Below are 57,671 nucleotides of genomic sequence, written 5' to 3'. Positions count from 1 at the left end.
GATGGACTCGCCGTCGAGCAGGATCTGTCCGCCCTGGAACTCTTCGAGCATGTTCACGCAGCGCAGCAAGGTGGTCTTGCCCGAACCGCTGGAGCCGATCAGCGTCACGACGTTGCCGCGCTGCATGCTCAAGTCGACGCCCTTGAGCACTTCGACTGCGCCGTACTGCTTGTGCAGGCCACGGATGTCCAGCAGCGGCTGAGCGTTCTGAACGTTGGAAACTTGAGCTTGAGTCATGGCAGGGCCACCCGCTTTTCAATATGCCGGCCGAGTAATTCGATGCCGTAGTTGATGACGAAGAACAGAAAACCGGCGAACAGGTAGAACTCCAGAGTCATGAAGGTCCGGGCGATGATCTGTTGGGTGCTGAGCAGTAGTTCGGCAACGCCGATCACCGAGAGCAAGGTCGAAGCCTTGACGATTTCGGTGGACGAGTTGACCCAGGTCGGCAGGATTTGCCGCAACGCCTGGGGCAACAGCACGTAACCGAGGGATTGATAAAACGTCAGGCCGATCGCCTTGCTCGCTTCCATCTGCCCGCGTGGCAATGCCTGCAAGGCACCGCGCACGATCTCGGCGACGTGCGAGCCGCAGAACAGCGTCAGGCCCAGCGCACCGGCCTGAAAGGCGCTGATCTGCCAGCCCAGCGCCGGCGCCATGTAGAAGCAGGCCAGCACCAATACAAACACCGGCGTGCCGCGAATAATGTCGACATAAAAGCGGAACGGCGCGCGCATCCAGAACTTGCCGTAAGTCAGCACCAGACCGGTGACAACCCCGAGCAGCGTGCCGAACAGAATCGCCAGCGCCGACACCTGCACACTGGTCAGGAAGCCTTGCAGCAACGTCTCGCGTGCCACCCACAATTCATGCAACCAACTGGGAGATTCGTACATCGCAGCCTCCTATCGGCGGATCGCCAGACGCTGCTCGAGGTAACGCAGCAGCATGGCAATGAGGTAACAGGCCGCGACATACAACGCCGTGGTCACCAGCCAGGTTTCGATCACCCGGTAGCTCTCGACGTTGATCTTGCGCGCGTAATAGGTCAGCTCCGGCACCGCAATCGCGGCGGCCAGCGAGGTGTCCTTGAACAGCGAGATGAAGTTGTTCGACAGCGCCGGCAACACGTTGCGCAGCATCACCGGCACGGTGACGTAGGCCTTGACCTGCCACTCACCGAGGCCGATCGCCAGCCCCGCTTCGCGCTGGCCTTTGGGAATGCTCAGCAAACCACCACGGAACACCTCGGTCAGATAGGCACCGGCATACAGCGACAGCGTGATGATGAACGAGGGAATCTTGTCCAGACGGATACCCAGGCTCGGCAAGGCAAAGTAGATCAACAGAATCAACACCAGAATCGGCGTGTTACGCACCACCGTGACGTACACCGAGGCCAGCACCCGCAAGGCGCGATGCTTCGACAGCAAGGCAAACGCCATCAGCAGGCCGATCACGCAGCCGATGGCGATCGACACCAGTGCCAGTTCAAGACCCAGACCGAGCCCCGCCAGCAAGGTGTCGAAATCGCGCCACACGGCGGCAAAGTTCAACTGATAGTTCATGGTCAGCAGTACCTTGAGCGGGGCGCGTGCAGGCGCCCCACTCTCACGGGATCATTTGAATTCGACAGGGAAACCGATCGCCGGCGACGGCAGGTCGACACCGAACCATTGCTTGAAGGATGCCGCGTAAGTCGGGAACTCAACGCCGGTCATGGCTTCATGCAGAGTGGTGTTGACGAAGTTCAGCCAGTCCTGATCGCCGCGTTTGACTGCGCAGGCGTAGGTCTGTGGGCTCCACGCGTAGGTCGGGCTGCGGTAGCGGCCGGGGTTCTGCACCATCAGGTACTTGACCGACGACTGATCGGTAGCAGCGGCATCGGCGCGACCGGAGTTCACCGCCTGATACATCAGATCGACACTGTCGTACTGATCGACCTTGGCCTTGGGCAGCGCCTGGTGCACCAGCTCTTCGGCATAGACGTTTTGCAACACGGCCACCGTAACGCTGTCACCGGCCGCCTGCAGGTCTTCGATTTCCTTGTACTTGCTGTTGGCCGGCAGCAGCAGGCCGACACCTTCGCGGTAGTACGGCAGGGTGAACGCTACTTGCTGCGCACGGCTGGCAGTGACGGTGATGAACTGGCAGCTCATGTCGACCTTGTCGGTCAGCAGATTGGGAATCCGCGCATCGGACGACTGCACGACGAACTCGACCTTGTTCGGGTCATTGAACAGCCCTTTGGCCACCATCCTGGCGATGTCGATATCAAAGCCCTGCAACTTGCCGTCCGCCCCCTGAAAGTGCCACGGCGCATTGGTGCTGCCGGTGCCGACAATCAGCTTGCCCCGGGCCAGAACACTGTCGAGCTTGCTATCGGCTGCCTGGGCCATGCCCATCACAGCGGACGAAGCCGCAAGAACGAAAACACACGCTTTGAACAACGAAGGACGGCGATGCATGGCAAGCACTCCAGGATGATGTTTATTCCGCTATACCGGAACATGGTTTGTTACTACGGAATAGACAGCAGAAAGTGTGCCACAGGAATCACAGGGAAACTGTAGAGGGGTTAAATGTTTTTGAAATCAACGGGATGCAGGAAATGCGAAAAATGGAGTCAGGTGCGGGTACTGATGGGCTGCGCTACCTTAGGCTACAAATAACGAGTAGCAGGTTCCCAGATGGAGCACGAAGGGCTACTTCGGTGCAATGTGGTTAGCGATTGAAGGGGCCAGCTCTCCAGATCTATCGGCAAGCGGCTTTGTCGTAGACCTCTCCCCGCTCTCTTCTCCCTACCGCAATCACGGTAACAACCAAAACCTCGTTCTTTACGCGATAGACCAGCCAGTATCCAGCACTGCGAAGCTTGATTTTGTAGGCGTTTCCCAACCCTCGGAGTTGATCGGCAGGAGCGTGAGGATTGACCAGACGTGTAGAGAGCTTTTTCTTGAACTGATTCTGAAGTGCTGAATCAAGCTTTTTCCATTCCTTCCAGGCTTTCTCGGAAAACTCCAGCTCATAGGTCATCTATAGAGACCTTGATGGTGGGATCGTTTTCTCGCTCCTTGCACAGTGCGATCAGTTCCAGATCCTCAAGACGATTCATCATCGCCTCATACTCCTTTGCGGGAACACAATAAAACGCCGGCTCATTTCGATTGAGGATTGCAACAGATTGGCCACCACCGGCGGCCACGGTACCCATGGGGTTTCTTTTCAATTCAGAAATACTCGCAACGATATTAGAAAGGACTACGTGAGTCATGATGGTGCTCCCTGGAGTGCTGTTAATGGTGCTTAAAATAGCACTCCAAGACGGCTTCGACGCCTATCGCTTATTACCGCCTTCTCTTTTATTGAGTGAAAAAAGGTATCACGTCCCGACATTCCACATTTCCGGGCTTCGTGTCGGGCCGGTCCTTTATAAAAGTGGGAAAAATCTCGCGAATCCACAGGCCACCTGTAATTTCTGACAGTAGACCTGTTCTTCACCCTTCTTTAACGTCATCGAACCTTCGAGGTCGTTGAAAAGGAGTTCTCAATGAGCGCTGCCAATACCATTTCCAATCTGGCCCCGGTTTACCGCAAAGCCCTGAAAACCTGGCGCCCGGTGATCCTGTATTTCGCCAATGAACACTGCCCCGCCTGCGAATGGGCCGGGCCGATTTTTCGTCAGATTGCCGAGCCGTACCGTCATCGCGCCAATATCTACATGCTTAACACCCGTGAGTCGCCGCGCCATCCGTTGGTCACCGGCACGCCGACGGTGCTGTTCTACAAGAACGGCAAGTTGCTGAAGAAGCTCAAGGGCATCGGCACAGAGGAAACACTGGCGGCGGACTTTGCCCGACATATTGGCAGGACCAGGGCGCCGGTGGTGCAGCAGAAACCAAGGCATGACCTGCCGTGGTTGCGCCGCACATTGAGCAGGCTCTGCACAATCGCGCGTGCGCATCGGCGGGTGATTTGAGGCAGTGCATTTCCCGTAATCGTTACGGCGTCTGACACATCGCTTTCGCGGGCAAGCCCGCTCCCACAGGGGTCAACGTTGTTCACACATTTCGTGTACGACGCGTGCACTGTGGGAGCGGGCTTGCCCGCGAAGGGGCCGGCCCCGTCAGCGCAAGGCTGCTGCCTTACGCTGAATCGCGCACCAGCAACACCTGCGTCACCCGTCGTTCCTCAACGGCTTTGACGGTCATTTGCCAGCCTGCGTACTGCAGCCGATCGCCGATCATCGGCAAGCGATCCAGCAGGCTCATCACCAGTCCGGCCAGGGTCTGATAGTCCTCGGTCGGTTCGGCGCCGAACCCGGTGCGCTGGCGAACACGCGTCAGATTCAATGCGCCGCTGACGATGAACCCGCCCTGCCCCTCGATCACGTCCGGGCCTTCGATTTCGCTGGCATCGGGCAGTTCGCCGGCAATCGATTCGAGGATGTCGGTCATGGTCAACACGCCGACGAAGTCACCGAACTCGTTGACCACGAAGGCGATGTGGGTCGACGCCGCGCGCATTTGCTCCAGCGCATTGAGGATCGAATAGCTGTCGAGCAGGTTGATGGTCTTGCGCGCCAGGTGCTCCAGATTCGGCTCGGCACCGGCCAGGTATTCCTTGAGCAGTTCCTTTTTGTGCACGAAGCCCAACGGTTCATCCACCGCGCCGTGGCGAATCAGCGGCAGACGTGAATACGACGAGTGCATCAATTTTGTGCGAATTGTCTCGGCGTCGTCGGCCAGATCGATGGTGTCGACATCCGCACGTACGGTCATCAGGTTCCGAATCGGCCGCTCGGCCAGTTGCAGCACGCCACTGATCATCACTCGCTCGCGGCGGTCGAACAGCTCCGCACTCGGGGCTTCGCCGTCATCGAGCAGATCGGAAATTTCCTCGCCGACCTCCTCCGCCTCCAGCTTGCGCCCGCCCAGCAGACGCATTACCGCGTGGGCCGTGCGCTCACGTATGGGGCGCAAGCCTTGCATCGAACGCTTGCGTCGGGCCCGAGCGATCTGGTTGAACACCTCGATCAGGATCGAGAAACCAATCGCCGCGTACAAATAGCCTTTCGGGATGTGGAAACCCAGGCCTTCGGCCGTCAGGGCGAAACCGATCATCATCAGGAAGCCCAGACACAGCATGATCACCGTCGGGTGCGCATTGACGAAGCGGGTCAGCGGCTTGCTGGCGACGATCATCAGGCCGATGGAAATGATCACCGCGATCATCATCACCGCCAGTTCATCAACCATGCCGACGGCGGTGATTACCGCGTCCAGCGAGAACACCGCATCGAGCACCACGATCTGCGCGACGATTGGCCAGAACAGCGCGTAAGCGGCGTTGGTCGAGCGCTGGCCGACGTGGCCTTCGAGTCGTTCGTGCAGCTCCATCGTCGCCTTGAACAGCAGGAATACACCACCGAACAGCATGATCAGGTCACGGCCGGAGAAGCTCTTGTCGAACACCTCGAACAACGGCTGCGTGAGGGTCACCAGCCAGGAAATACTCGCCAACAGGCCCAGGCGCATGATCAGCGCCAACGACAGGCCGATGATCCGCGCACGATCGCGCTGATGCGGCGGCAGTTTGTCCGCCAGGATCGCGATGAACACCAGGTTGTCGATACCCAGCACCAGTTCCAGCACGATCAGAGTCAACAAGCCTAACCAGGCCGTGGGATCCGCTAACCATTCCATAAAATGTCTCGATCTCTCTTCAGTGAATTCAGGCTGCCGGACACGGCAAAGTGCAACGCGAAGGCTCTGAAGCCGCGTTGTCAACGATAGACGGGAGTCGGAAAACCGGATGCTGCGAGTGCGTCAAGACCGCGCCATGGCGCGTGGAGAAGGTACGACTGGGAGGCTCCAAGAGGGTGTTCATGCAAATCCTGAATGAAAAATGGCCTTGGAGCGTACAGGCTCAAGGCACATTTTCTACAGCGGCAAATCATTTCAAAATCTGTAAGAGCACAGGAAATGTGATTTTCCTGCAGGCCCTTTCGCGAGCAAGCCCGCTCCCACAAGGGTTATTCGTCGGACGCAGGTTCTGAGTTCAAAGAAAGTCCAATGTGGGAGCGGGCTTGCTCGCGAAGGGGTCATCAAACACACCACATCATCGCCCGGCAAAGCGCAACCGCGACAACTGGCGCAAATCCCCCTCTACGTAATAATCGTGGGTCCAGCTGTCATCCACCGCCAGCGGACTCACCTGCTTGAGCTCGAGTTTTTTCGCGAAATAGCGAAAGCGGTAATGCTCATAAAACCGCAGCAACTCCAGGCCATAGCGATCAGCCAGATCGGTGTCGCCACGAATGATCAGGAAGTTCTCGTCATTGCCGTTACTGGCTGACGTACTGAGGTTGTGACTGCCGCTGATGATGGTCGGCGCATCGGTGGTGAAGTCGGTGATCACGGCTTTGGTGTGCACCAGCAGGTTGCCCTTCTGGCCTTTCATGTTTTCTTTCAGCCAGCCTTCCAGCCCGGTGTTGAGCAAAGCTGTGGCAGCGAATTCGGCGGTGCGGTCGGCATGAAATCCGGTGATGCTGCTCGCGGTATTTTGCAGGCCGTAACGCAGGATGTCGTCATGCGGTTTGCCGAGCAGCGCGTTGAGAATCGCGTCCGGCAGGCTGAAAGCGGTGACGAACAACACGTCCTTTTTCGCCGCCTCGATGATCTCGACAAACTCACGCAAATCGCCACCACCGCTGCGTGGCGAGAACCCGGCGAACAGCGGCTGCGTAGGGTTCATCGGGTTGTGCTCGGTGATCCAGCTGCGCGTCGCAGCGACGTCGGCGGGGTTGGCCCAGACCTCTTCGAACACTTGCAAATAACGCGTGGCAATCGTCACGTCGTCGAGCGTATGCACCACGTTGGCCTGGCGATAAACACCGTTGGCGGTGAAATTGGTGCTGCCGCACAGCACCGCCTGCGGTTGCCGCTGACCCGCGCCATCGACGCTGCTGAGAACAATGAATTTGTCGTGAAAGATGTTATGGGTGACCCGGCCGCGCTTGTTCGCCATCGGCAATTTGGCAAGGTTCTTTTCGTTCAGGGTCGTATCGGGATCATCAGGTTGCGCGTGATACAGCACGCGCACCTGAACCCCTCGGGCAAATGCCGCATTCACTGCGTCGACGATCGCCTGCAACTGATACTCGTAGATCGCGATGTCCAGCGCCCACTGCGCGTCCACTGCACGTTCGATAAAGCCCAGCAATCGCTCCAGGAGTCCGTTCTCCAGCCACAGCCGCGCCGCGTCGGGCCAGGCCTCGATGGGGAAGTTCTTGTTGGCGCTGATCTGCGCGTCGAGGTCGGGAAATTTGCGCTGGAAGGCCTGACTGGCGGCCACGGCACGGTTGAATATCACGCTCTGGTTGGCCGGATGACCGTCGTCACTGGTGATGCTCAGCTCCAGTGATTCTCCCAATAGCGGCGCATCCGCCGTGCCATAGGCCAGATGCACGCGATAGTGCATCGTCGTGCCCGGATTGACCGCGTAATCGGCCCAGCGGAATTTCTGTAGCGGCGCTTTATCGCTGGGCGTGGCGTGATACTGCGGGAACGTGTGCGCCTTGCCGGGAAATGTCAGGCTGTTGAACAGGAACAACCACGGTTTGCCGCCCTGCTGCTTTTCGATGGCAAACCCGAGCAGGCCTTTGCGCCGGGGTTCGGCAAGATCCATGGCCAGCAGCACGCCGTTGGTGCCGGCGTAGGCTTTGACGCGAAAATCGTCCTGAGGATTGGCGACCAGTACCCGCATGATTCACTCCTTGTGATTGGGCTGGGGTGGAGCATAGAGCAGCGCTGCGGTTTTTGGTGATCCTGCATGATCCGAGGCGATGCCTTCGCGAGCAGGCTCGCTCCCACAGAGCAAGCGGTGTTCACCAACATTGTGGGAGCGAGCCTGCTCGCGAAGAGGCCTGTTCAGACTTCACATATCATCGATATGCCGATAATCCGCATTCAGCGCTGCCGCCAACTCCCGCGCCCGAGCCAGGCGGATCGGCCCACGCTCAATGTCGATCAACAATCCCGGACACTCCAGCGGCAACATCGGCGGCAAGGTTTTCAAGCGGCCATCCGTCACCACCAGCAAGCGCTGCTGCTCGGCCGGGAAGCGCTTTTGTCGCTGCACCAGCCATTGCTGTGCCTGCGTCAATGCCGCCACCAACGGCGTGCCGCCGCCCGCCCCCAACGCCTCCAGCCAGGTGCGCAAACCACTCGATGCCTTCAGACCTTGCACCTGCCATTTCGGCGCGCTGCCGCTGGCGGTCAGCAAGGCCAGTCGCGCGCGCTGCCGATAAGCATCATCGAACAATTGCGCGAGCAGGCCCTTGGCATCGCTCAGCGCCTGATGCCGACGCGTCGAAGCCGACGCATCGACGATCACCAGCCACAACTCATGGGGAGAACGAGTGCGCAACTGGAACTGCAAGTCCTCACGGGTTTGCGGACGGCCGTTGAGCAGCGTGCCCGGCCAGTTCACCAGGCCGCTGCGCGCGGCGTGGCGCTGGCCCTGGCGTCCGTGGTCGAGGCGTCCGGCGCGGGGTCTGGCATTCGCCCCCGCGTCGGATCGGGGACGAATGCCGGTTACTTTTTTGGCCAGCTCGGCACTTCACGGCGAGCACCCGTGGCCAGTGCCGGGGCGGGCATATCGCCCCACTGGCCCTGCCCTTCGCTCGGTTCGGCCTGGCTACTGGCCGGGTTTTGCGCGGGTGGCTGAGAGCTGGAAGAAGACGATTCACGACGGCGATGCCGCAGGGCAAATTCCGCCACGGCGTCGATGTCCTGCTCGGCAATCGCGGCAGCGCCGCGCCATGCTGCGTGCGCACGGGCAGCCCGCAGCCACACCAGATCGGCGCGCAAGCCATCGACACCCGCCGCAAAACAACGCTCGGTGATGTTTGCCAACGCGTCGTCGTCCAGCGCAATGCTCGCCAAGGCGATGCGCGCCTGTTCGCAGCGCTCACGCAGCGCTTGCTGCTGGGCTTCCCACTGCACGCAGAACGCCTGTGGATCGCTGTCGAAATCCAGTCGGCGCCGGATGATCTGCCCGCGTTCGGTCGGCGCGGTGTGGCCGCTGAGGGCGACGTTCAGGCCGAAACGGTCAAGCAGCTGTGGCCGTAATTCACCCTCTTCCGGGTTCATCGTGCCGATCAATACAAATCGCGCCGAATGCCGATGGGAGATGCCGTCGCGCTCGATCAGGTTGGTACCACTGGCAGCCACATCGAGCAGCAGGTCGACCAGATGATCGGGCAGCAGGTTTACTTCATCGACGTACAGCACACCGCCGTCAGCCTTGGCCAAAACACCGGGAGAAAACTGCGCCCGCCCTTCACTCAGCGCGGCGTCGAGATCAAGAGTGCCGACCAGACGCTCTTCGGTGGCGCCCAATGGCAGCGTGACGAACTGTCCGCTCGCCAGCAGATCAGCCAAGCCACGGGCCAGGGTCGACTTGGCCATGCCGCGCGGGCCTTCGATCAGCACGCCACCGATTTTCGGGTCGATGGCGGTGAGGCACAGCGCGAGTTTCAGGTCATCGGCGCCGACCACGGCAGAGAGCGGGAAATGCGGGGTGTCGGTCATCTTCAATACTCGGTCATGGTCGGTGATCTGTCGAAAATCGTTGGGAGCCACGTTGATCCCTGGGGGAGCGAGCCTGCTCGCGAAAGCGGTGTGCCAGCTACAAAAATACTGTCTGACACGACGCCTTCGCGAGCAGGCTCGCTCCCACAGAGTGAGGCGGTGTGTCAGGTGTCTTCTTCTATATCCAGCAGCAGGTTTTCCAGTGCTTCTTTATACACGCCGGGTTCCTGCCACATCCCGCGCTGCTGCGCTTCGAGCATGCGCTCGGTCATGTCGCGCAGCGCATGCGGATTGTGTTCACGAACAAAATCGCGGGTCGCCGGGTCGAGCAAGTAGGCATCCGCCAGCAACGCGTACTGATGATCATCGATCAGTTGTGTGGTGGCGTCGAAAGCGAACAGGTTATCGACTGTCGCCGCCAGTTCGAAGGCGCCTTTATAGCCATGACGCTTGACCCCGTCGATCCATTTCGGATTGGCCGCCCGCGAGCGTATCACTCGATTCAGTTCTTCTTTCAGGGTACGGATTCTCGGCAGATCCGGCTGGCTGTGATCACCGTGATAACTCGCCGCCGCTTCGCCGCGCAGGGTTTCCACCGCCGCGAGCATGCCGCCCTGAAACTGGTAATAGTCGTTGGAATCGAGCAAGTCGTGCTCGCGATTGTCCTGGTTCTGTAGCACCGCTTGCACCTGACTCAGACGCTGGACGAACTGCTCGCGGGCGGCGGTGCCTTCGTCAGCACCGCCGTAAGCGTAGGCGCCCCAGTTCAGGTAGACCTCGGCCAGATCCTCGCGGGTCTGCCACAGGCGCCCGTCGATCGCGCCTTGCACACCGGCGCCGTAAGCCCCGGGCTTGGCGCCGAAAATACGCCAGCCGGCCTGGCGCCGTGCCGCGTCGGCATCCAGCCCCGATTGCAGCAGCGCTTCACGCTCGGCGCGGACTTTGGCGGCCAGCGGATTGAGGTCATCCGGTTCGTCCAGCGCCGCCACCGCTTGCACGGCCGCGTCGAACAGGCGAATCAGGTTGGCAAAGGCATCGCGGAAGAAGCCCGAGACCCGCAGCGTTACATCGACCCGTGGTCGGTCGAGCAGACTCAACGGCAGAATCTCGAAATCATCGACGCGCTGACTGCCGGTGGCCCAAACAGGACGCACGCCCATCAACGCCATGGCCTGGGCGATGTCGTCACCGCCGGTGCGCATGGTCGCAGTGCCCCACACCGACAGGCCGAGCTGACGCAGGTGATCGCCGTGATCCTGCAAGTGGCGCTCAAGGATCAACGTGGCGGACTGGAAACCAATGCGCCACGCGGTAGTGGTCGGCAGGTTGCGCACATCCACCGAGTAGAAGTTGCGCCCGGTGGGCAACACGTCGAGACGGCCACGACTGGGCGCGCCGCTTGGGCCGGCGGGGACGAAGCGACCGTTGAGGGCGTCGAGCAGACCGCGCATTTCGGCGGGGCCGCAGGCGTCTAGGCGTGGGGCGACGACTTCGCGCAGATTTTCAATGATCGCGCTCACTTCAGCCCCCCTCGGTTCCTGTAGGAGTGAGCCTGCTCGCGATGGCGTCAGGTCAGGCAATTCAGTGTTGAATGACACACCGCTATCGCGAGCAGGCTCACTCCTACAAGGGGCGTGCACTGTTTGGGAGATCAGTTGAGTGGCGAATAGCTCAAGGCGTTCGCGGGTGTCACCGGCGCTGCGCCAGACTTCGTCGCTGACGCTTTGCAGCTCCGGCGGGCACGGGCCGTTCCATGGATCGGCAAGGGAGCAATCCAGCGGATCAAAGCCCAACTCAAACGCCTTGGCCAACGCCCGCAGCAGACTCGACTGCGCACCCTTGCCGTCGCCACGCGGAATGCGCAGCAGCGCCAGCAGCGTGTCGATGCGCAAACGCCCGGTCGGCGACTCGCCAAAGATGTGCAGGCCATCGCGGATCTGCGATTCCTTCAGGTCACACAGATAGGTATCCAGACGCGGCAGCCAGATCGCTGCATCGGCGTCGCTGTCCAGACCGGCGTCGAGTTGCAGTTCGCGGTCGATCTGCGTCTCGCGCACCAGTTGCAGAATGTCGCGCTGCAGCTCGCGGGCGCGACGCGGATCGAGCAGTTGCGCCTCGTAATATTCGTCGGCCAACAGTTCCAGATTGCGCAGCGGGCCGTAGGTTTCGGCGCGGGTCAGCGGCGGCATCAGGTGGTCGATGATCACCGCTTGCGTGCGCCGTTTGGCCTGGGCGCCCTCGCCCGGGTCGTTGACGATAAACGGATAGATGTTCGGCAGCGGCCCGAGCAATGCGTCCGGCCAGCAATTCTCCGAAAGGCCGACGCCCTTACCCGGCAGCCATTCGAGGTTGCCGTGCTTGCCGACGTGAATCACCGCGTGGGCACCGTAGGTGTTGCGCAGCCAGAAATAGAACGCCAGATAGCCGTGCGGCGGCACCAGATCCGGGTCGTGGTACACCGCACTCGGATCGACCTGATAACCGCGCGCCGGTTGAATGCCGACGAAAGTCAGACCAAAACGCAGCCCGGCGATCATCATCCGTCCGTCGCGGCACATTGGATCATTTTGCGGGGTGCCCCAGCGTTCCAGTACTGCCGCGCGATTGGCTTGCGGCAGCGCATTGAACATCGCCAGATAGGCGTCCATCGCCAGGCTTTGCTGGCATGGACGCAGGTCGATGCTGTCGAGGTCGTTGCTGACGCCGCCGAGCAATTGCTGGATCAGTTCGGTGCCGCTGTCCGGCAACTTCGCCGTCAGCGGGAAGCCTTCCGCCTGCAACGCGCGCAGGATATTCAATGCCGCCGCCGGCGTGTCCAGACCGACGCCATTGCCGATCCGGCCGTCGCGAGTCGGGTAGTTGGCGAGGATCAGCGCGATGCGTTTTTCCGTGTTCGGCAGCCGCGCCAGATCGCTCCAGCGCCGCGCCAGTTCAGCGACGAAATCCATGCGTTCGGGTTGCGCCCGGTAGCAGACCACGTCGGACTGGCTGCGCTCGCTGCGCCAGGCCAGATCCTTGAAGCTGATCGGTCGACTGATGATGCGCCCGTCGAGTTCCGGCAAGGCAATGTGCATCGCCAGGTCCCGAGGCCCCAAGCCCTGCTCGCTGTCGCGCCAGCCCGGCTCGTTGTCCTGAGCGCAGATCGCCTGAATCACCGGAATATTGCGCCGGAACGGGCGCAGATGCGGGGCTTCTGGACTGGACTGCGCGAAACCGGTGGTGTTGAGAATCACCGCCGCCTCGACCTCGTCCAGCCAGTCCTCGACCACGCTCAGACAGCCGGGTTCTTTCAGGCTGGCGACGACGATCGGCAACGGATTGAGCCCCGCCGCCTGCAAGCGCTGGCAGAACACGTCGATGAACGCAGTGTTCGCCGCTTGCAAATGCGAGCGATAAAACAACACCGCCGCGACCGGTTGACCGGGCAGCCATTCGGCTTGCCAGTCGCAGAGTGCGGCGGTGTTTTTCTGTGACTGGTAAATCGCCGTACGCGGCAGCGCTTGCGGCTCGCCCCAGGCGTAGTCACGCGCCAGCCAGCGGTTGGCCAGACAATGAAAGAAATCCAGCGCATTGCCCATGCCGCCCTGACGCAGGAACTGCCAGAGACGGTCGCGATCTTCGGCGGGCACGGTGCTCAGGTCGCTGAGTTCCGGGTCGGGACGATCATCACCGGGCACCAGAATCACCTGCACGCCGCGCTCGGACAATTCCACCAGACGCTCGACGCCGTAACGCCAATAAGCGATGCCGCCGTGCAGCGAAATCAGAATGACCTTGGCGTGACACAGCACCTCATCGACATACAGATCGACCGAGGCGTGATTCTGCACCTGCATCGGATTGGCCAGGCGCAGGCTCGGGTAATCCTCGGGCAATTGCTGCGCGGCTTCGGCGAGCAGCGCCAGGCTGGAGTCGCCGCTGCACAGGATCACCAGCTCGGCGGGGGTTTGTCCAAGGTCGGCAATGTTGTCATCCGACACGAAACCGCCGGGCTGTGTCCTGAGCAGGTGCATGGCTTAAACGCTGAGCGCGGTGCGCAGTTGCGCTTCGAGTTGCGCGGCGTCGAGTTCCTGACCGATCAGCACCAGACGGGTGACGCGCGCTTCGTCAGCGCCCCACTGGCGGTCGAAGTGCTTGTCGAAACGCGTGCCCACGCCTTGAATCAACAGGCGCATCGGCTTGTTCGGAATCGCCGCGAAGCCCTTCACGCGCAGGATGCCGTGCTGCACAACCAGTTGCGTCAGCGCGTCGAGCAGCAGGCTTTCGTCGGCTTGCGGCAGTTCGATGGAGATCGAATCGAAGGCGTCGTGATCGTGGTCATCATGGTCGTCATCACCGTCGTGATGGTGATCGTGATGGCTGTGGCGGCTGTCGATATGTTCTTCGGATCCGGCACCGAGGCCGATCAGCACGTCCAGCGGCAGGCGACCGTTGCTGGCTTCGATGATTTTCACCGCTGGTGGCAGTTCTTCGGCGACTTCGGCGCGAACGCGAGCCAGATCTTCGGCGCTGGTCTGGTCGGCCTTGTTGAGGATCACCAGATCGGCGCTGGCCAGTTGGTCGGCGAACAGCTCATGCAGCGGCGATTCGTGATCCAGATTCGGGTCGAGTTTGCGCTGGGCATCGACCTGATCCGGGAACGCGGCGAAGGTGCCAGCGGCCACGGCCGGGCTGTCGACCACGGTGATCACTGCGTCAACGGTGCAGGCGCTGCGGATTTCCGGCCACTGGAAGGCTTGCACCAATGGTTTTGGCAGAGCCAGACCGGAGGTCTCGATCAGGATGTGATCGAGATCGCCGCGACGGGCGACCAGTTCACGCATCACCGGGAAGAACTCTTCCTGCACCGTGCAGCACAGGCAGCCGTTGGCCAGTTCGTAGACGCGGCCGGTGGCTTCTTCTTCGGTGCAGCCGATGGTGCATTGCTTGAGGATTTCACCGTCGATGCCCAGCTCGCCGAACTCGTTGACGATCACGGCGATGCGACGGCCCTGGGCGTTGTCGAGCATGTGTCGCAGCAAGGTGGTTTTGCCCGAGCCGAGAAAACCGGTGACGATGGTGACGGGGAGTTTGGCCAGTGTTTTCATCGGATGCCCTTTGGCAAGGTGGCGGGCATACGGGACGAGATCCGCTGCGAGCGTGCGCGCGGAAGAATTCGCCACCGGATCACCCCGCCCGGTTGTAGTGAGAAATCTGTGACGAGGCAGGTCTCCTGGCTGACGGTGTTCGGGCCTTGGGCCCGGCGTTCGTTGCGCCTTCCCGCGGGCTCAGTGGATTGAGCTGGCAGTGGCGTGGCAACGAACTTCACCGTTCACAGTTGCGGGGGCAGCCGCGGCTTTGACCGCGTTCCCTTCTTAGCTTCGGCGTGGGCCGAAGAACCTCGAAAGCGCAAGGCTACGCATCGGGTGGTGACCGGTCAATGGTTGGATTGGGGGCTTATCCGTTGCTGCGGGGGTTGCTGATTACGGTTTCGCCGTTGAGGCGGGTCACTTTTGCCAGACTTCGGGTTAAGGGGTTTGGTTTTTTTGGATTGGGGGCATATCCGTTGCTGCGGGTGTCGCCGCTGGCGGTTTCGCTCTTACAGCGAGTCACCTTTTCCAAACGCCGAAAAGGTAACCCAAAAGGCTTTGCCCCGGCGTACGGCACTTCGCTTAGGCTCAGTGTTCCCTCGCTACGGTGTCCATCCGGGGGCATCGCCTCCGGTTTGCTTCGCTGCACCTCCTCTCGATGGATGCGGCTTCGCCGCATGGCGCTGCGCGCCTAACCCCCGGATGAACACCTACGCTCGGCCTGCCGAAGGGGCTGAAGATCAAAAGCCACATCAAAAGCCAGAGCCAGAGCCAGAGCCAGAGCAGATCAAAAGATCACAGCCTTCGGCAGTTCCTACATGGGATTGGGTGTATTCAGTTGGAGATTGGTCGGCTGTCAGGCCGCCATCGCCAGCAGGCTGGCTCCTACAGTTCAGATTGCGTGCTGCCCCTGCGGCGAAGCCGCCCCACTCAACACAATGAGCGTTAGCTCGAGTACCGCTTTTGATCTGAGGGCCCGTCGGCAGGCTGAGTGGAGGGATTTATCCGGGGCGTGGGAGCGCAGCGACCGTTTGGCGCAGCCAAACACAGCGAGAGGAGGTGCAGCGAAGCAAACCGTAGGCGCTGCCCCCGGATGAATCCCGGAGCGAAGGAACCCGAGCCTAGGCGAGGGCCGAACGTCAGGGCAAAGACCTTTTGGTTACTTTTGGCTGGGCCGGCATTCCGGGCGTTTGCCAAAAGTGACCCGCCGTAAGGGCGGAACCGTAATCAGCAACACCCGCAGCAACGGATCCACCCCCAAAATTGACTAAATCCCCCACCCCATGCTCTCCTACACAGCTTGTTACGGGTGCCCTTCACAGGGTGAAACGGGAAACCGGTGAATCATGTGCTTTACTCAAAGCCATGTCAGTCCGGTGCTGCCCCCGCAACGGTAAGCGAGCGAAGCGTCAGATCCACTGTGCCAACGCGGCATGGGAAGGTGACGCTTGCAGGTCGGCCAGACGCCAACCCCTCGTGAGCCCGGAGACCGGCCCGCAACACACAGTGCGCATTTTGCGTCACTGAACATAACAAACCCGCGGTGGGCGGGCGCTGTTCGAACCTCTGCGTGCCCGACTCGCAGGGGTTTTCATGCGCTCTATATCACCCGCTGACACTCCAGAGGGAAGCGCCATGTCGATCATCAGCAGCACCGGTAGCAACACCGACAAAATCTCCAGCACCGCCACCTTGAGCCAACGCCTGACCGCCGCGATCTTCGCGTCGATTCTGGGTGCCAGCCTTGTGTACTTCGCCGGTTTCTCGCACATCGAAGCGGTGCACAACGCCGCTCACGACACCCGCCACAGCGCCGCGTTCCCGTGCCACTGAGACCTGCCGACATGATCAAGCGTATCGCGCAAACCGCAGGCTTCACCGGCCTGCTGGCCGCCCTGCTGCTGACGTTGCTGCAAAGCTTCTGGGTCTCGCCGCTGATTCTACAAGCCGAAACCTTCGAGAAGTCCGAACCGGTGGCCGTTCACGAACACGCCGCCGGTACGGCTGCTCACACCCATGACGCCGAAGCCTGGGAGCCGGAGGACGGCTGGCAACGCGTGGTCTCGACCACCGGCGGCAATCTGGTGGTGGCGGTCGGGTTCGCCCTGATGCTCGCCGGCCTGTACACCCTGCGTGCACCGACCAAAACCTCGCAAGGCCTGCTCTGGGGCCTGGCCGGCTACGCGACCTTCGTCCTTGCGCCGACCCTGGGCCTGCCGCCTGAACTGCCGGGCACCGCTGCAGCCGATCTGGCGTCGCGGCAAACCTGGTGGATCGGCACCGCCGCTTCCACCGCTGTTGGCCTGGCGTTGATCGTGTTCAGCCGCCACTGGTTGATGAAGCTGCTGGGCGTGGCGATCCTCGCCGTGCCGCACGTAATCGGCGCACCGCAACCGGAAGTGCATTCGATGCTCGCCCCGGAGGCGCTGGAAGCCCAGTTCAAAATCGCTTCGCAGTTGACCAACGTGGCGTTCTGGCTGGCCCTGGGCCTGATCAGCGCCTGGTTGTTCCGCCGCAAAAGCGCTGGTCAATACCACGCATGACCGATGACCGCGCAGCGCCGACCTTTGTGGTCGGCCTGGGCTGCCAGCGCGGCTGCCCGGTCAGCACGCTGCGCGCGTTACTCGATCAGGCGTTACAGGCGCATCGTATAGAACTTGAAGCGGTCAAGGCCTTGGCCAGCATCGACCTTAAACGCGATGAACCCGGCCTGCAGGAACTGGCCAGCCAACTGGCGTTGCCGCTGTTGTATTTCAGCAGCGACGAACTGGCCAGTTATCAGCAACGTCTGAGCCACCATTCGCAGATCGCCTACGAGCGCACCGGTTGCTACGGCGTGGCGGAAAGTGCCGCCCTGGCCCTCGCCGAGCAGTTGATTCAGGCACCGGCAAAACTGCTGATTTCCCGGCAAAAATACGCTCAGGCAACCTTGGCATTGGCCGGCGCTGCGTAAATTCCCGATAATCCCCCCGTTTGATCATGAGCAATCTTCATCTGAAGCGTTGCCCTGCCCCGTTTTTCACAGGATTTCTTCATGACCGTCTACTTCATCGGCGCCGGCCCCGGCGACCCGGAACTGATCACCGTCAAAGGCCAGCGGCTGATCCGCAGTTGCCCGGTGATCATCTACGCAGGCTCGCTGGTACCGGCCGCTGTGCTGGAGGGGCATCAGGCTGAAACCGTGGTCAACAGCGCCGAATTGCATCTGGAGCAGATCATTGAACTGATCAAATCCGCCCATGCCAAGGGCCAGAACGTAGCGCGGGTGCATTCCGGTGATCCGAGCCTGTATGGCGCGATTGGCGAGCAGATTCGTTATCTGCGCGAGCTGAATATTCCGTTCGAGATCATTCCCGGCGTCACCGCGACCGCAGCGTGTGCAGCCTTGCTAGGCGCGGAACTGACACTGCCGGACGTGTCGCAGAGCGTGATTCTGACCCGCTATGCGGACAAGACCGCAATGCCGGCGGGTGAGGAGCTGAGCAGTCTGGCGCAACATGGCGCGACCATGGCGATTCATCTGGGGGTCAATCATCTGCAGAAAATCATCGCCGAACTGCTGCCGCATTACGGCGCGGATTGCCCGATTGCGGTGATTCACCGGGCGACGTGGCCGGATCAGGACTGGGTGGTGGGGACGCTGGAGGATATTGCCGAGAAGGTTGCGGCCAAAGGGTTTCGGCGTACAGCGTTGATTCTGGTGGGTCGGGTGCTGGGCAGTGAGGTGTTTAGCGAGTCATCGCTGTATCGCGCGGGGCATGCACACCTCTACAGACCCTGAATCATATGGGATTGGGTGCCAACCTGTGGCGAGGGGATTTATCCCCGATGAACTGCGCAGCAGTTCCTTTTCTGGGGCTGCTTCGCAACCCATCGGGGATAAATCCCCTCGCCACACAATAAACAGGCACTCATTAATCAAGTGCATAAAAAAACGGCGCTCACGGGGCGCCGTTTTTCGTGTTCGCAGTGAACACCTTACTCAGTAGTAGGCATTTTCTTTCTGCGTGTGGTCGGTCACGTCGCGCACACCTTTGAGCTCTGGAATACGTTCGAGCAAGGTGCGCTCGATGCCTTCCTTCAGGGTCACATCGGCCTGGCCGCAGCCTTGGCAACCACCACCGAACTGCAACACGGCGATGCCGTCCTCGACCACATCGATCAGGCTGACCTGACCGCCGTGGCTGGCCAGCCCCGGGTTGATTTCGGTTTGCAGGTAGTAGTTGATGCGCTCGTTGACCGGGCTGTCGGCATTGACCATCGGGACTTTGGCGTTTGGCGCTTTGATGGTCAGTTGGCCGCCCATGCGGTCGGTGGCGTAATCGACGACGGCGTCGTCAAGGAACGCTTCGCTGAACGAATCGATATAGGCGGTGAAGCTTTTCAGCCCCAGCGCGGTATCTTCAGGTTTTTCTTCGCCCGGCTTGCAGTAGGCAATGCAGGTTTCGGCGTACTGGGTGCCAGGCTGGGTGATGAAGACGCGGATGCCGATGCCTGGAGTGTTCTGCTTGGAGAGCAGATCGGCCAGGTAATCGTGGGCGGCGTCGGTAATGGTAATAGCGGTCATGGAAACTCCTCGCAGGCTTGGGCGCAGTTTACGCCAATCATTGCGCCGGACAAAGTCCTAGTATTTTTGTCGGGAAAGATTCTCGACAGGTGCGCGCATCGGTTCGCCCTCGATCCGCGCTTTAAGCCACTGATAGCTGCGTTTTTCCACCCATTCGTAGCTCAACCATGACCCCACACCAATCGCCAGAGCGCAGACGATGAACATCAGATACGGGTTGATTCCGTAGCGTCGCGCGATAAAACCACCAACCGACAACACCAACACGTGCATCAGGTACACCGAATAGGAACAGTCACCGAGCCATTTCATCACCCGATTGCGCTCGACGTAGCGCTCCAGCGCCATGCAAGCCATCACCAGCACCGCGCTCGGCACGCCCCAGTTCAATAACCTTGGCGCCGGTGCCAGGTGATAGATCGCCATCATCGCAGCGCCCATCGCCAACAGCGGCAGCCACAGGCCGGCGCCAATCCAGCCCCGGCGATAGAGCACGCCAATGCCGATCCCCAGCAGAAACTCGTAGACGATGTCGGAACGGTAAAACTCGTTGAGCCAGCCGAACGCCTGACACACCGAAAACAGCAACGCGGCGACCACCAGCAAGCGCACCTGCCAACGGAACACCAGCGCGCATGCAAACAACACATAGAAGAGCATTTCGTAGTTGAGCGTCCAGCCGACATTCAGCGTCGGATAAATCCCGTAGCCGCCGGGGTTTTGCGCAGGAATGAATAACAGCGACGCGAGGAAATGCGCCCAGTCCACCGTCTGATCCGGCAACATTGGCCGGGCGAACAGCACCAGCAACGCCATCAACAGCGTGTACAGCCAGTACGCCGGGACGATGCGAAAAAGTCGGTACAGCAGGAAGCGCGCGGGCGGCAGTGCTTTGCTTTCGGTGGAGAGGAAAATCACCAGACCACTGATGACGAAGAAAACATCGACGCCGACTGCGCCTTTGTCGATGAAGAACTGCCCGACCGGGCCGCGCGCCTTGAAGTCGAAGAAAATCTGCATGAAGTGGTGACAGACCACCGTCCACGCGGCAAGCGCCCGCAGGGCCTGCACTGAAATCAACATCAGCCGCTCCCGATCACAATTGCAAAAACACCACTTCACCCTGTGGGAGCGAGCCTGCTCGCGAAAGCGACGGCAAGTTCAATGTATTCGGCGCCTGACACTCCGCCTTCGCGAGCAGGCTCGCTCCCACAGGGGATTTGTGTGTTACCTGAAGCTGTGACAGTCGGCCTGTATTAAACGATCAAAGATTCTGGTAGCGATTCATGTCCAGCACGCCCTCTTCCACCGGATCGGTTTCGTGGATGTATTGGCTCAGGTCGTGGAAATAGAACCAGAATTGCGGATGACTGCGACGGATCCCCCAACGTTCGACGATTTTTTCGAACTGCTGCGCATCCTTGGCATTCTCCATGGCATCGACAAAGGCCGGCACTTGCTCGGCCGGAATGTTGAAGATGAAATTCGGATAGCTGCTCAGTACGCCCGGGTAGACGGTTAAGGTGTCCAGCCCCGGTTGATAGCGCAGCGACTCGCCCAACAGGAACGCCACGTTGCTGTGCGCGCGATTGCGCAGCAGGCTGTACACCTCGCGTTTGCCGCTGCGAGATTCGATGCGCAGCATGGTTGCTTCCGGCAATTGGTCGATCACCTTCAAACCGCCGGCCGGACGCGAGGTCAGGCGACTCAGCGCCTGCTCGGCGTTCTGTAGCGCCGGGTCGATATTCGGTCGCGAGCAATAGGCGCCGTCACAGCGATTGATCGGATCCGGCCGCGCATTCAGGTCGCCGTAACGCGCCAGCAACTGCATGGCGAAGTCGTATTTCGGGTCCTTCGGATCGAGTTTCAGCGCGGTCGGTTTGTCGTCGTCGATCGCCTCATAGTCGAGCCACATCTTGAACTGGCCGCTGCTTTGGTACCAATCGTCGAGGTAGTCCTCGCGGGAATCGGCCGGCATCAGGCGCAGGAAGTTCTGCTCGGCGCCGTTGCGGATCAGGTCGAAATACAGACGAGTCTGCGCCTGATGGGAGACGTTGCCGAACACATCGAAGTTGACCGCCAACTGATAATAGGTGCGCTCCAGCAGCGGATAGTCGAACAGCCACATGGTCTGTGGCACTTCACCGATCAGGCCTTTGGTCACCGAAGCACTGTCGAAGTGGCGGAAAATGCTCAGCAGCGCGTTGTCGTTGCCGGCCCACAGGGTCGACCAGCTCGGCGGCGGTTGGTCGGCGTAGCTGTCGCGGCGCAGGGCCTCGTATTCATTGCGCTTGTTGCGATAGTTGTGCCACAGGCTCAGCACACTGCCGACGTCATCGTTCTGCCCCGGCATCGCCAGCAACGGCGTGGCCTGGCCGCGATAGTTCGGGTCGGTGATGTACAGGTCATGTTCCGGGGCCTGGAACAGCGCCCAGAAGTTGTCGCGAATCACATCCGTCGCAATCTGCCCACGGCACACCGGCCCGCGAATAAAGGTGCGGACGAAGTATTCGGCGTTATCGAGCATGAACTGATAACGCGCCTGCGCCGGAATCGCCTCGAAGGTGGCGAACGGGTTGGCCCGGCTCTGCGGGCCGTAACCCGGCAGCGCAGTGACCTGCCAGTTGCCGCTGTAGAACAGACTCTTGACCCGCGCCATCTTCGCCGCACTCAGCGGATAGGTGATGTGGGTCTTGTGCACGATCACCCCTTGCACCGGCCACAAGCGGTAATACACCTGAGTGCCCGGGTCGTCATTCGGGCGACGGGTGGCGATCAGGTCGATCGGCTGCCCTGTCGGCGTGCGCGAACGCACCCACTGGAAGTAGTGCCCCGGTTCGCCGTCCTTGAAATAGAGGTGCGCAAGGTACCAGTGTTCGAACAGCCAGCGCCCAACCAGACTCTGCCGCGCCCCCGGCGCATTGAGCAGGTTTTCCCACTGGACGATTTGCAGCGCTTCCTTGGCGCTCGGCGCCAGGCCTTGCTCGTCGATCGGCGCACCGGACGCCAGCCAGCGTTGCAGGGTCTGGTATTGCTGATCGGTCAGCCCGGTCACCGCCAGCGGCATGCCTTCTTTCGGGTGAGCGCCGGCATAGCCGTCAAACTCGGCGGGCATCGCGCACATGTTTTCCCGTTGCAGGCCGAGCACGATGTCTTCCGGCAGCTTGGCATTCGGGGTCAGCGGGGTTTTGTGGCCCAGTTCCAGCATCCGCGCCATCAGCGCCGCTTGGCTGCCCTGAGCGTCGAGTACCGAATAGAAGCCCTTCTGCTGCCAGGCACGTTTGCCGAAGGCGTCGTAGAACAGCCGCGTGGTCGGCGCCGCCTGAGTGCGTTCGCCGTCGTAGACCGGCATCTTGCTTGCACCCCGCCCTGCGCCTTCGCCGCTGCCCAGATTGAGCTGGCACGCCGAGTCGTAGCAGGCGTGGCAGGCCACACACTTCTCGGTGAAGATTGGCTGGATGTCACGCGTATATGAAATAGAAGGTGAGATCGCGGGTTCCTGCGCAATGGCGCCCCAGCTTAAGAACAGCAAGAAAATGCTGATGACGCGGTACGACATGCCCATGATCCCGATCGTGAAAAAAACGCCCGCGATTCTACAGTATGACGCTCGTACCAACATGAACGATATTCATGCAAAAGCAGCACGTGCTCCAAAAGCGCACAGGTTTGTTATGATCCCGGCCCTTCGTCATGGTCTTTTCGAGTAGTCCCAATGTCCGATCGCAGCGTCCGCCTTCAAGCTCTCAAGCAAGCCCTCAAAGAGCGCATCCTGATTCTCGACGGCGGCATGGGCACGATGATCCAGAGCTACAAGCTCGAGGAGCAGGATTATCGCGGCAAACGCTTCGCTGACTGGCCGAGTGACGTCAAGGGCAACAACGACCTGCTGGTGATTACCCGTCCGGACGTGATCGGCGGCATCGAAAAGGCTTATCTGGATGCCGGCGCCGACATTCTGGAAACCAACACCTTCAACGCCACGCGCATTTCCATGGCCGACTACGGCATGGAAGAGCTGGCGTACGAATTAAACGTAGAAGGCGCACGACTGGCGCGCAAGGTGGCCGACGCCAAGACCGCCGAGAACCCGGACAAGCCGCGTTTCGTCGCCGGCGTGCTCGGCCCGACCAGCCGCACCTGCTCGCTGTCGCCAGACGTGAACAACCCCGGCTACCGCAACGTCACCTTCGATGAACTGGTGGAGAACTACACCGAGGCCACCAAGGGCCTGATCGAGGGCGGCGTCGACCTGATCCTGATCGAAACCATCTTCGACACCCTCAACGCCAAAGCCGCGATCTTCGCCGTGCAAGGGGTGTTCGAAGAGCTGCACATCGAACTGCCGATCATGATTTCCGGGACCATCACCGATGCGTCCGGCCGCACCCTGTCGGGCCAGACCACCGAAGCGTTCTGGAACTCCGTTGCCCACGCCAAGCCGATCTCGGTCGGCCTCAACTGCGCCCTCGGCGCCAGTGAGCTGCGCCCATACCTGGAAGAGCTGTCGAACAAGGCCAGCACTCACGTTTCCGCGCACCCGAACGCCGGTTTGCCGAATGAGTTCGGCGAGTACGACGAGTTGCCGGCGCAAACCGCCAAAGTCATCGAAGAGTTCGCCCAGAGCGGCTTCCTCAATATCGTCGGCGGCTGCTGCGGCACCACCCCGGGCCACATCGAAGCCATCGCCAAGGCCGTGGCCGGTTACGCACCGCGGCAGATTCCGGACATTCCCAAGGCTTGCCGTCTATCGGGGCTGGAGCCGTTCACCATCGATCGCAGCTCGTTGTTCGTTAACGTCGGCGAGCGCACCAACATCACCGGTTCCGCCAAGTTCGCCCGTCTGATCCGTGAAGACAACTACACCGAAGCCCTGGAAGTCGCCCTGCAGCAGGTCGAGGCCGGCGCGCAGGTGATCGACATCAACATGGACGAAGGCATGCTCGATTCGAAGAAGGCCATGGTGACCTTCCTCAATCTGATCGCCGGTGAACCGGACATTTCCCGCGTACCGATCATGATCGACTCCTCGAAATGGGAAGTCATCGAAGCCGGTCTGAAGTGCATTCAGGGCAAGGGCATCGTCAACTCGATCAGCATGAAAGAAGGCGTCGAGCAATTCATCCATCACGCCAAACTGTGCAAACGCTACGGCGCTGCGGTAGTGGTGATGGCGTTCGACGAAGCCGGTCAGGCCGACACCGAAGCGCGCAAGAAAGAAATCTGCAAACGCTCCTACGACATTCTGGTCAACGAAGTCGGCTTCCCGCCGGAAGACATCATCTTCGACCCGAACATCTTCGCCGTGGCCACCGGCATCGAAGAACACAACAACTACGCTGTGGACTTCATCAACGCCTGTGCCTACATCCGCGACGAGCTGCCGTATGCGCTGAGTTCCGGCGGCGTGTCCAACGTGTCGTTCTCGTTCCGTGGCAACAACCCGGTGCGTGAAGCGATTCACTCGGTGTTCCTGCTGTACGCGATCCGCGCCGGCCTGACCATGGGTATCGTCAACGCCGGTCAGCTGGAAATCTACGACCAGATCCCGCAGGAGCTGCGCGACGCCGTCGAAGACGTGATCCTCAACCGCACGCCGGAAGGCACCGACGCCCTCCTCGCCATCGCCGACAAGTACAAGGGCGACGGCAGCGTCAAGGAAGCCGAGACCGAAGAGTGGCGCAGCTGGGACGTCAACAAGCGCCTGGAGCATGCGTTGGTCAAGGGCATCACCACGCACATCGTCGAAGACACCGAAGAGTCGCGCCAGTCGTTCGCCCGCCCGATCGAAGTCATCGAAGGCCCGCTGATGTCCGGCATGAACATCGTCGGCGACCTGTTCGGCGCCGGCAAAATGTTCCTGCCGCAGGTGGTGAAATCCGCGCGCGTAATGAAGCAGGCCGTGGCGCATCTGATCCCGTTTATCGAACTGGAAAAAGGCGACAAGCCGGAAGCCAAGGGCAAGATCCTGATGGCCACGGTAAAAGGCGATGTGCACGACATCGGCAAGAACATCGTCGGCGTGGTGCTGGGTTGCAACGGTTACGACATCGTCGACCTCGGCGTGATGGTCCCGGCGGAGAAAATCCTCCAGGTGGCCAAGGAAGAAAAGTGCGACATCATCGGCCTGTCCGGCCTGATCACCCCGTCGCTGGACGAGATGGTTCACGTTGCCCGTGAAATGCAGCGTCAGGATTTCCATCTGCCGCTGATGATCGGTGGTGCGACCACGTCCAAGGCGCACACCGCCGTGAAGATCGAGCCGAAGTACAGCAACGATGCGGTGGTCTACGTCACCGACGCCTCGCGTGCGGTCGGTGTCGCGACGCAGTTGCTGTCCAAGGAACTCAAGGCGGGTTTCGTCGAGAAGACCCGACTGGAATACGTCGATGTGCGTGAGCGCACCGCCAACCGCAGCGCCCGTACCGAGCGCCTGAGCTACGCGGCGGCGATCGCCAAGAAGCCGCAGTTCGACTGGGCGAACTACACGCCGGTCAAGCCGACCTTCACCGGCACTCGCGTGCTGGACAACATCGACCTCAACGTTCTGGCCGAGTACATCGACTGGACGCCGTTCTTCATCTCCTGGGATCTGGCCGGCAAATTCCCGCGCATCCTCGAAGACGAAGTGGTCGGTGAAGCCGCCACCGCGCTGTACAAGGATGCGCGCGAGATGCTCACCAAGCTGATCGACGAGAAGCTGATCAGCGCCCGTGCGGTGTTCGGTTTCTGGCCGGCCAATCAGGTGCATGACGACGACATCGAACTGTACGGCGATGACGGCAAGCCAATGGCGCGCCTGCATCACCTGCGCCAGCAGACCATCAAAACCGACGGCAAGCCGAATTTCTCGCTGGCCGACTTCGTTGCACCGAAAGACAGCGAAGTGACCGACTACGTCGGTGGTTTCATCACCACCGCCGGCATCGGCGCCGAAGAAGTCGCCAAGGCCTATCAGGACGCTGGCGACGACTACAACTCGATCATGGTCAAGGCACTGGCCGACCGTCTAGCCGAGGCCTGCGCCGAATGGCTGCACCAGCAAGTGCGCAAAGAACACTGGGGTTACGCCAAGGATGAGGCGCTGGACAACGACGCGCTGATCAAAGAGCAATACTCCGGTATCCGTCCGGCACCGGGTTATCCGGCCTGCCCGGATCACACCGAGAAGGCCACGCTGTTCACCTTGCTCGATCCTGAAGCCAGCGAAATGCGCGCGGGCCGCAGCGGCGTGTTCCTCACTGAACACTACGCGATGTTCCCGGCAGCGGCGGTCAGCGGCTGGTACTTCGCTCACCCGCAAGCGCAATACTTCGCCGTCGGCAAGATCGACAAGGATCAGGTGCAGAGCTACACCTCGCGCAAAGGTCAGGAGCTGAGCGTGACCGAGCGCTGGCTGGCGCCGAACCTCGGTTACGACGAATAAGCTCAACGCTCAGTCCCCGGACCTGCCGGGGACTGAGCGTTCAGCGGGTTTTTACCCGCCTGACATTTGCCCGGACGTACCGGGCATTTGTGCGTTGCCGGCAGACAAACCGATCCGTTCGATCTCCTCTCGCGACAATTCGATGAGCCTGGCATTTCGCGCGGCCGCCTGGTCGAACAACCTGCTCAGATACAGCGGATCGTCAGCACTCAGACCTTCGTCCTCGCCCTCCTCCATCAACTGCAGTTCATCCATTTGCCTGAACGCTTCGGGCTGCTGCTCCTTGAGATAGTCCAGCCAGTAATCGCGCTGGATCAGGTTCTCCAGAAATCTCTCGGAGCGTTCCGCGCTGACCACCTCGGCCCGCGCATTGACCAACTGCTGCGGGGTGACACCGGAGGCAAATTTCATGTTTTTCGGCTGCCCGGGCAATTCCAGTCCATCGTCCCAGCCCCCGGTCAGACCGATCCGATAACCGAGGCGGACTTCGGCTTCGTCGAAACCACTGCGCGCAGCGGCCGCTTTTGCCAGTTCATCGACCTTGTCCAGCCGGAACAGCTGCCGCGACAGCGACAACAAGGCCTCGCCGCGGATTCCCGGACGGCCGGCCGGTAAATCGAGCAAGGCGTTGTAGGTGAAGACCTTACTCTCCAGACCACTGAACGTAAGGATGCGCCCGTCCACGCAAGTCCCGTGTGTGGCCGAACCGGCGAAAATCACCTCGCGCAGCTCACTGTTGGCCGCCGCCGCTTCCATGACCATCCACACCCGTCGGGTCAGATCGGCGTTGGCCACGCGAAACTCCTGGGTGTCCTGCAATCGATCAAGCAAATGGAAGAATGCCGCGCTATCCGGTTCGGCAGCGAGTTGATCCCAGAGCCTGTCGCGTGCCAACGCCTGCTCCGCCGGCAGATTCGCCAGCCACGGCGCTTTCTGTTGCGCATGGGCCTGTTCGCCCGGGAGGGTTTCGTCGGACTCGATGCTGTCGGTGGTTTCACTCAGCCCGCCGGCAACGTCGTCAGCCATTTCCTCCAGATCGGAACTGGAAAAACCGAGCACTCGCGGGCGGTTACCCGCAGCTTGATAGGTTCTGAGCCTTTCAAGCGACTCCTCCGACAGGTTGTAGTTGTCAGTCAGGTCGGTGCCGTCCATCAGCTCATCGTGCTGACCGTCCAGCGCCTGTTCGGGGATGGCGGTGATGTCGTTGCGACTGAGGTTGAGTGTCCGCAGGTGCTGCGCATCCAGCGTCCCGGCCGGCCATTCGGCCAGGTTATTGTTGCGCAGATCCAGACTTTGCAAATGCTCGAAGTAACTGACGTCGAACGCATCGAGAGGGTTGTAGCCCAGGTCCAGTGCCTGCAGATGCTGCAGACCGGACAGCGCGGCATACAGATGCTCGGTGTCACTGAAGTTGTTGCTGGCAAGCTCGAGTCGCTCAAGCTCCGGCATTTGCCGGACGGCATCAGGCAGCGCGGTGAGCTCATTGCCATTGAGGGTCAGACTGCGCAGGCGGGTGAAAGCCTTGAGAAAGCCGTTGCTGCCCTCGGCCGTCACTCGTGTGCCTGTCAGGTTCAAACTGCCGACATGCCCAAAGTCCTCAGGCAGCGGCGGCAGATCGCCCAATTGCAGGCCGTTGAGATCCAGAACCGCATCGACCCCGGCAACCGATAACCGTGCGCGCCAGCAGGTGAGGATGCGCCACGCCGCCAGGCTGCGTGATTGCGAGGAGATAACCCAATCGACGCCACGGGTTTCCCGGGTATACAGCCAGCCATTGAGTTGGCGAACGAGGGTTTCAAAGGTCTGACTCCAACCGGTGATCCGCTCGCTGATCTGCACTTCGGTCGCACCCTCATTGCGCAGCGCCTCGATCATTTGCGTGGCTTGTTCATCGCTAAGGGCCGGCTGCACTCGCTGCAGGTCCTGGCGCATCCGTGTCAGCCCGCTACTGACCGGTGCCTGCGTCAGCGGCAGCAACTGGCGGGCCACTGATACACCGTTCTCTGCCGGCGGAAAGGTCGCCGGCACTGGCTGCCGGGCAAACGCATCCAGCGCGCCGGCAGGCAGGCCGAGGGTGTCTTCGAGCCGCCGTTGCGCCAGACGCAGTTCAGCCGACGCCGCGGCGGTCAGCGGCGTACCGGTCAGGTTGGTATTGAGCAGTGCGGTGCTCTCGAGCACGGCAGGCGGCAGCGTGCTGATGCGGGTGTCGCGCAGATCCAGCCACGCCAGTTGCGGCAGACCTTCGGCCCCTGTCGGCCACTGTTGCAGGTGCGTTGCCTGCAGGTCGAGGGCCTTCAAGCGCTGCAGGCTGCCAACGTTCAGTTCGCTTAGCGGATTGTTCCGCAGATTCAACTGTTCGAGCGCAGGCAATTCACTCAATCCGCGCTCCAGGCCTGAAGCGTCGGTCAACTGGTTGTCGGCCAGATCCAGGTGCACCAGGCGCGAAAGGCTCTGCGACTCGATCGGCCATTCGTGCAAGGCATTGTCACTCAGATCAAGGGTTCGCACTTCGCTGAACGCACTGAGGAAACCGCGCATCTGCACGGCTGCAACGCGCTGGCCGTTGAGCAGCAGCGTGCGTACATGCGCAAATGCGTCAGCGGGTAACGCCGGCAGTTCGCTGAGCATCAGCCCCGACAAGTCCAGGGTCGAAGCACTGATGGTCGCGCCATAGCGCTTGAACATGCCCTTGCGCCAACTGGTTTTCAGGACATGGGCCAGGTTTGATCGCGCGACGAGTTCGCGCAGCGATTCTTCCGACACCACCACGTGCTGCTGCCACTGATTGAGCTGGCTATCCAGCGCGGCATATTGATCGCTCAAGGCATTGATCGCGGTGAAACGCTGCTGCTCATCCAGCCATTGCTCGAAGAAACGATTGAACACCCCCTCGGGCGACTGATTCACGCCCTCGCCCAGGCGCCGCAACTCGCCGCGGCAATAATCCCTGACCATCGTCTCTCGATCGATCAGGTGTTCTGGATGGGTCTTGACGTATTCGTACACGCCCGTGAAGTTTTCCCGGGAGAATCTTGACCAGTCCAGCGACAGCCCCGACCAGAGTTTTCCATGCCCCTGCAACAGTGTTGCCGGCACGGTGCTGATTCCGGTGTCCCTGAGGTTCAGACGCTCCAGGGCCGGTAACTCCAGCGCACCCGCAGGCCAGTCGAACAATGAATAGGCGACGATTTCCAGTGTGCGCAGGTTACGCATGCCGCTGACGTCGAAAGCCAGCGGCTGATAGCTCGAGGTGCTGACACTCAAAGCTTCCAGCCGGGTCAATTGAGCCAGGCGTGCCGGCATATCGGCGGCATAGGGCATTGCGCTGTAGAGCGTCAGGTCAGTGAATTCCGGCAGGTTCTGCAACACCGCCGGCACGTTGGTGAACGCTTCTGCGGTGGCGTTGATGCGCAGCGACTTGAGCCTGGGGAAACTGCCCAACAGTTCATCGACGTTGGCATCGGTGATGCACCGCCCCCTGACTCGCAGATCGCGCACATGCGAGAAGTCCGCCGTCAGCACCGGCAACGGGTCATCGCAGGTCAAATCGAGGCGTGCGGCACTCGCGTGACTATCGGCCAGCGGCGAATTGCGCCAGCTCTGTTTGAGGCTGCGCACCACGCTGGATCGACCGCCGATCATCGACTCCAGCGTCGGCTCAGGGGCCGGCACACCTTCCCATTGCGCCAGCGACGATTCGAGTTCCTGCCATTCACGCAGGCGCCTTTGCAACAGTTCGTAGATCTGCGCGTCAGTCCGCCCGGCGGCCAGTTGTTTGAGAATGAACCCGCCCGCCTGCTGATCCGTTAGCGCCGGATACACATCCTGCACGCGCGTCACCAGCAACGGATTGACGCCTTCGCCGCGACCGCTGGCGTAATAACCCAGCCCGTGCTGGCGTACCCGCACCGGCGCCTTGAAGCGTTGCTTGTGGCCATGGCGTCTGCTCGCCAGTCGAGCCAGTTCGGCACGGTGTCGGGCCACATGCCCGATCAGTGCCCGACGCAGTCCGGCGCTACGCGCAACCTGGGTAAAACCCAGGGCCTGCCGCGACTGATCGGGCAAGGCATGGAGGATTGAGGCAAAAAAGTTGTCGCCGTGACGCGGAACACTGTTGAGCGCTTCGCCGCGCTCGTTGTACGCCTGATAGACCGGCCCGCGCTTGACCAGATACTTGGTTTGGCCGGCACTTTCGCTGCCGACACTGTCAATCAACGGCCCGTCGAGGCTACCTTCGCGCACCTGGAGACGCACCTCGTCCGACCAGCCCGGCAGTCGTTCCAGGGCGCGCAAGGCCAGCCATTGGCTTTCGCTGCCACCCGAATTCTCCATGTGCAGGCCGGCGACCGCGTGGTTGAAGCGGCGTCGCCGGGCAAATTCACGGGAGATCTCCAGCAGGCGCAACGGCACCCGCTTACCGCTTTGCAGGCGCGCCAGCTCCTCGGCGTTCGCCTCCAGCAGCACGCGGATTGCCGCCGAACTGCCCAACCCCGGTGTCGCGGCTTGCAGCCTGGCGATTCGCCGGTCGTTCAACGCGGGCTCGTCATAGAGCCTGTCGAACATCGCCGGTTGCCGGGTGCGCAGGTAATCGGCGATCTGTTTGCGCAGTTCCAGCGGCCGCGATTCGACCACGCGCGCCGGCTCGGCGCCCAGCAGCCAACGTGTTTGCGGCTCATCCAGCGCGGCCAGAATACGCTCCGGCAGTTGGCCGTCGAGCACTTCGGCGCGGGTCACCTGGATCGGTGTATGCGTCTGGCCCTCGATCAAGCCTGATTCTGCGCCGAACAGCCGGCTGGGGCCGGACAGCTGCGCTCCGTCGAAGACTTGCAAAATCTTTCCGCTCGGCCAGCGCGGCATTTGCGTGAGCATTGGCAGCGTCAGCAGATACGAATCATCCAGGGGGGTTCCTCGTTCGACCTGATCGATCAGCCGCCCGACCTGCTGATCCGCTTCATACAGGCGCAAAGTGTCGGCCAGGGCCAGTGGCGCCGGCTGATGCTCGAGGTGCATCTGACGCAGGGCATCATCACTGACACCACTGACATCGGCGATTTCGAGCAGTTGCGCATCCGAAAACGCCTCAGTCGAATGCCCGATGCGCCGCAGCAGGGTCAGTCGATCCCAGCTCAGCGGTCGCTCCAGGTTGTGGCGCCAGGCCCCCAGTCGATTGTGCTCAAGGATCGGTTGATACGCCGCAGGATCATGCGGGTGGCGGATGCGCCAGCTTTTCAGGGTCTCGTCGTAGTGCGTCTGGTAGAACTTGCCTTGCTGGCGAATGAAGGTCTTGCCGTCGAATCGATACACGCCCTGCGCATCAGGCACGGCACTCGCCGGCAGGACACTGTCGCTGACATAAGCATCAAGGTCAGGCTTCCACAGGCGGACCGAGCCATCAGGCCGCTCGACCGGGTGCAAGTGCTCGATCACCGGCTCGGCGGAGGCCGCCTGGATTCGGCCAGCACCCTTGCCGATCGCGCCCATCACGCCAATCAGCGCCAGGTTCTGCGCGACATCGACCAGATGCGCCTTGGCAGCCTGGCGATCACCTTCCGACCATTCGATAGCGCCTTCGAATGATTCATAGAGCAGTTGCCCGGCCATCACGGTCATCATGATTTCGCCCAGTACCGGGACGAACATCGACACCAGGTTCAACGCCATCATGCCGAGTTCGAGCAGATGACTGAGTTTTTCTGCCCGTACCCGGGCGTCGACGTCTGCTGTGGGGACGGCGTGGGCCTTCGCATCGGCGATAAATTTGGCCTGGTGCTGCTCATAGAGGTACTGCCACAGATCGGTGTTGTCGGCCCAGATCCCGGCCACGCCTTTGCGCGTGGTCGGTAACGGGTCGAGAAACGGGTCAGTCTGCGGCTCGCGCTTGCCGGGGGCTTCGGGTGGCAGCTCCTTGATTCGCGCGATGGTCGACAGTGGCGGTATCAGCTGTGCAACCTTGACCCAGATCGAATGCAACGGGTCACTCGGGGAGTCCGCAGCCTTTTGGGTGAACTGACTGAAATAGTAAGGACGGTCGGCATAGGCCACGAACTGACTGAAAAACTGCTGGTAAGCAGTCGGTCCTTGCGCGGGAGTCGTAGGATCAGTCGCGGTGAACTTGCGTTTGAACACCTCACGCATCTGCGCCATGGTGTAGCGCTTGAGCGGGTGTTGCGGGTCATGGGGAATGTAGACGATGAACTCGTTGGTGTAGCGGTAGCGCTCGCTGATGCTGAACACCACGCAACCGGTCATCCGCCGCTTCATCAGGCTCAGGTCGCGAAACCACACGGCCTTGCCGCTGAGCTGCGGATGGATCTGGCCGTCCACCACCGACAGAATCATCCGGTAGTCGGCGGGCTCGATGTCCTGTTTCAGCAGCGCCCATTCAGCGGCGGCACGCAACGCGGTTTTCTGGCTGGCAATGAAGTGCCGGCGCAAGGTGTCGGTTTTCTCGAAAAACGCTTTGATCCTTGCCTGATAACGGGCACCGACGTCCAGCGAACGACACAGCGTCAGAAACTGCCTGACCGTGATGCCGATGTCTACTGCCTGAAACTCGCCCGGGGTTGCCGTCTCGACCACGAAACCGGATCTGGCGTGATAGGCACCGGCTTCACATTCCGAAGCCTCGAAGTTGTGCAATGCCGCTTGCAGCAAGGGCAGCTTCAACACTTCGAACGTGGAAACTTCAACTTCTAGCACCCCGAGTTCGAGGGGCCGTCTGAGACACAGCAAGGTTTTGCCGAGATCGACCGTGACGTTGAACTGATCCTTGAGTGCCTTGCCAAGCAGCGCCTGGGCAAATGCATCGACGCTTTCAAGGCCGGCCATGGTCTTGTCGAGCCGGGTCTGGGCGACAAAGGCCGCCGTGACCCGGTCTTTCAAGGCTTGTTGCTGATCATTCGAGAAATGGTGATAGCCGTGCGCTGGACGGGTACTGGCTGCTTTCATCGCGGCTCGCCGTGCGGGCGAAGCGGCAATCAGCCAATCGGGGATCAGCTGCTCCAGCAGCTTGCCGTGAAGGCTGGCGCTGACCGGCGCGCGGGGCAATGTCGGGGGATGAGTGGACATCCTGTCTCTCCTGAAAAATGAGAGGACAGGACACCATGTCCGCCACGGTGATCTGCGGTACATAGTTATCGTATTGGTGTGGACGTGTTACCGGACAAGTCTGGAACCCGCGTGCGACCACGGCACAACCCGCTGGATTGACTATGCTGTCGGGACAGCCTTTCGGACGGGGGATTTATGGACGATCCAGTCGACAACAAGCCACCGAGCTTCTGGCAGATGCTGCACAGCGTGATGGCTGCGGCATTCGGCGTGCAAAGCGGGAAAAATCGGGCAAGGGACTTCACCCATGGCAAGCCCAGCCATTTCGTGGTTCTGGGGATCGGCTTCACCGCCGTGTTCGCCTTGACGCTGTTTGCCATCGTCAAACTGGTGCTGCATTTCGCCGGGGTCTGACGGCGCTCAGTGCATCAGAATCTGCAGGCCGAACGGGTAGCGATAGGACGCGGGGCGCCCCATGGCAGAGAGTTTGCGAAAACTCACGCCGTAATCCGGCGAGGCGCCCATGGCCAGCATTTGCTGCGCATGATGCTTGTCGATCAGTTGCAGCAGCGATAATTGCCGGTCACGTCCGCCATAACGATCCAGATCGACGCCCTGATCGTAATCATGCAACTCCACCAGCGCCCAGCCACCCAGCGTGAAGTGTCCGCCCACCAGCGCGCTCAGGCGTCCATCGACCACCGCCTGCAACGCCTCGGGTGAGGTATTGACCGCGCTGAACAGCACATCCTTGCCAGGGACTTTGCCGGCTTCGGCAAACGCATGCATGGCGCCGAAGGCCATTTCATCATTGGCTGCCCACACCAGCGACACCTTCGGATAACGGCTGACCAGTTGCCGCGCCTGCTCGTAGGCACGCTGCCGGGTCCAGCCGCTGTACACTAGTTGCCGCAGTCGTACCTGCGGATACTCGGCCAAGGCGCGTTGCATGCCCTGCTCGCGCAATTGCGCTGACGGGGTGATCTTCAGGCCGGAAAACGCCAGGACTTCGATCTGTTCGCCCCGCGCCACGGGAGGGTGCAGGCGAATCAGCTCCTTCATCATCAGGTAGCCGCCCTCCTCGTCATTCGGCACCAGGCTGCCGATGCGATCGGCACGCTCGCCGATCAGCGCCTGCTGATCGGGGGTGAGCACCGCGTTGACCATGAACAGCTTGACCCCGCTGCCCTCCGCCATACGCAGGATCTGCGGCGCCACGTACTGCTCGTTGACGAATACCAGATAGTCGGGACGATTCGGCCCCTGCAGGGCAACTCTGGCCTGGGCCAGGGTGAATTCCGGCTGGCGCTGGGAATAGAGAATCTGCAAATCGACGCCCAGGTCGCGGGCGGCCGCCTGCATGAATTGCGAATAGCTGACCCAGAAGGCTTCCTGAGTTGATCCAGGATTGAGGAACAGCACCGACTCGGCCCGGGCCGCAGAGCCGAAAACCGCACCGAACAGCAGAAGGCTGAGGTGGAAAAACTTCAACATGAATGATCCGGGCCCAAGGAAAAATGGCCGCGCATTATAGCCCCCTAATCAGCGGCTATTGACGCCTGATCCCGTTTTTTGTCCGACAATCGTCGGAAGCGGACCCGGATCGGTCGTTTACTGATGACTGACCCAGAATACCGCCGTCCCTACTACCAGAATAATCAGGAACAGAATGGCCCATGCATCGACACTGCTATCGCTTTTTCTTGCCTTGGTCGGATTGCTCATTGCATCGCCTCTTGTCGGTTTTATCGGTGATTGCAGAAAGACTCGATCACAGTTAAGACGATGATTGTCCCCGCGACAAATGTGGGTTAATCAACAACTATTCTCGTTAGGCGATTTGGTTCTTTACATATACTCAAACATCACTTTTGCGCATAACTGCAAACGGGTATATTGCCCCGGCTCCGTTAGGGAGTGCGCGGCCGTGCGCGCGTAATTGCCGAGGCACCATCGGACTCCAGCAAGCGAAAACGCAGCGTTTTCCGAGTAGCCCAAAGCCTGAGAACAGGACTTATATGTACGTATACGACGAGTACGATCAGCGGATCATCGAGGACCGCGTCAAGCAGTTCCGTGATCAGACCCGACGCTATCTGGCAGGCGAGCTGAGCGAAGAAGAATTCCGCCCCCTGCGCCTGCAAAATGGCCTCTACATCCAGCGTTTTGCGCCGATGTTGCGCGTGGCGGTGCCTTACGGCCAACTGACTTCCCGTCAGGTGCGCATGATGGCCAAGATTGCCCGTGACTACGACAAGGGCTACGCCCACATCAGTACCCGGCAGAACGTGCAGTTCAACTGGCCGGCGGTGGAAGACATCCCGGACATCCTCGCGGAACTGGCCACCGTGCAGATGCACGCGATCCAGACCAGCGGCAACTGCCTGCGCAACGTCACCACCGACCAGTTCGCCGGTGTCGCTGCCGATGAAGTGATCGACCCACGCCCATGGTGCGAAATCGTCCGTCAGTGGACTACATTCCACCCGGAATTCGCCTACCTGCCGCGCAAGTTCAAGATCGCCGTCAACGGTTCGACCGCTGACCGTGCGGCCATCGAAGTCCACGACATCGGCCTGGAGCCGGTCCACAACGCCGCCGGCGAGCTGGGCTTCCGCGTGCTGGTCGGCGGTGGCCTGGGCCGTACCCCGGTGGTCGGCGCCTTCATCAACGAATTCCTGCCATGGCAGGACCTGTTGAGCTACCTCGACGCCATCCTGCGGGTGTACAACCGTTATGGCCGTCGCGACAACAAATACAAGGCGCGGATCAAGATCCTCGTCAAGGCGCTGACCCCTGAAGTGTTCGCGCAGAAAGTCGATGCCGAGATGGAACACCTGCGCGGTGGCCAGACCACACTGACCGAAGCCGAACTGCATCGCGTCGCCAAACACTTCGTTGATCCGGACTACAAGGCGCTGGAGAACCAGACGGCTGCTCTGGCCGAACTCGACAAAGAGCATCCGGGTTTCGCCCGCTGGCGCTCGCGCAACACCCTGGCGCACAAGAAGCCGGGTTATGTGGCCGTGACCCTGTCGCTGAAACCGACCGGCGTTGCGCCGGGCGACATCACCGACAAGCAGCTCGACGCCGTCGCCGATCTGGCCGAGCGCTACAGTTTCGGTCAACTGCGCACGTCCCACGAGCAGAACATCATTCTCGCCGACGTCGAGCAGAGCCAGTTGTTCACCCTCTGGGGCGAGCTGCGTGAAGGTGGTTTCGCCACGCCGAACATTGGCCTGCTGACCGACATCATCTGCTGCCCGGGCGGTGATTTCTGCTCGCTGGCCAACGCCAAGTCGATCCCGATCGCCGAATCGATCCAGCGCCGTTTCGACGACCTGGACTATCTGTTCGACATCGGTGAGCTGGACCTGAACATCTCCGGTTGCATGAACGCCTGTGGTCACCACCACGTCGGCCACATCGGCATCCTCGGGGTGGACAAGAAAGGTGAAGAGTTCTACCAGGTGTCCCTCGGTGGCAGCGCCAGCCGTGACGCCAGCCTGGGCAAGATCCTCGGCCCGTCCTTCGCCCAGGACGACATGCCGGACGTGATCTCGAAGCTGATCGACGTGTACGTTGAACAACGTACCGAAGACGAGCGCTTCATCGACACCTACCAGCGTATTGGCATCGACCTCTTCAAGGAACGCGTCTATGCAGCGAATCATTAAGAACAACGAGGTGGTCGACGAAACCTGGCACTTGCTGCCCAAGGACGCGACCCTCGACGGTATCTCCAACTGCGACGACCTGATCGTGCCGCTGGCCCTGTGGCGCGATCATGCTCACGCGCTCAAGGTCCGCGACGGCGGGCTGGGTGTGTGGCTGGACGCCGACGAAGAAGCCGAGGAAATCGGTGACGACGTGGATCAGTTTCAGGTCATCGCGCTGAACTTCCCGGCCTTCACCGATGGCCGCAACTACTCCAACGCCCGCCTGCTGCGCGACCGCTATGGTTTCAAAGGTGAACTGCGGGCGATTGGCGATGTGCTGCGCGATCAGCTGTTCTACATGCACCGTTGCGGTTTCGATGCGTTCGCCCTGCGCGCCGACAAGGACCCGTACGAGGCACTGGAAAGCCTGAAAGACTTCTCGGTGACCTACCAGGCCGCCACTGACGAACCGCTGCCGCTGTTCCGTCGCCGCTGACTCGAATACGCCTTGAGCACCTGCTCAAGGCGTACTTCCCTCCTCTTCTGTATCCGAACTGGCCAGCTCATTGGCCGGATGGCGCGCGAGTGCCTGATCGGTGAGTTGGCGAATCAGCGCCTGACGTTCATTTCTGAAATTGTCGTGAATCGCGTTCATCTGCACCGCTGCCTGATCGCGCGTCAGCTCCGCCTGCTCCTCCAGGCGCGCCAATGCCTGCGAGGTTCGAACATAGACAAGGGCGAAAGCGTCGGGATGCGCCGATTCGAGAAACTCGACCCAGAATCGCTGGCCGATACACCAGTCGGGAAACGCCGAAGAGCCTTCGATACGCATGACGGCCTGATAGGCCTGATCCAGTTCTACCTGCGATACCTCGACATTCAACGGGCTGCTCATCGCCCTTGGCTGCCCAGGCAAATTCAGGCGCTCCGCCAGCCCCACCCGGTAGGCCAGACTGAATTCGAGTGCATGCTCGTAGACTCTCGGTTGGGCGCGAGTGTTGATCTCTGCCAAGGTGCGCTCTTCCAGCGTTTGCAGGCGAAACAAGCCTCTGAGCAAATGCGTCAATTGCCGCTCCAGCGGCGCGCCATCGATCCCGGCCGCGACCATGGCTCGATAACACAGAACCTGGACTTCCATCTCACTGAACACCACAGAATAACCATCGACACTGGTGGCGACGCGCGCCGTGCGGAACAATTCGCTGCGCAACCGCGTGTCTTCAGCGGCCGCCTCGACCACATTCCACACACGCTGGCTGAAATACGGGTACAACCGGGTGTAATCGGCCGTGTGGATCAATTGTGAAAGTACATTGAAGAAATCCCGCGAGCCGGGCGCTGCCCTTACCGCCTCCCAGGTAACGCTGCGCGGTATCGCTTCGACGGCAGGCCTGCCGGTCAGCCAGCGCGCACTCTGACCTTCATACGACACGCTGGGTAGCGGCTGGTGTTGATAGACCCGGGCCATTACACCGAAACTGACGCTGTTCGCCTGCTGATACGTCGCAATCTGTCGCAAGGCGTCAGGCGACAAGGGGTTACCCATCAGGCGAACGGCGCGGGTGACCACCAACGGAGCCCTGAGTACCGCCTCCGGCACCGTGCTTATCTGGTTATCGCGCAGATCGATCAGTTGCGGTCGTTGCAAACCGGTGGTTCCCTCGGGCCAATGATCGATTGCGCAACCGCGCAAGCGCAGTCTTTCCAGATCCGGCAGTGAGCTGACATCCGGGGCATGCGCAAGATCAACATTGAAGTCCAGGCTCAGCACCCGCAGCTTTTTCAATTGCGCCAGTGACGGCACCGATGCAGAAGATAGACGAATACGGTTCTCGCTCAGATCCAGATGCGTCAGCCAGGGCATGCGTTCCAATGTCACCGGTAACTGGGTCAATTGGTTCCCCCTCAGGGAAAGGCTGCGCAAATTTCTGAAATGACGCAAAAATGCCGTCAGCCCCAGCGGCGTAGTGCCGTCCATGATCAGATGCGTGACGTGGCTGAAATCCCCGACCAGCACTGGCAACTCTCCCAACGGCTCCGGGGCGAAGATCAAGGTGTCGGGTGGCGCGTCGCCCGAGGCCCCCGGTTCTCTGCGCCAGCAGCGGATGATCGCGCGCATGGCCCGGGACTTCGCCGACTGTGGAACATCAAGCAATGAGCCATCGATCCCGTTGTACTGCGTTTGCCGCGTCACCCAACGACTCAGGACTTCGCGAATACCGAGAAACTCCAGGCGCAGCAATTCCAGTTTCATCAGCACCAGGATCTCATTGCGGCCCAAGACGTTGAGTAGCGCATGGATCTGTGCAGGGGAATGGGCCGGGTAGAGTTCCTGAATACGGCGCACCATCACTGAAACGCTCACACCTGAGTTCGCCCAAGGCCCCGCCGGGGGCCGGTCAGCCAGGGCCATCGGCGAATAGTCGCCGGGACGTTCGCCCATGGTCCTGGCAAACGTTGTTCGCCGTTGCATGGCAAGTTCGGTGATTTTCTCCCGTAGCCCGTTCGCCCCGGCCTCGATCGACAGGCCCAACGCGACCTTGCGTTGCGCCGACAACCCATGCCAGAGGGCCTGGAAATAATGCTCGCGGGTGCGCCCGGAAAATGTTTTCAGCGCAGCATCAGTACCCTGCAGAACGCTGATGCGGTTCGCCAACACATTGATGATCACCCGCTCACTGGATGAGCTTGACGCCGTCGTTGCAACACTGCCGTGACTGCCCGACCACTCCTGTATCTCGATCGCTGAAGCCCCTGACCAGCCCGGCAAATGTTCAAGGGTATCGAGCACCAGGCGATTGGTACTGTGACCACCGCCACTCTCCAGATACAGGCCTTCATAGGCTCGACACACAGCAATCGCCTGTTGATAGCGGCGCACCTCCTGCGCCAGCCGCAATGGTACGCGGGCAGCGTCCAGCTCCTGCGCTTCGCCATCCAGGGCACTGCCCGCCAACTCCTCGGCAACACTGGCAGGTAGATCGGCAAAGGTCTTCACCAGCAACGCCACCCGACCATTGCTCGGCGCTTCGTGGCGTCGATAGATTCGCTGGAACAACGGCTGCCGGCGACCTTGTGCCTGCTCGCCGACGATTTGCACCAGCTTGCGCGTCTGAACCGCCGAATCCTGGCTCGTCAAGCCGAGCAAGTTCTTGCGCCGCTGGCTGCCGAGTGCAGCCAGCAGAGAACGGTACAGTTTCCCCCGATGCACATCCTGCTGAGTTATCTTCAGGATCGTGGTGGCGTGGGTTGCGCCATAACGATTGATTGGCGTGCCCACTGCATCGACGACACTGATGGCGCAGTCTGCCGGCCAACTGGCCGATGTCGTCAGCAGGTGCAATTGCAGGTCAGCATCCGCCATGGGGGCCGACAACGGGATCTGCAGTTGCTCGATAAACTCCGTCACCGCTGCATCGGCGCGAAATCTCCACACCGTGTCGAGCAGCAAGGCCGGCGGATGACCGCGATCTACATGGATCTGACGCAACACGCTGTCTTCGATACCGCAGACAGCCAGAGCCTGCAGCGCACTGGCATCCGACAGCTCCTCGCGGGGATGGCCGAAGCGGCGCAGCAGCTTCAATCGATCCCAGTCCTGAACCAGCTCGCTGTCATGACGCCAGGCACCCCGATCGTTGGTTTCGAGCAGCGGTGCATAGCGGCTCGCCGATTCCGGCGGCGCCTGCACTTCCCACAGCCCGGTCTGAGGTTCGGGGCGCACTGCATAGTGCAGATCATCGAGCGTCAGGTACGCCTGGCCATCAACCCAACGCAAGCCGCGGCCATCGCGACGCACTCCGGCAGGCAAGGCCCGACGCTGTTGATACACGTGCAGGTCAGGCTTCCAAAGGCGAGGCTGCCCTGAAGCCAGTTTGACCATGCGCAAGCGCTCGATAAAAGCCGATGACCTGACGACTTTGAACGCTGTGCCTACCGCCCTGGTACTCGCAGCGAAAGCCGCCATCAGGATCAGGTTTTCGACGACATCGAAAAAGTAATCCGTCGCCTGCTCCTGCTCGCCTCTGGACCAACTGGCAATCCCTTCATAGACCTGCGAGAGCAACTGCACCGCGGTCACCGCCAACAGAGCCTCTCCGACTACAGGTATGAACGATACAGCGACCAACAGCAGGTCGACCCCGATTGCCTTATAGGTGTCCAGTCGGGCCAGCCGGGTTTTCTCGTCTTCATCGTCGGTTGGGACCACTACGAGCCGAGCGTCGGCCATGGTCTGTTCGGCGTGCTGGCGATACATCAGGGTGAACGGGTCGCCCGCAAAATCGATGCCGGACAACGTCACGTAGAACGCGGCACGAGGCAGGATTGAATGACTGTGCGGATACAAACGCCCATCGAGTTCGGTCACCCACGCTGCGCGCTCACTGATCTTGATGAAGCGCATGAAGAATTGGCGAAACGCTGCGCCTTTCAACCGCTGGCTCAACTGTTTCTCGAAATCGCTGAAGGATGAATACTCCTTGAGCGGGTGCAACGGATCACCTGGCAGGTAAACAACGCATCGATAGTCGTCATCGGCGTGCTCACTCACCGGGCCGATAAACAGCACACCGTTAAGTGTGACACCCAGCATCTGCAAGCCCTGATAACCCAGGGTGTTGTTGCCCAGTTTGAGCGTGTCCTGGTTATCCTTGACTGCCTGCAACATCTCATGCACTTCGACACTGATGTGTTTCTTCAGCAATGCGACGTGCCGATCCACTTCGAAGCGACACCGCAAGTTCGCAGTAAACTTGCTGCGCAACGGATTGGCCTCGGCATCCACATTGAAGACCGCACGAAGATGAGTCTGATATTGCTGGCCCAAGTCCAGGGTTCGACACAACAGCGCAAACTCGTGGGGCTGGATCGATAATATATTCGCCTCTCGACCGGTTACTTTTTCGGGAATATAGATCAAGGAGGTATCGGTGTAATTTGTGGCCTGAGTCTCGCTGAGTTCGAAGTTTTCGCAGGCGGCCGTGAGCAGATCCCGATCAACTGGCAACACCAGTTTCCTGCGCAAGCCCAAAAGACTGGAGGTGGAGCGCACGTGCTGAAAAATCACCCCGACGATATCCAGCGAGTGGCCGATCTTTTGCGACATGGCGCTGGCCAGTAACGGTGCGCAAAATTCTTCTGGAGACTTGAGGTCTTTCAGAAACGGGTCCATTTCACTCTGGGCGCGATGGCTGGCCATCACGCTTTGATAAAGTGTTTGACGCAGTTCATCCGATGCCGACAGCAGCCAGCCGGGAGCATTGTTCTTGATTAACTCAAAGAACATGCCTTTTTGTTCGGGTGTTAATACAGGCGCGACAGCCTGTACAGGTAAGGAAGACATACTGAATATCTCGAAAACTGAAAGTAGCAACAGCTTATCGAGCAGGCTTTTTTATAAAAGCGCGATTTGCCGATGAAAAACTTCAAGTTCGAATCAACTATTCAAACTCAAACTATACATATATACCGCCACCATAAAAAAACCCCTTCCACCGTTACGGTGAAAGGGGTTTTTCTTTGGCCTTTTCTTACCAGAATCGTTGCTGGGTCAAGCGGCTCCACCAGCTCAGCAGCACGCGATCCACTGAACCGCTGGCGGCCATGCCGATGCGCTCCTGCAGGCTTTTGCGCTCGGCGTAATGCAGGTGATAAACCTCGGCTTTCTTCGCCCGGTCGGCCAGGTATTCATCGCTGGTCTTGAGCTCGTCGACCAGTTGTTTGTCCAGCGCTGCAACACCAAGCCAGACCTCACCGGTAGCCACTTCATCAATCGCCAGTTGCGGGCGATAACGGGAAACGAAGTTCTTGAACAGCTGATGGGTGATGTCAAGGTCTTCCTGGAACTTCTCCCGGCCCTTTTCGGTGTTTTCGCCGAACACGGTCAGGGTGCGCTTGTACTCACCGGCGGTCAGCACTTCAAAATCGATGTCGTGCTTTTTCAGCAAACGGTTGACGTTGGGCAACTGCGCCACCACACCAATCGAGCCGAGAATCGCGAACGGCGCGCTGATGATCTTCTCGCCAATGCACGCCATCATGTAACCGCCGCTGGCCGCGACCTTGTCGATACACACGGTCAACGGCACGCCGGCTTCGCGAATACGTGCCAGTTGCGAAGACGCCAGGCCGTAGCTGTGCACCATGCCGCCGCCGCTTTCCAGACGCAGTACCACTTCGTCCTTTGGCGTGGCGAGGGTCAGCAGTGCGGTGATTTCGTGACGCAGGCTCTCGGTGGCCGAGGCCTTGATGTCACCGTCGAAATCGAGCACGAACACCCGGGATTTGCTCTCGGGTTTGTTCTTCTGCTTCTTCTCGGATTTTTCCGATTTGGCCTGGCCCTTGCGCAAAGCCTTGAGCTGATCCTTGTCGAGCAGGGTCTGCTCCAGACGTTCACGCAAGCCTTTATAGAAATCGTTGAGCTTGCTGACCTGCAACTGCCCCGCCGACTTGCGCCGGCCCTTGCTGCGCAATGCAGCAAAACTGGCGAGCACCACCAGGATGGCGACCACCAGCGTTACGGTCTTGGCCAGGAAGCTGGCGTATTCGGTGAAAAACTCCACAGAGACTCCTTAAAACAATGCGCGGATGCAAAACACGCGCGGGATGGTTCCAGCATACCCATGCGCCGCCTCGTCGGCCAGCCGTGAAACCTCTGGCAACAGGCCTGTAACGAGCATTTCAAACAAGCGTATGTTTTTTCATTGACAGCACTCTTTCATCCTCATAACCTCGCCAAACCTTCAACGTACCGGGATGACGCGGACGTGGGCAGCATCTATCTGATTCGACATGGCCAGGCCTCCTTTGGTGCAGACGACTATGACGTCCTGTCGCCCATCGGTGTGCGCCAGGCAGAAGTCCTCGGCCAGCACCTCGCCGAGCTGGGAATCCGCTTTGATCGCTGCCTGGCCGGCGACCTGCGTCGTCAGCAGCACACGGCCAGCAGTGCGCTGGAGCAATTCAGCGCCAAGGGCCTGTCGGTACCGACGCTGGAGACCGACTCCGCGTTCAACGAGTTCGATGCCGACGCGATCATCCGCGCCCTGATCCCGGCCATGCTCGAGGACGAGCCGGAAGCCATCGACATCCTGCGCAACGCGGCGCAGAACCGCGCCGAATTCCAGCGTATCTTCGCCCTGGTCATCGAGCGCTGGCTGGCAGGCACCTACGACACCCCCGGGCTGGAAAGCTGGCTGGGTTTCGTCGAGCGGGTACAGGCCGGACTGCACCGGATCCTCGAACAGGCCGACGGCAACCAGAAAATCGCCGTGTTCACCTCCGGCGGCACCATCACCGCCCTGCTCCACCTGATTACCCAAATGCCTGCCCGGCAGGCGTTTGAACTGAATTGGCAAATCGTCAACACCTCGCTCAACCAGCTGAAGTTCCGCGGTCGCGAGGTGGCTTTGGCCTCCTTCAACAGTCACGCACACCTGCAGCTGCTGAAGGCTCCGGAACTCATCACTTTCCGCTGAGTCCGGATAATTGTGACCCTTGCTGTAATCAACCAGCGCCTAACCCAAGAAAGGATCGAACCATGACCTCCGTAGCTGATGCCGTAAAAGCGATGCAAGCCAAGTTCAACCCAGCCGCTGCTGCCGGTCTGGATCTGGTTTTCGGTTTCAACATCACCGACGAAGACAAGCACTACGCGCTGATCGTCAAAGACGGTACTTGCGACATCCAGGAAGGTGAAAACCCGGACGCCAACTGCACCCTGGTACTGGACAGTGCAACCCTGAAAGACATCGTCAGCGGTGAAACCGACGGCATGCAAGCGTTCATGGGCGGCAAGCTGCGCGTTGAAGGCGACATGATGCTGTCGATGAAACTGTCCGAGCTGTTCCCGTCGTAAGACTTGGTTCGGTTTGAAGAAAATCCCGCCCCTGTGGCGGGATTTTTGCGTCTGACTCCCAGGTTTCGTCATAAACAGGTCATAGGTGGGAGGGGGCTTGCTCCCGAAGACGTCGGATCAGCCACAAGTTTTGCCGCCTGTCACACCGCTTTCGGGAGCAAGCCCCCTCCCACATAGGTCACGTGGTGCTCCATAAACTGCAGCATGCACCTTCTTCTACGTTGGAACTGTCATCACCCAGCAAATGATGCCGCCAACAGCTCCTGCGTATACGGATGCTGCGCATCGCTGAATAGCGCACTGGTCTCGCCACGCTCCAACACTTCGCCATCCTTCATCACTATCAGGTCATGAGCCAACGCCCGCACCACCGCCAGGTCATGGCTGATGAACAGATAAGTCAGCCCATGCTCTTCCTGCAGCCGCCGCAATAAAGCAACGATCTGCTTCTGCACCGTGCGATCCAGTGCCGAGGTCGGCTCATCGAGCAGAATCAAATCAGGCTTGAGCACCAGCGCCCGAGCGATGGCAATCCGTTGTCGCTGGCCACCGGAGAACTCGTGCGGATAGCGATGTCGGGTCGCCGGATCGAGACCGACTTCGCGCAGCACATCGATCACCGCCTGCTCACGCTCGGCAGCATTCAAGTCGCTATGTACCTGCAAGCCCTCGGCAATGATCTGCTCCACACACAGGCGCGGGCTGAGGCTGCCGAACGGATCCTGAAACACCACTTGCAGGCGTTTGCGCAGTGGCCGCAGCTGCTTGCCGTTCAACTGCTCCAGCGCCTCACCGGCAAAGCGAATACTGCCCTCGGCGTCGATCAGGCGCAAAATCGCCTGACCCAAGGTCGACTTGCCCGAGCCCGACTCGCCGACAATCCCCAGCGTTTTGCCGCGCTGCAGATTCAGATCGATGCCCTTCACCGCGTCCAGCCAGGTTTTGCGCCGCAGCCAACCGCCGCTCAGACGAAAACGCACCTTCAGACCGCGCACCTGCAACAAGTCCTGCGCCACATCCCGGCACAGCGCTTCGCCCCCCGGCTCGGCATTGAGCAATTCGATACTGTACGGATGCTGCGGCGCACGGAACAGCTGCTCGCACGACGCCTGCTCGACGATCCGCCCACTGCGCATCACCGCCACCCGCTGCGCAATGGTGCGCACCAGATTCAGGTCATGGCTGATGATCAGCAACGCCATGCCGAGCCGCTGCTGCAAGTCTTTGAGCAGCAACAGAATTCTGCGCTGCACCGTCACATCCAGCGCCGTGGTCGGCTCGTCGGCGATCAGCAGTTGCGGCTCGCAGGCCAGCGCCATGGCGATCATCACCCGTTGGCGTTGACCTCCGGAGAGTTGATGCGGATAGGCCTTGAGCCGTTCGCGCGGCTTCTGAATGCCGACCAGCTCCAGCAACTCAAGAATGCGCTCACGGGCTTGCGCGCCCGCCAGGCCTTTGTGCAACGCCAGGCTCTCACCGAGTTGCCGTTCGATGGTGTGCAGCGGATTCAGCGAACTCATCGGCTCCTGAAAAATCATCGCGATACGGTTGCCCCGTAACTGGCGCAGATAGCGCTCATGCACGCCGAGCAGCTCCTCCCCGGCATAACGAATGCTGCCGTCGATCCGCGTGATGTTCGGGTCAAGCAATTGCAGAATGCTGTGGGCGGTCACCGATTTGCCGGAGCCAGACTCCCCGACCAGCGCCAGGCATTCGCCCGGACGAATATCGAGGTCGATGCCATGCACCACTGGCTGGCCATTGAATGCCACACGCAGGTCGCGGATTTCGATCAGGTTTTCGCTCATCTCAAGTCCTTGGATCATAGGCATCTCGGCAAGCCTCACCGATGAACACCAATAGAGAAAGAATCAGCGCCAAGGCAAAAAACGCCGTCAGCCCCAACCACGGCGCTTGCAGATTGCTCTTGCCCTGACCGATCAGTTCGCCCAGCGAGGCGCTGCCGGCGGGCATGCCGAAACCGAGAAAATCCAGCGCCGACAAGGTCGCGATCGCCCCGGTGAGAATGAACGGCAGATAGGTCAGGGTCGCGCTCATGGCGTTGGGCAGGATGTGCCGATAGATCACCTGCATATCGCCAACCCCCAGCGCCCGCGCGGCTTTCACGTATTCCAGACCGCGGCTGCGCAGGAACTCGGCACGCACTACATCGACCAGACTCAGCCAGGAAAACAGCGCCATGATCCCCAGCAACCACCAGAAATTCGGCTCGACGAACCCGGACAGGATGATCAGCAGATACAACACCGGCAGCCCCGACCACACCTCCAGCAATCGCTGCCCGAGCAGATCGACCCAGCCACCGTAATAACCTTGCAAGGCACCGGCCGCAATGCCGATCAGCGCACTGGCAGCGGTCAGCGCCAGGGCAAACAGCAGCGACACCCGCGTACCGAAGATCACCCGCGCAAGCACATCCCGCGCCTGATCGTCGGTGCCGAGCCAGTTCTCGGCGCTCGGTGGACTCGGTGCCGGTTCAGTCAGGTCGTAATTCACCGTATCGAAACCGAACGGGATCGGCGCAAACCACATCCGCCCGCCCTGCCCCTCGATCAGTTGCCGCACCTGCGCGCTGCGATAGTCCGGCTGGAACGGCAGTTCGCCGGCGAAATCCTGTTCGGTGTAGCGCTTGAACGCCGGGAAATACCACTGGCCCTGATACTCGACCAGCAGCGGTTTGTCATTGGCGATCAACTCGCCGCCCAGGCTCAGGCCGAACAACAGCAGAAACAGCCACAGCGACCACCAGCCACGTCGATGTGCCTTGAATCGCGCCCAACGGCGCTGTCCTATGGGAGATAAGGTCAGCATCAGGCAGTCCTCGCGGTGAAGTCGATGCGCGGGTCGACCAGCGTGTAGCACAGGTCGCCGAGGAGTTTTATCAGCAGGCCGAACAGGGTGAAGATGAACAGCGAACCGAACACCACCGGGTAATCGCGCGACACCGCCGCCTCGTAACTGAGACGGCCGAGGCCATCCAGCGAGAAGATCACTTCGATCAGCAGCGAGCCGCCGAAAAACACCGTCACCAGTGCCTGAGGCAGGCCGGCCACCACCAGCAGCATCGCGTTGCGAAACACATGGCCGTACAGCACCTGACGTTCACTCAGGCCCTTGGCCCGCGCCGTCACCACATACAGCCGCGAGATCTCGTTGAGAAAGCTGTTTTTGGTGAGGATGGTCAGCGTGGCGAATCCACCGATGACCAGCGCGGTGACCGGCAACACCAGATGCCAGAAGTAGTCCGCGACCTTGGCCCACGGCGACAGCTCGGCGAAGTTGTCCGAGACCAGTCCGCGCACCGGAAACCAGTCCAACGCGGAGCCGCCGGCAAACACGATGATCAACAACAGCGCAAACAGAAACCCCGGCATCGCATAGCCGATGATGATCGCCACGCTACTCCAGACATCGAACGCCGAACCGTTGTGCACGGCCTTGCGGATGCCCAGCGGAATCGACACCAGGTAAGTGATCAACGTGGCCCACAAGCCCAGTGACAAGGTCACTGGCAGCTTCTGCCAGATCAGTTCGGTGACGCTGGCACCGCGGAAAAAGCTCTGACCGAAATCCAGCTGCGCGTAGCTTTTGAGCATCAACCACAGGCGCTCACCGGCCGGTTTATCGAAGCCGTACTGACGCTCGATGTCGGCCACCAGTTTCGGGTCGAGACCCCGGGTGGCGCGGGATTCGCCACCGATGGTTTCGACATGACCACCGCCCACCGCCGCGCCGACACCAATGCCCTGCAACCGGGCAATCGCCTGTTCCACCGGGCCACCCGGCGCGGCCTGCACGATGACGAAGTTGACCAGCAGAATGGCGAGCAACGTCGGCACGATCAGCAGCAGACGCCGCAGGCTATAACCCAACATGGGCGTACTCCTTTTGCTGTTGCTGCATCTGCGTGGCGGTCAGCGCGGTCGGGCTGATTTCCCACCAGGTATCGAGTCCGGCGTCATACAACGGCGCCGTCGCCGGGCGGCCGAAACGGTTCCACCACACCGTGGAAATCCCCGGTGGGTAGTAATTGGGGATCCAGTAATAACCCCACTGCAACACCCGATCCAGGGCATGGGCATGGCGCAGCAGGCTTTCGCGGTTGTCGGCCTGCACCAGCCCTTCGAGCAAGGCATCGACCGCAGGATCACGCAGCACCATGTAGTTGTTCGAGCCGGGATCGTCGGCGCCGTCTGAGCCGAAGTAATTGAACATCTCGCGCCCCGGCGCCTGACTCACCGGGTAGCCGACCACGATCATGTCGTAGTCGCGGTTGCGCACGCGGTTGGTGTATTGCGCGGTGTCGACCTGACGAATATCGAAGCCGATACCGATCTGCGCCAGGTTGCGCTTGAACGGCAGCAGCAGCCGTTCAAAGCCCTTCTGACCGTTGAGAAAAGTGAACTGCAGCGGCTCGCCATTGGCATTCACCAACTGATCACCACGGGGTTTCCAGCCGGCGGCTTCCAGCAGCTTCAAGGCCTGCAACTGCTCGGCGCGGATGTTGCCGCTGCCGTCGGTTTTCGGCGCTTCGAAGACTTGGGTAAACACCTCATCGGGGATTTTGCCGCGCCACGGTTCGAGGATTTTCAGTTCCTCGGCGTCCGGCAACTCGGTGGCCGCCAATGCGCTGTGCGAGAAGTAACTGCGCTGTCGCAGGTACATGCTGCGCATCATTTGCCGATTGCTCCATTCGAAATCCCAGAGCATGGCGATCGCCTGCCGCACCCGACGATCCTGAAACATCGGTTTTTGCAGGTTGAACACGAAACCCTGCGAACCTTGCGCAGCACCCGGCGCCAGATGTTCGCGAAGCAATTTGCCCTGCTCCAGCGCCGCCCCGGCATAGCCGATGGTGTAACTGGTCGCGGAAAACTCGCGGTTGTAATCGAAGCCACCGGCCTTGAGCACTTGCCGGGAAACATCGGTGTCGGCGAAGAACTCCACGCTCAAGTGATCGAAGTTATAGAGGCCGCGAGTGATCGGCAGGTCCTTGGCCCACCAGTCGGCAACGCGCTGAAATTTCACGCTGCGCCCGGCATCCACCGCGCTGATCCGGTACGGGCCGCTGCCCGGCGGGATCTCGAAACCGGCGCCCTCGGCGAAGTTGCGCGTACGCCACCAATGTTCGGGCAGCACCGGCAGCGTCGCCAGATCCAGCGGCAAGGTGCGGCTGTCGTTGTTCTTGAAGTTGAAGCGCACTTGCGTTGGCGACTCCACCACCACGTCGGCGACGTCACGAAACTGCTGGCGATATTTGAGGCTGCCCTGAGTGGTGAACAGTTCGAAGGTGTAACGCACGTCTTCGGCAGTGATTGGCGTGCCGTCGTCGAACCGGGCCTTGGGATTGAGGTAGAAGCGCAGCCAGCGACGATCCGCATCCAGTTCCATCTGCTGCGCTACCAGGCCGTAGACGCTGTAGGGTTCGTCCTTGCTGCGATAGGCCAGCGGCGCGTAGAGCCAACCGTCGATGTCGGCGACGCCGGTGCCTTTGTCGATGTACGGAATCAGGTGATCGAACGGGCCGCTTTCCAGCGAGGAGCGGCGCAACGTTCCGCCCTTGGGCGCGTTGGGGTTGGCGTAGGCCAGGTGTTGAAAGTCCGGGGCGTATTTGGGGGCTTCGCCGTAGACCGTTAACGCGGGTTGCGGGGCGGCCCAACTGAATGGGCTTGAGAGCGCAAAAGCGCTGAGCAGAATGAGCCTGGATAGCATTGGCAGATCCTTTCACAAGGTGTTGCTACTGGCCTCTTCGCGAGCAAGCCCGCTCCCACAAGGAAGTTGTGCTCACCGCAGATTCCCCACGGGAACGGGCTTGCTCGCGAAGAGGCCAGTACAGTCACCAAACCTTCTGCCTACCTGTGATGTGCAACAGGCCGGCGATTTTTATAGGGCAGGCTTAGATCAATAAGTGACTAAAACCCGCCGCCTCTGGGCATTCTCAGAACTTATAATTGACCCGCGTGTACAGCGTCCGCCCGAACGGGTCGCCGTATTTCGGGTCGTAGCCGCTCTGGAAGGTGTAGGTCTGGTTGCTGAACGGTGGCTCGCGGTCGAACAGGTTCTTCGCGCCGAGGGTCACGCTGAGGGTTTTGCGCCAGGTGTAGGTGCCGGCCAGATCCCAGACGTTGTACGAGCCGACGTAATCGTGGGTCTCGCGGTCGGAGTCGTGGTAACCGCTGGTGTAGCGGTTGGTCAGGGCGATACCGTAGGGGCCGTAATTCCAGCTGCCGGTCAGGCTGTGGCGCCAGCGGGCCACGGCACCGGCCGAGGAAAAGTCGCCCCCACGGAAATCGCCGAGCTTGTCGATGTAGTCGCCTTTGAGCTGCTGCTGGTACTCGTAACGGCTGACATAGGTGCCTTGCAGGCCGATGCCGAAGCTACCGTACGGAGTGCTCGGCAAACGGTAGTCGAAGCTGACGTCGACGCCATTGGTCTTGATCTTGCCGAGGTTGGCCAGCCCGGTGACGATGTGATCAATGGAGCCGTCCGGCTTGCGCACCAGACGATCCGGATACAGCTCCGGGTTCTCGAACACCGCCGATTCCGGGAATTCGGCGATCTGGTTGGCGATGTTGATCCACCAGAAATCCAGCCCGGTGCTCAGGCGCTCGAATGGTTGATAGACGAAACCGAGGGTGACGTTGCGCGCGGTTTCCGGACTGAGGTCCGTATTGCCACCGGTGCGGCTGTAAAACTGCTGGGCGCAGTCGCGGTTGGCGATGCCGCCGTTACTCGGGTTGCCACCGGCACACAGTCGCGGGTCGTTGTAGTTGGCGACGGTGAACGTGGTGAAGTTCGGGTTGTACAGCTCATACAACGACGGTGCGCGAAAACCTTCACTGTAGGCGCCGCGCACCACCAGTTCCTTGAACGGCTGGAAGCGGAACGAGTACTTCGGGTTGGTGGTGCTGCCGAAGTCGCTGTACTTGTCGTGGCGCACGGCGGCGGACAATTCCAGGCTGTCGAGCACCGGCACGTTGACCTCGGCGTATTGCGCCGAGACGCTGCGATCCCCGGTGACGCTGGCATTGGGGTCGACACCCAGGCTCTGCACATCGGCGGCGAACTGGGCGAAGTCCTGATGGAAATCTTCCTTGCGGTATTCGCCACCCAGCGCCAGTGCCGAAGGGCCGGCGCCGAACCAGTCACCGATCTCGCGGCTGACACGCCCGTCAATCGCCTTCACGCGGCCGACCGCCGTGCCGTAATCGCCGTCTACGGAATTGGCGGCCAGCAGTGCCTGCCCGGCAGCAGTCTGCGCACCGAACGGGTTGATGATGCCATTGGCAATGCCGGCGCTGACGGCGCGGTCGTTGACATAGCCGGCATCGATGCTATTGACCACTTTGTTCTGGTTGTACGACGCACCGACGTTGTAGTCCCAACCCACCACGCTGCCGTCAAAGCTCAACAGCAAACGCTGGCCGGTGTTGTCGTCTTCGTGCTGGCGCGCGCCAACGGCGGTTTCGCGCCAGTTCACATCCACCGGTTGCGTCGGGTCGAGGGCGAAGCCGTTGGGGCCGGGGGTAATGCCGTTACCGGGATAGAACGTCGTGCCGGGATTGACCTGATTGCCCATCAACGTACCGGGGCCAATCTGCGTGCGGTTTTCGTTGCGTGCCCAGAAGTATTCGAGGCTGACGTTGTGATCATCCGCGAGCTTGCCGGTGGCTTTGGCGAAAGCCGAGGTCTTCTCGGTTTCCGGCACCAGATCGAGGTAGTTCCACAGGCTCTGGCGGCAGATGCCATTGCGCGCCAGCAGGCCGGGGGCGTTGCAGCCGGAACTGGCCAGTGGATTGGTGGCGTTGCTGCCCTGACTCCAGTTGGCCGGCGATGCGGTACCCGAGGTGTAATCGAGGCCGCGTCCCGGCTGATAGTTGTAGGTGTAGCCGCGATCCTCGGCAGCCAGTCGTTGCTGCTTGTCATGACTGACCACGCCGAACACGTTGAAACGGTCATCCTGCAAATCGCCAAAACCCCAGCTGCCGCTGAAGTTACGACTTTCCCCACCGCCGGCATGGGTCGGCGTGTCGTAGTTGGTGCTGAGCTGGCCTTCGGTGAGGCTGGTCTTGGTGATGAAGTTGATCACCCCGCCGATCGCATCGGTGCCGTATAACGCCGAAGCGCCGTCACGCAGGACTTCGACGCGATCAATGGCGGCGAACGGAATGGTGTTCAGGTCAACCCCGGAGCCATTGATCGCATTGGTCGCGTTGTTACTCAGCCGCCGGCCATTGAGCAGTACCAGCGTCTTGTTCGGGCCGATGCCGCGCAAATCGGCATACGACGCCCCGCCGCTGCTCGAACCCACCGAACGACCGGAGCCGACCGAGGACTGGTTGGCGGAAATCCGGCTGACCAGTTCTTCGGTGGTGCTCACCCCCTGCTCGCGCAGTTCTTCAACTCGCAGAATGGTGACCGGCACCGCGGTTTCCGCATCGACCCGGCGAATCGCCGTGCCGGTGACTTCTACCCGTTGCAACTGGGTCGTGGGTTCGTCGCTAGCGACTGCCTGCAAGGTATTGATCGCCAGCAGCAAGGCCAGGCTCAAACGGGATCTAACGGGTGAAAAATGGATCATGAACAGCCACCCCTGCGTTTTGGTTTATGCAGGGATGTGCAATGGACATCAGCGTTTTATAGAGCCCGATTTAGACCGTTGGGTGATGAGGTTATGCAAAAAATGGCAGGTGTGGATCAAGCCAGCTCCATCTCCCTCAGCAACCGTGTATCCAGCCCGAATCGCTCCTGGGAAACCATCCTGAACTGCCCCTCCGCCAACTCGCAGCTCACCAGCAGATTCCACGAGTGCCGGGTTGCCGCCGAGGGGATCAGTACAAACGGATGCTCTGCCAATAACGCATCGGCGAACAGTTGTTGATTGGGGGAAGGCTTGGCGGGGCTCAACCAATAAGGATTCGGCACATCCCCCGGCTGGACGATTTTCACTTTTGCTTCGCTGACGACCTCAAAACACGTCAGCACATAAGGTTCACTGTCCAGCGCATCAAAGCTGTGATTGGCTGCCACCTCCAGAATGGCCGACGACGGATCGACTGATGCATAAACGACTCGCCGTCCGGGTATGTTCCATCGGCCACCATTGAGATTCGAACCCATCCCGCTGTCCCACGTCCCGCCATAAACCTCGGGGTCCAGCCGCCAGGCATACCAGTGCTCGTCCCAGGGCAAGGGATTCATGTGTAAACCCCGTATATCAGTTGCCCCAGATACTGCTCCACCATCTGAAACCCCAGTGAATGCCGAATAAACTCCACCGGTACGCGACCGTTCAGGTAGGTGCTGGGCTTGCGCAGCCACTCCTCGGCCCGTGACTGCCTCCCGAAGGCGCGAGTGGCCTTTTCCAGCACCAAGGCATATTGGTAGGCGACGACACTCTGCTGCGGGTCAAGCCGTACCGTTTTACCTTCCTTCAGTAGTCGGCGTACGGTGCTGACCGACTTGCCGGTGATGCGTTTGACCATGTCGCCTTGCAGATAAAGCTCAGAGGTTGAAAGCATGTTAACGACATCGTTCAGCTCAAAACCTTCGTCGGTCAGGTCAACGATCAGAAAGGCATCGTCACCTATGTTCCGGCCATTCACGAGCAAGTCGACAGGTCTGCCCTCGGCCCTCTTCACCCCCGTCAGCCGGGGTACCTTGACGCTGGGCATCGTGACCTCCTCCATGGGGCATCTGGCACGATCGGTGCGCCAGTGAAGGCGATGGGAATAAGCAGGCGTTTCGTATTCGAGGTGGGGAGTTCGCATAATCCATCCGTTATCAGAGGCCTGAGCGTCCAAGCCGTTTACGACTTCAATGTCATGTCCGATGCTATAGATCGCGCTTCCGACGACCAACCTGAGAATGTCGTCGGAAATATCCCCGTTTCTGCGAAATCCAGACCTGTTTCCGTAGGACATTACCCACGAATACCGCGCGCTCAACTGCCGAAGTGATAACTCACATCCAGCCACCACTGCCGCCCGTACGGGTCATAGTTACCGGTCGGGTAATACGGCCAGCCAGCCGAGTCATCGTGTTTGATCTGGTTGAGCACGTTGTTCACGGTCAGGCCGACGCTGGCGCGGTCGTTGAGTTTGTAGCGGGCGCTGGCGTTGAACACCGTCCATGGCGACAGACGCCCGTCACCCGCGCCGTTGGTCACCGAACCATAGCGAATGCCCATCAGCGTCGCCGTGGCCTTCTGGTAATCCCAGGTCAGGCTGGCGTTGACCTTGCTGCGCCAGTCGTAGTTGGTGCGTGAGGTGCGCCAGTCCTGAGTCGGCGCTTCGTCGGATTCCTTGTAGAAATGCGAAAGCACCAGGGTATAGCCCAGCGCCGAACTGAACGCGCCGTACTGCCCGGCGCCCCAGCGGATGTTGCTCTTGAAGTCCAGACCGCTGACCCGCTCGCTGGCGGCGTTAATCGCATTGACCCGCACTCGTTGCAACTGATTCGGATCGATGGCGGCATTCCCCGGATTGCGGTCGATGCGTGCCAGGGTCGATTGGCAGTTGGCCGAATTGATGTCCTGGGTGCCGTTGCGACATTCGTTCTCTTGCTGCAACAGGCGGTTTTCGTCGACGGTGGTCAGCAGGTCGTCGATCTCGACCCGCCAGAAATCCGTGGAGAAATCGAAGTTGCGCGACGGCGACCAGACAAAACCATAGGTCCAGGATTTGCCGCGCTCGGACTCAAGATCCGGGGTGCCGCTCTGGGTGTAGTCGACCCGCCCACGATCACACGCGCCCTGCACGCCCTGGCTGCAACCGTAGTAGTCGATCTGCGCCGGGTAGTAACCGTTGCTGTCGGACTGGTAGATGTAGTTCAGATCCGGCGCGCGGAAACTGGTGCCGTAACTGCCGCGTAGCAACAGGCTGGTGATCGGGCGCCATTCGAGGCCGAAGTTATAGGTTTTCTGCTGCTCGCTGCGGCCGCTGAATTTGTATTGGTCCCAACGCCCGGCGGCGGTGGCCAGCACGGTGTCGGTGACCGGAATACTGAACTCGCCGCCCGCCGCGTAGCGCTTGCGCGAACCGCCGGAGCTTTGCGCCGGGCTCACGCCATAAAAGGTGCCGTTATTCAGAGCGTCATCCGGGTCGACGCGATATTCCTGCTTGCCCGCTTCCAGCACGCCGGCGAATCCGACCGGGCCGGCCGGCAGGTCAAACAAGTCGCCATTGATCGAGGCGTTGTAGCTGGTGGAAACCGACTTGCTGCGCTGGGTCAGGTTGCTGCGAAACTGCTCCCACTCTTGTGGCGTCAGCGGGCGATCGAGGCGCGAGGCGTCCGGGGCGAACACCGGATAACCGCCACTCACGCCCAATTGCGGGCCGAGGTAGAAATCCTGAATCGATGACAGCGGCGTGTAGCGCGTGGTGCGAACACTGCGATATTCCGAGCGGTTGGCCGCCAGATCATAGCTCCAGCCGGTGTCGGCGATCTTGTCCGAGAGGCCGAGGGTGCCGGTCCATGACGTGTCGGTCCACTTGCTGTTGTTGCTGGTGCGACCACCGATTTCCTCTTCACCGTAACGGCGATACCAGCGCTCGAGATTGCCGCTGTTCTGGTTGATGAAGTCCGGCGAAGTAAAAGTCGGGCCACGGGTGTTGTTCTGGATGTGATCGAGGCCATACATCAAGTCGGCAAACACCTGACCGCTGTCGCTGAAGTGCCAGGTGCCGCGGGTGTAGCCGTCGTAGTTTTCCTTTTGCGTCTGGATCGTCCAGTAATCGTTGTACATCTGATCGGTGCGGCAACGACCCGCGTTGTTCAACAGCTTGTTGTCGAAGGTGCCTTGATAGGCGCCGCAACCGGGGCCGAGGTAGCGGTTGTTGCTCAGGTCGCGACGGTAACCGACATCCGCCAGCGGGCCGCTCTGCATGAAGCCGCGATCATCGGCCCAGATCGGATCGCGGTTGGTCAGCTCCAGGCCGAACAAGCCGTCGAAGTCGCCCCAGCTGCCACCGCCGCTGATTTGCAGACGCTGATTGTCGCCACCGCCGCGCTCGCTGGTGCCGCCCTTGAGATTGACGTCGATGCCATTGATCTGCTTCTTGAGGATGATGTTGACCACCCCGGCAATCGCGTCCGAACCGTAGATCGCCGAGGCGCCGCTGCTGAGAATTTCGATACGGTCGATGACTGCCGAGGGAATATTCGCCAGGTTGGTGAAGTTGACCTTGCCATCGTATGGCGTCGGGTAATCGGCGACGCGCCGGCCGTTGATCAGCACCAGCGTGTGATTGGGGCCGAGGCCACGCAGGTTGATTGCGCTGGCTGCTGGCTGCCAGGTGTTGCCGTAGTCCTCGCCCTGGGTCATGCCGGTGTTTTGCGTCTGCGTTGCCAAGGCGTCGTAGACGTTCTTGTAGCCGCGCGCTTCCATTTCTTCATGGGTGATGACGTTGACCGGGGTCGCGCCA

At 60.6% G+C, this 57,671-nt stretch carries 39 protein-coding genes and 2 riboswitches (2 of these 41 only partly in view); of the genes, 12 read left to right on the top strand and 27 right to left on the bottom strand.

The features are described from left to right. From CRO59_RS10600 to CRO59_RS10575, 6 genes are all read right to left on the bottom strand, one after another. Positions 1 to 237: the 5' portion of an amino acid ABC transporter ATP-binding protein gene (locus CRO59_RS10600; protein WP_097087296.1), read on the bottom strand. The gene continues 561 nt to the left of window position 1, outside the view; the window shows 237 of its 798 coding nt (coding positions 1-237); its start codon is at positions 235 to 237; its stop codon lies beyond the left edge, outside the window. Continuing rightward, the gene (locus CRO59_RS10595) at positions 234 to 896 is read right to left on the bottom strand and encodes an amino acid ABC transporter permease (RefSeq protein WP_007965124.1); all 663 of its coding nucleotides are present in this window, start codon (positions 894 to 896) and stop codon (positions 234 to 236) included. Before CRO59_RS10595 ends, CRO59_RS10600 begins: the two co-directional genes overlap by 4 nt. A gap of 9 nt (positions 897 to 905) precedes the next feature. After that, positions 906 to 1,568 carry an amino acid ABC transporter permease gene (locus tag CRO59_RS10590; RefSeq protein WP_003225455.1) on the bottom strand — a complete coding sequence of 221 codons (663 nt, stop codon included), beginning with the start codon at positions 1,566 to 1,568 and terminating at the stop codon, positions 906 to 908. Between the two features lie 51 nt (positions 1,569 to 1,619). Then, positions 1,620 to 2,468 carry a transporter substrate-binding domain-containing protein gene (locus CRO59_RS10585; RefSeq protein WP_047294802.1) on the bottom strand — a complete coding sequence of 283 codons (849 nt, stop codon included), beginning with the start codon at positions 2,466 to 2,468 and terminating at the stop codon, positions 1,620 to 1,622. A 286-nt stretch (positions 2,469 to 2,754) separates the two neighbouring features. Then, positions 2,755 to 3,036: a type II toxin-antitoxin system RelE/ParE family toxin gene (locus CRO59_RS10580; protein WP_097087294.1), complete on the bottom strand. Its 282-nt coding sequence runs from the start codon at positions 3,034 to 3,036 to the stop codon at positions 2,755 to 2,757. Next, positions 3,026 to 3,274 carry a type II toxin-antitoxin system Phd/YefM family antitoxin gene (locus CRO59_RS10575; protein ID WP_003225462.1) on the bottom strand — a complete coding sequence of 83 codons (249 nt, stop codon included), beginning with the start codon at positions 3,272 to 3,274 and terminating at the stop codon, positions 3,026 to 3,028. Before CRO59_RS10575 ends, CRO59_RS10580 begins: the two co-directional genes overlap by 11 nt. Before the next feature lie 276 nt (positions 3,275 to 3,550). Here CRO59_RS10575 and CRO59_RS10570 point away from each other — a divergent pair, with 276 nt between their 5' ends. Beyond that, a complete protein-coding gene (locus CRO59_RS10570; RefSeq protein WP_097087292.1) occupies positions 3,551 to 3,979 on the top strand; it encodes a thioredoxin domain-containing protein in 429 nt (142 codons plus the stop codon). 166 nt (positions 3,980 to 4,145) lie between these two features. Here CRO59_RS10570 and CRO59_RS10565 read toward each other — a convergent pair whose 3' ends face one another. The 6 genes from CRO59_RS10565 to cobW all read right to left on the bottom strand — a co-directional run bounded on the left by CRO59_RS10565 (position 4,146) and on the right by cobW (position 14,683). Beyond that, a complete protein-coding gene (locus CRO59_RS10565; RefSeq protein ID WP_097087290.1) occupies positions 4,146 to 5,705 on the bottom strand; it encodes a TerC family protein in 1,560 nt (519 codons plus the stop codon). A 415-nt stretch (positions 5,706 to 6,120) separates the two neighbouring features. Continuing rightward, positions 6,121 to 7,767, bottom strand: coding sequence for a phospholipase D-like domain-containing protein (locus CRO59_RS10560; protein ID WP_097087288.1), 1,647 nt, complete (start codon positions 7,765 to 7,767; stop codon positions 6,121 to 6,123). Between the two features lie 171 nt (positions 7,768 to 7,938). Further along, positions 7,939 to 8,493, bottom strand: a complete 555-nt coding sequence (locus CRO59_RS10555) for a VWA domain-containing protein (protein WP_097087286.1) — start codon at positions 8,491 to 8,493, stop codon at positions 7,939 to 7,941. A 104-nt stretch (positions 8,494 to 8,597) separates the two neighbouring features. Beyond that, entirely contained in the window at positions 8,598 to 9,596 is a 999-nt protein-coding gene (locus tag CRO59_RS10550; RefSeq protein ID WP_097087284.1) for an ATP-binding protein, read from the bottom strand. A gap of 164 nt (positions 9,597 to 9,760) precedes the next feature. Continuing rightward, positions 9,761 to 13,609 carry a cobaltochelatase subunit CobN gene (gene cobN / locus CRO59_RS10545; protein WP_097087282.1) on the bottom strand — a complete coding sequence of 1,283 codons (3,849 nt, stop codon included), beginning with the start codon at positions 13,607 to 13,609 and terminating at the stop codon, positions 9,761 to 9,763. A gap of 3 nt (positions 13,610 to 13,612) precedes the next feature. Beyond that, positions 13,613 to 14,683 (bottom strand): cobalamin biosynthesis protein CobW, encoded by a 1,071-nt coding sequence (gene cobW / locus CRO59_RS10540; RefSeq protein WP_097087281.1) that lies wholly within the window; start codon positions 14,681 to 14,683, stop codon positions 13,613 to 13,615. Between the two features lie 97 nt (positions 14,684 to 14,780). After that, a riboswitch (cobalamin riboswitch) is annotated at positions 14,781 to 14,994 on the bottom strand. Positions 14,995 to 15,955: 961 nt separating this feature from the next. Beyond that, a riboswitch (cobalamin riboswitch) is annotated at positions 15,956 to 16,178 on the top strand. A gap of 122 nt (positions 16,179 to 16,300) precedes the next feature. Between cobW and CRO59_RS10535 the strand changes: the two genes are divergently transcribed. The 4 genes from CRO59_RS10535 to cobM all read left to right on the top strand — a co-directional run bounded on the left by CRO59_RS10535 (position 16,301) and on the right by cobM (position 18,446). Then, positions 16,301 to 16,498, top strand: coding sequence for a CbtB domain-containing protein (locus tag CRO59_RS10535; RefSeq protein ID WP_003225486.1), 198 nt, complete (start codon positions 16,301 to 16,303; stop codon positions 16,496 to 16,498). 11 nt (positions 16,499 to 16,509) lie between these two features. Then, a complete protein-coding gene (locus CRO59_RS10530; RefSeq protein ID WP_095669042.1) occupies positions 16,510 to 17,208 on the top strand; it encodes a CbtA family protein in 699 nt (232 codons plus the stop codon). After that, positions 17,205 to 17,618, top strand: coding sequence for a cobalamin biosynthesis protein (locus CRO59_RS10525; RefSeq protein WP_041072679.1), 414 nt, complete (start codon positions 17,205 to 17,207; stop codon positions 17,616 to 17,618). Before CRO59_RS10530 ends, CRO59_RS10525 begins: the two co-directional genes overlap by 4 nt. Before the next feature lie 81 nt (positions 17,619 to 17,699). Beyond that, positions 17,700 to 18,446: a precorrin-4 C(11)-methyltransferase gene (cobM, locus tag CRO59_RS10520; protein ID WP_027613712.1), complete on the top strand. Its 747-nt coding sequence runs from the start codon at positions 17,700 to 17,702 to the stop codon at positions 18,444 to 18,446. Between the two features lie 201 nt (positions 18,447 to 18,647). On the opposite strand, the gene nfuA is transcribed toward cobM, so the two are convergent. The 3 genes from nfuA to CRO59_RS10505 form a co-directional block, all read right to left on the bottom strand. Next, entirely contained in the window at positions 18,648 to 19,232 is a 585-nt protein-coding gene (nfuA, locus tag CRO59_RS10515; protein WP_003225494.1) for a Fe-S biogenesis protein NfuA, read from the bottom strand. Positions 19,233 to 19,289: 57 nt separating this feature from the next. Beyond that, positions 19,290 to 20,315, bottom strand: coding sequence for an acyltransferase (locus CRO59_RS10510; protein WP_097087279.1), 1,026 nt, complete (start codon positions 20,313 to 20,315; stop codon positions 19,290 to 19,292). A 181-nt stretch (positions 20,316 to 20,496) separates the two neighbouring features. Continuing rightward, complete coding sequence (locus CRO59_RS10505; RefSeq protein ID WP_097087485.1) at positions 20,497 to 22,791, bottom strand: fatty acid cis/trans isomerase; 2,295 nt, start codon at positions 22,789 to 22,791, stop codon at positions 20,497 to 20,499. Between CRO59_RS10505 and CRO59_RS28740 the strand changes: the two genes are divergently transcribed. Beyond that, complete coding sequence (locus tag CRO59_RS28740) at positions 22,691 to 22,942, top strand: hypothetical protein (RefSeq protein ID WP_177325655.1); 252 nt, start codon at positions 22,691 to 22,693, stop codon at positions 22,940 to 22,942. The genes CRO59_RS10505 and CRO59_RS28740 overlap by 101 nt on opposite strands. Positions 22,943 to 22,947: 5 nt before the next feature. Then, entirely contained in the window at positions 22,948 to 26,658 is a 3,711-nt protein-coding gene (metH, locus tag CRO59_RS10500) for a methionine synthase (RefSeq protein ID WP_097087278.1), read from the top strand. 51 nt (positions 26,659 to 26,709) lie between these two features. On the opposite strand, the gene CRO59_RS10495 is transcribed toward metH, so the two are convergent. Further along, positions 26,710 to 33,726 carry an NEL-type E3 ubiquitin ligase domain-containing protein gene (locus tag CRO59_RS10495; protein ID WP_097087276.1) on the bottom strand — a complete coding sequence of 2,339 codons (7,017 nt, stop codon included), beginning with the start codon at positions 33,724 to 33,726 and terminating at the stop codon, positions 26,710 to 26,712. A gap of 177 nt (positions 33,727 to 33,903) precedes the next feature. Between CRO59_RS10495 and CRO59_RS10490 the strand changes: the two genes are divergently transcribed. Further along, positions 33,904 to 34,122, top strand: coding sequence for a DUF2970 domain-containing protein (locus tag CRO59_RS10490; RefSeq protein WP_095136213.1), 219 nt, complete (start codon positions 33,904 to 33,906; stop codon positions 34,120 to 34,122). Between the two features lie 6 nt (positions 34,123 to 34,128). Here the strand turns inward: CRO59_RS10490 and CRO59_RS10485 are convergent, their stop codons facing one another. Next, positions 34,129 to 35,202, bottom strand: coding sequence for an ABC transporter substrate-binding protein (locus tag CRO59_RS10485; protein WP_097087274.1), 1,074 nt, complete (start codon positions 35,200 to 35,202; stop codon positions 34,129 to 34,131). Between the two features lie 524 nt (positions 35,203 to 35,726). On the opposite strand from CRO59_RS10485, the gene CRO59_RS10480 reads away from it, so the two are divergent. Continuing rightward, positions 35,727 to 37,385, top strand: a complete 1,659-nt coding sequence (locus tag CRO59_RS10480) for a nitrite/sulfite reductase (RefSeq protein WP_027613706.1) — start codon at positions 35,727 to 35,729, stop codon at positions 37,383 to 37,385. After that, the gene (locus CRO59_RS10475; protein ID WP_097087273.1) at positions 37,369 to 37,863 is read left to right on the top strand and encodes a DUF934 domain-containing protein; all 495 of its coding nucleotides are present in this window, start codon (positions 37,369 to 37,371) and stop codon (positions 37,861 to 37,863) included. Before CRO59_RS10480 ends, CRO59_RS10475 begins: the two co-directional genes overlap by 17 nt. 24 nt (positions 37,864 to 37,887) lie before the next feature. Here CRO59_RS10475 and CRO59_RS10470 read toward each other — a convergent pair whose 3' ends face one another. Next, positions 37,888 to 42,654 carry a dermonecrotic toxin domain-containing protein gene (locus tag CRO59_RS10470; protein WP_256578387.1) on the bottom strand — a complete coding sequence of 1,589 codons (4,767 nt, stop codon included), beginning with the start codon at positions 42,652 to 42,654 and terminating at the stop codon, positions 37,888 to 37,890. Between the two features lie 244 nt (positions 42,655 to 42,898). Then, entirely contained in the window at positions 42,899 to 43,930 is a 1,032-nt protein-coding gene (sohB, locus tag CRO59_RS10465) for a protease SohB (RefSeq protein WP_027613703.1), read from the bottom strand. A gap of 204 nt (positions 43,931 to 44,134) precedes the next feature. Here sohB and CRO59_RS10460 point away from each other — a divergent pair, with 204 nt between their 5' ends. Continuing rightward, positions 44,135 to 44,845: a histidine phosphatase family protein gene (locus CRO59_RS10460; protein ID WP_027613702.1), complete on the top strand. Its 711-nt coding sequence runs from the start codon at positions 44,135 to 44,137 to the stop codon at positions 44,843 to 44,845. A 62-nt stretch (positions 44,846 to 44,907) separates the two neighbouring features. After that, positions 44,908 to 45,225, top strand: coding sequence for an SCP2 sterol-binding domain-containing protein (locus CRO59_RS10455; protein ID WP_027613701.1), 318 nt, complete (start codon positions 44,908 to 44,910; stop codon positions 45,223 to 45,225). A 233-nt stretch (positions 45,226 to 45,458) separates the two neighbouring features. Here the strand turns inward: CRO59_RS10455 and CRO59_RS10450 are convergent, their stop codons facing one another. The 8 genes from CRO59_RS10450 to CRO59_RS10415 all read right to left on the bottom strand — a co-directional run. Next, entirely contained in the window at positions 45,459 to 47,033 is a 1,575-nt protein-coding gene (locus tag CRO59_RS10450) for an ABC transporter ATP-binding protein (RefSeq protein ID WP_097087269.1), read from the bottom strand. A gap of 1 nt (position 47,034) precedes the next feature. Further along, positions 47,035 to 48,057: an ABC transporter permease gene (locus CRO59_RS10445; RefSeq protein ID WP_097087268.1), complete on the bottom strand. Its 1,023-nt coding sequence runs from the start codon at positions 48,055 to 48,057 to the stop codon at positions 47,035 to 47,037. Then, positions 48,057 to 49,121, bottom strand: coding sequence for a microcin C ABC transporter permease YejB (locus tag CRO59_RS10440; RefSeq protein WP_027613698.1), 1,065 nt, complete (start codon positions 49,119 to 49,121; stop codon positions 48,057 to 48,059). Before CRO59_RS10440 ends, CRO59_RS10445 begins: the two co-directional genes overlap by 1 nt. Then, positions 49,108 to 50,958 (bottom strand): extracellular solute-binding protein, encoded by a 1,851-nt coding sequence (locus CRO59_RS10435; protein ID WP_097087266.1) that lies wholly within the window; start codon positions 50,956 to 50,958, stop codon positions 49,108 to 49,110. Before CRO59_RS10435 ends, CRO59_RS10440 begins: the two co-directional genes overlap by 14 nt. Positions 50,959 to 51,184: 226 nt before the next feature. Beyond that, positions 51,185 to 53,827, bottom strand: coding sequence for a TonB-dependent receptor (locus CRO59_RS10430; protein ID WP_097087264.1), 2,643 nt, complete (start codon positions 53,825 to 53,827; stop codon positions 51,185 to 51,187). Positions 53,828 to 53,943: 116 nt separating this feature from the next. Next, positions 53,944 to 54,447, bottom strand: a complete 504-nt coding sequence (locus CRO59_RS10425; RefSeq protein WP_097087263.1) for an RES family NAD+ phosphorylase — start codon at positions 54,445 to 54,447, stop codon at positions 53,944 to 53,946. Beyond that, positions 54,444 to 54,920, bottom strand: coding sequence for an MbcA/ParS/Xre antitoxin family protein (locus tag CRO59_RS10420; RefSeq protein WP_027613694.1), 477 nt, complete (start codon positions 54,918 to 54,920; stop codon positions 54,444 to 54,446). The genes CRO59_RS10425 and CRO59_RS10420 overlap by 4 nt, the downstream gene beginning before the upstream one ends. A 269-nt stretch (positions 54,921 to 55,189) precedes the next feature. Beyond that, on the bottom strand, positions 55,190 to 57,671 hold the 3' portion of the coding sequence (locus CRO59_RS10415; RefSeq protein ID WP_097087262.1) for a TonB-dependent receptor. It continues 440 nt past the right edge of the window; 2,482 of the gene's 2,922 nt are visible here — the last part of the coding sequence; its start codon lies off the right edge, out of view — the gene reads right to left on this strand; it ends in the stop codon at positions 55,190 to 55,192.

The organism is Pseudomonas sp. LAMO17WK12:I5, from assembly GCF_900215165.1.
Taxonomy (GTDB): domain Bacteria; phylum Pseudomonadota; class Gammaproteobacteria; order Pseudomonadales; family Pseudomonadaceae; genus Aquipseudomonas; species Aquipseudomonas putida_A.
Note: the sequence above shows the minus strand (reverse complement) of the source record. Positions and strands in the feature narration are given on the sequence as shown.

Excerpts from the sequence above, each read along its gene's own strand:
- CRO59_RS10550 (WP_097087284.1), bottom strand. The coding sequence starts at position 9,596 with ATGACCGACACCCCGCATTTCCCGCTCTCTGCCGTGGTCGGCGCCGAT.
- CRO59_RS10525 (WP_041072679.1), top strand. The coding sequence starts at position 17,205 with ATGACCGATGACCGCGCAGCGCCGACCTTTGTGGTCGGCCTGGGCTGC.
- cobM (WP_027613712.1), top strand. The coding sequence starts at position 17,700 with ATGACCGTCTACTTCATCGGCGCCGGCCCCGGCGACCCGGAACTGATC.
- CRO59_RS10560 (WP_097087288.1), bottom strand. The coding sequence starts at position 7,767 with ATGCGGGTACTGGTCGCCAATCCTCAGGACGATTTTCGCGTCAAAGCC.
- CRO59_RS10575 (WP_003225462.1), bottom strand. The coding sequence starts at position 3,274 with ATGACTCACGTAGTCCTTTCTAATATCGTTGCGAGTATTTCTGAATTG.
- CRO59_RS10455 (WP_027613701.1), top strand. The coding sequence starts at position 44,908 with ATGACCTCCGTAGCTGATGCCGTAAAAGCGATGCAAGCCAAGTTCAAC.
- CRO59_RS10530 (WP_095669042.1), top strand. The coding sequence starts at position 16,510 with ATGATCAAGCGTATCGCGCAAACCGCAGGCTTCACCGGCCTGCTGGCC.
- CRO59_RS10420 (WP_027613694.1), bottom strand. The coding sequence starts at position 54,920 with ATGCCCAGCGTCAAGGTACCCCGGCTGACGGGGGTGAAGAGGGCCGAG.
- CRO59_RS10570 (WP_097087292.1), top strand. The coding sequence starts at position 3,551 with ATGAGCGCTGCCAATACCATTTCCAATCTGGCCCCGGTTTACCGCAAA.
- cobW (WP_097087281.1), bottom strand. The coding sequence starts at position 14,683 with ATGAAAACACTGGCCAAACTCCCCGTCACCATCGTCACCGGTTTTCTC.
- CRO59_RS10510 (WP_097087279.1), bottom strand. The coding sequence starts at position 20,315 with ATGTTGATTTCAGTGCAGGCCCTGCGGGCGCTTGCCGCGTGGACGGTG.
- CRO59_RS10440 (WP_027613698.1), bottom strand. The coding sequence starts at position 49,121 with ATGTTGGGTTATAGCCTGCGGCGTCTGCTGCTGATCGTGCCGACGTTG.
- nfuA (WP_003225494.1), bottom strand. The coding sequence starts at position 19,232 with ATGACCGCTATTACCATTACCGACGCCGCCCACGATTACCTGGCCGAT.
- CRO59_RS10580 (WP_097087294.1), bottom strand. The coding sequence starts at position 3,036 with ATGACCTATGAGCTGGAGTTTTCCGAGAAAGCCTGGAAGGAATGGAAA.
- cobN (WP_097087282.1), bottom strand. The coding sequence starts at position 13,609 with ATGCACCTGCTCAGGACACAGCCCGGCGGTTTCGTGTCGGATGACAAC.
- CRO59_RS10590 (WP_003225455.1), bottom strand. The coding sequence starts at position 1,568 with ATGAACTATCAGTTGAACTTTGCCGCCGTGTGGCGCGATTTCGACACC.
- CRO59_RS28740 (WP_177325655.1), top strand. The coding sequence starts at position 22,691 with ATGTCACGCGTATATGAAATAGAAGGTGAGATCGCGGGTTCCTGCGCA.
- CRO59_RS10435 (WP_097087266.1), bottom strand. The coding sequence starts at position 50,958 with ATGCTATCCAGGCTCATTCTGCTCAGCGCTTTTGCGCTCTCAAGCCCA.
- CRO59_RS10535 (WP_003225486.1), top strand. The coding sequence starts at position 16,301 with ATGTCGATCATCAGCAGCACCGGTAGCAACACCGACAAAATCTCCAGC.
- metH (WP_097087278.1), top strand. The coding sequence starts at position 22,948 with ATGTCCGATCGCAGCGTCCGCCTTCAAGCTCTCAAGCAAGCCCTCAAA.
- CRO59_RS10480 (WP_027613706.1), top strand. The coding sequence starts at position 35,727 with ATGTACGTATACGACGAGTACGATCAGCGGATCATCGAGGACCGCGTC.
- CRO59_RS10495 (WP_097087276.1), bottom strand. The coding sequence starts at position 33,726 with ATGTCCACTCATCCCCCGACATTGCCCCGCGCGCCGGTCAGCGCCAGC.
- CRO59_RS10430 (WP_097087264.1), bottom strand. The coding sequence starts at position 53,827 with ATGATCCATTTTTCACCCGTTAGATCCCGTTTGAGCCTGGCCTTGCTG.
- CRO59_RS10485 (WP_097087274.1), bottom strand. The coding sequence starts at position 35,202 with ATGTTGAAGTTTTTCCACCTCAGCCTTCTGCTGTTCGGTGCGGTTTTC.
- CRO59_RS10425 (WP_097087263.1), bottom strand. The coding sequence starts at position 54,447 with ATGAATCCCTTGCCCTGGGACGAGCACTGGTATGCCTGGCGGCTGGAC.
- CRO59_RS10565 (WP_097087290.1), bottom strand. The coding sequence starts at position 5,705 with ATGGAATGGTTAGCGGATCCCACGGCCTGGTTAGGCTTGTTGACTCTG.
- CRO59_RS10490 (WP_095136213.1), top strand. The coding sequence starts at position 33,904 with ATGGACGATCCAGTCGACAACAAGCCACCGAGCTTCTGGCAGATGCTG.
- CRO59_RS10585 (WP_047294802.1), bottom strand. The coding sequence starts at position 2,468 with ATGCATCGCCGTCCTTCGTTGTTCAAAGCGTGTGTTTTCGTTCTTGCG.
- CRO59_RS10445 (WP_097087268.1), bottom strand. The coding sequence starts at position 48,057 with ATGCTGACCTTATCTCCCATAGGACAGCGCCGTTGGGCGCGATTCAAG.
- CRO59_RS10475 (WP_097087273.1), top strand. The coding sequence starts at position 37,369 with ATGCAGCGAATCATTAAGAACAACGAGGTGGTCGACGAAACCTGGCAC.
- CRO59_RS10505 (WP_097087485.1), bottom strand. The coding sequence starts at position 22,791 with ATGTCGTACCGCGTCATCAGCATTTTCTTGCTGTTCTTAAGCTGGGGC.
- CRO59_RS10595 (WP_007965124.1), bottom strand. The coding sequence starts at position 896 with ATGTACGAATCTCCCAGTTGGTTGCATGAATTGTGGGTGGCACGCGAG.
- CRO59_RS10450 (WP_097087269.1), bottom strand. The coding sequence starts at position 47,033 with ATGAGCGAAAACCTGATCGAAATCCGCGACCTGCGTGTGGCATTCAAT.
- CRO59_RS10470 (WP_256578387.1), bottom strand. The coding sequence starts at position 42,654 with ATGTTCTTTGAGTTAATCAAGAACAATGCTCCCGGCTGGCTGCTGTCG.